This is a genomic window from Shewanella sp. SM68 (assembly GCF_025653925.1).
Lineage (GTDB): Bacteria > Pseudomonadota > Gammaproteobacteria > Enterobacterales > Shewanellaceae > Shewanella > Shewanella oncorhynchi.
Window position 1 is genome coordinate 173,015 of sequence record NZ_JAKKRU010000004.1, and the last position, 57,671, is coordinate 230,685.

Annotated in this window: 45 protein-coding genes (1 of these 45 cut by a window edge); 23 read left to right on the forward strand and 22 right to left on the reverse strand. The window is 45.5% G+C overall.

Annotated elements, in window-relative coordinates:
- Positions 1 to 715 precede the first annotated feature (715 nt).
- Entirely contained in the window at positions 716 to 1,156 is a 441-nt protein-coding gene (locus L5M40_RS08730) for a DUF2846 domain-containing protein (protein WP_105250059.1), read from the forward strand.
- Between the two features lie 243 nt (positions 1,157 to 1,399).
- On the opposite strand, the gene lysS is transcribed toward L5M40_RS08730, so the two are convergent.
- Together lysS and prfB are read right to left on the reverse strand one after the other, a co-directional pair.
- A complete protein-coding gene (gene lysS, locus L5M40_RS08735; protein WP_006080389.1) occupies positions 1,400 to 2,902 on the reverse strand; it encodes a lysine--tRNA ligase in 1,503 nt (500 codons plus the stop codon).
- A 28-nt stretch (positions 2,903 to 2,930) separates the two neighbouring features.
- Positions 2,931 to 4,029, reverse strand: a protein-coding gene (prfB, locus tag L5M40_RS08740; RefSeq protein ID WP_168824900.1) for a peptide chain release factor 2 whose coding sequence is annotated in 2 segments (ribosomal slippage) — positions 2,931 to 3,953 and positions 3,955 to 4,029 — 1,098 coding nt in all. Because the reading frame shifts where the segments join, the coding sequence is not laid out codon by codon here.
- 537 nt (positions 4,030 to 4,566) lie between these two features.
- Between prfB and fdhF the strand changes: the two genes are divergently transcribed.
- Positions 4,567 to 8,832 (forward strand): formate dehydrogenase subunit alpha, encoded by a 4,266-nt coding sequence (gene fdhF / locus L5M40_RS08745; RefSeq protein ID WP_263256515.1) that lies wholly within the window; start codon positions 4,567 to 4,569, stop codon positions 8,830 to 8,832.
- A 139-nt stretch (positions 8,833 to 8,971) separates the two neighbouring features.
- Here the strand turns inward: fdhF and L5M40_RS08750 are convergent, their stop codons facing one another.
- The 5 genes from L5M40_RS08750 to ohrR all read right to left on the reverse strand — a co-directional run bounded on the left by L5M40_RS08750 (position 8,972) and on the right by ohrR (position 15,203).
- Positions 8,972 to 10,636: a methyl-accepting chemotaxis protein gene (locus L5M40_RS08750; RefSeq protein WP_105250062.1), complete on the reverse strand. Its 1,665-nt coding sequence runs from the start codon at positions 10,634 to 10,636 to the stop codon at positions 8,972 to 8,974.
- 127 nt (positions 10,637 to 10,763) lie between these two features.
- On the reverse strand, positions 10,764 to 11,912 hold the full coding sequence (chrA, locus tag L5M40_RS08755) for a chromate efflux transporter (RefSeq protein ID WP_131524688.1): 1,149 nt from the start codon (positions 11,910 to 11,912) through the stop codon (positions 10,764 to 10,766).
- 200 nt (positions 11,913 to 12,112) lie between these two features.
- Positions 12,113 to 13,285, reverse strand: coding sequence for a 23S rRNA (uracil(747)-C(5))-methyltransferase RlmC (rlmC, locus tag L5M40_RS08760; protein WP_113939836.1), 1,173 nt, complete (start codon positions 13,283 to 13,285; stop codon positions 12,113 to 12,115).
- A gap of 109 nt (positions 13,286 to 13,394) precedes the next feature.
- A complete protein-coding gene (locus L5M40_RS08765; RefSeq protein WP_263178515.1) occupies positions 13,395 to 14,570 on the reverse strand; it encodes a glycerol-3-phosphate dehydrogenase/oxidase in 1,176 nt (391 codons plus the stop codon).
- Between the two features lie 135 nt (positions 14,571 to 14,705).
- On the reverse strand, positions 14,706 to 15,203 hold the full coding sequence (ohrR, locus tag L5M40_RS08770) for a hydroperoxide resistance transcriptional regulator OhrR (protein WP_263163773.1): 498 nt from the start codon (positions 15,201 to 15,203) through the stop codon (positions 14,706 to 14,708).
- Positions 15,204 to 15,342: 139 nt separating this feature from the next.
- On the opposite strand from ohrR, the gene L5M40_RS08775 reads away from it, so the two are divergent.
- The 3 genes from L5M40_RS08775 to L5M40_RS08785 all read left to right on the forward strand — a co-directional run bounded on the left by L5M40_RS08775 (position 15,343) and on the right by L5M40_RS08785 (position 17,749).
- A complete protein-coding gene (locus L5M40_RS08775) occupies positions 15,343 to 15,768 on the forward strand; it encodes an organic hydroperoxide resistance protein (RefSeq protein WP_131524696.1) in 426 nt (141 codons plus the stop codon).
- A 275-nt stretch (positions 15,769 to 16,043) separates the two neighbouring features.
- Positions 16,044 to 17,477, forward strand: coding sequence for a cytochrome C biosynthesis protein (locus L5M40_RS08780; RefSeq protein WP_131524697.1), 1,434 nt, complete (start codon positions 16,044 to 16,046; stop codon positions 17,475 to 17,477).
- Positions 17,478 to 17,563: 86 nt separating this feature from the next.
- Positions 17,564 to 17,749, forward strand: a complete 186-nt coding sequence (locus L5M40_RS08785) for a cytoplasmic protein (protein WP_106651481.1) — start codon at positions 17,564 to 17,566, stop codon at positions 17,747 to 17,749.
- 83 nt (positions 17,750 to 17,832) lie between these two features.
- Here the strand turns inward: L5M40_RS08785 and L5M40_RS08790 are convergent, their stop codons facing one another.
- Genes L5M40_RS08790 through L5M40_RS08800 form a run of 3 tightly spaced genes read right to left on the reverse strand, consistent with a single transcriptional unit; the run spans position 17,833 to position 19,139 of the window.
- Positions 17,833 to 18,123, reverse strand: a complete 291-nt coding sequence (locus L5M40_RS08790) for a hypothetical protein (RefSeq protein WP_131524699.1) — start codon at positions 18,121 to 18,123, stop codon at positions 17,833 to 17,835.
- Positions 18,124 to 18,153: 30 nt separating this feature from the next.
- Positions 18,154 to 18,723: a class I SAM-dependent methyltransferase gene (locus tag L5M40_RS08795; protein WP_263256516.1), complete on the reverse strand. Its 570-nt coding sequence runs from the start codon at positions 18,721 to 18,723 to the stop codon at positions 18,154 to 18,156.
- A 5-nt stretch (positions 18,724 to 18,728) separates the two neighbouring features.
- On the reverse strand, positions 18,729 to 19,139 hold the full coding sequence (locus tag L5M40_RS08800) for a hypothetical protein (protein WP_105250071.1): 411 nt from the start codon (positions 19,137 to 19,139) through the stop codon (positions 18,729 to 18,731).
- 498 nt (positions 19,140 to 19,637) lie between these two features.
- On the opposite strand from L5M40_RS08800, the gene fccA reads away from it, so the two are divergent.
- The 3 genes from fccA to L5M40_RS08815 all read left to right on the forward strand — a co-directional run bounded on the left by fccA (position 19,638) and on the right by L5M40_RS08815 (position 23,484).
- On the forward strand, positions 19,638 to 21,431 hold the full coding sequence (gene fccA / locus L5M40_RS08805) for a fumarate reductase flavoprotein subunit FccA (protein ID WP_113939829.1): 1,794 nt from the start codon (positions 19,638 to 19,640) through the stop codon (positions 21,429 to 21,431).
- A 257-nt stretch (positions 21,432 to 21,688) separates the two neighbouring features.
- Positions 21,689 to 22,678 carry a 2-hydroxyacid dehydrogenase gene (locus L5M40_RS08810; protein WP_105250073.1) on the forward strand — a complete coding sequence of 330 codons (990 nt, stop codon included), beginning with the start codon at positions 21,689 to 21,691 and terminating at the stop codon, positions 22,676 to 22,678.
- A gap of 68 nt (positions 22,679 to 22,746) precedes the next feature.
- On the forward strand, positions 22,747 to 23,484 hold the full coding sequence (locus L5M40_RS08815; protein WP_263176845.1) for a dienelactone hydrolase family protein: 738 nt from the start codon (positions 22,747 to 22,749) through the stop codon (positions 23,482 to 23,484).
- Positions 23,485 to 23,658: 174 nt separating this feature from the next.
- Here L5M40_RS08815 and L5M40_RS08820 read toward each other — a convergent pair whose 3' ends face one another.
- The gene (locus L5M40_RS08820; protein WP_105252988.1) at positions 23,659 to 24,063 is read right to left on the reverse strand and encodes a DUF1801 domain-containing protein; all 405 of its coding nucleotides are present in this window, start codon (positions 24,061 to 24,063) and stop codon (positions 23,659 to 23,661) included.
- A 324-nt stretch (positions 24,064 to 24,387) separates the two neighbouring features.
- Here L5M40_RS08820 and L5M40_RS08825 point away from each other — a divergent pair, with 324 nt between their 5' ends.
- The 3 genes from L5M40_RS08825 (at position 24,388) to L5M40_RS08835 (ending at position 28,672) form a co-directional block, all read left to right on the forward strand.
- The gene (locus tag L5M40_RS08825; RefSeq protein ID WP_263176846.1) at positions 24,388 to 27,102 is read left to right on the forward strand and encodes a TonB-dependent receptor; all 2,715 of its coding nucleotides are present in this window, start codon (positions 24,388 to 24,390) and stop codon (positions 27,100 to 27,102) included.
- A gap of 137 nt (positions 27,103 to 27,239) precedes the next feature.
- Positions 27,240 to 27,905 (forward strand): peptidase, encoded by a 666-nt coding sequence (locus L5M40_RS08830; RefSeq protein WP_317629669.1) that lies wholly within the window; start codon positions 27,240 to 27,242, stop codon positions 27,903 to 27,905.
- Positions 27,902 to 28,672, forward strand: coding sequence for a PepSY domain-containing protein (locus L5M40_RS08835; protein WP_105250077.1), 771 nt, complete (start codon positions 27,902 to 27,904; stop codon positions 28,670 to 28,672). The genes L5M40_RS08830 and L5M40_RS08835 overlap by 4 nt, the downstream gene beginning before the upstream one ends.
- 222 nt (positions 28,673 to 28,894) lie before the next feature.
- On the opposite strand, the gene L5M40_RS08840 is transcribed toward L5M40_RS08835, so the two are convergent.
- The gene (locus L5M40_RS08840) at positions 28,895 to 29,440 is read right to left on the reverse strand and encodes a mechanosensitive ion channel family protein (RefSeq protein ID WP_106651494.1); all 546 of its coding nucleotides are present in this window, start codon (positions 29,438 to 29,440) and stop codon (positions 28,895 to 28,897) included.
- A 106-nt stretch (positions 29,441 to 29,546) separates the two neighbouring features.
- On the opposite strand from L5M40_RS08840, the gene L5M40_RS08845 reads away from it, so the two are divergent.
- From L5M40_RS08845 to ahpF, 4 genes are all read left to right on the forward strand, one after another.
- A complete protein-coding gene (locus L5M40_RS08845) occupies positions 29,547 to 30,290 on the forward strand; it encodes a spermidine synthase (protein WP_113939824.1) in 744 nt (247 codons plus the stop codon).
- Positions 30,291 to 30,379: 89 nt separating this feature from the next.
- On the forward strand, positions 30,380 to 31,915 hold the full coding sequence (locus L5M40_RS08850) for a leucyl aminopeptidase (RefSeq protein ID WP_263176848.1): 1,536 nt from the start codon (positions 30,380 to 30,382) through the stop codon (positions 31,913 to 31,915).
- Between the two features lie 350 nt (positions 31,916 to 32,265).
- On the forward strand, positions 32,266 to 32,835 hold the full coding sequence (ahpC, locus tag L5M40_RS08855) for an alkyl hydroperoxide reductase subunit C (RefSeq protein ID WP_105250080.1): 570 nt from the start codon (positions 32,266 to 32,268) through the stop codon (positions 32,833 to 32,835).
- A 163-nt stretch (positions 32,836 to 32,998) separates the two neighbouring features.
- A complete protein-coding gene (gene ahpF / locus L5M40_RS08860; RefSeq protein WP_219254542.1) occupies positions 32,999 to 34,570 on the forward strand; it encodes an alkyl hydroperoxide reductase subunit F in 1,572 nt (523 codons plus the stop codon).
- Between the two features lie 72 nt (positions 34,571 to 34,642).
- On the opposite strand, the gene L5M40_RS08865 is transcribed toward ahpF, so the two are convergent.
- From L5M40_RS08865 to brnQ, 6 genes are all read right to left on the reverse strand, one after another.
- Positions 34,643 to 35,083, reverse strand: coding sequence for a GNAT family N-acetyltransferase (locus L5M40_RS08865; protein ID WP_219254541.1), 441 nt, complete (start codon positions 35,081 to 35,083; stop codon positions 34,643 to 34,645).
- A gap of 34 nt (positions 35,084 to 35,117) precedes the next feature.
- Complete coding sequence (locus tag L5M40_RS08870; protein ID WP_113939820.1) at positions 35,118 to 35,447, reverse strand: hypothetical protein; 330 nt, start codon at positions 35,445 to 35,447, stop codon at positions 35,118 to 35,120.
- A 17-nt stretch (positions 35,448 to 35,464) separates the two neighbouring features.
- The gene (recJ, locus tag L5M40_RS08875; protein WP_113939819.1) at positions 35,465 to 37,189 is read right to left on the reverse strand and encodes a single-stranded-DNA-specific exonuclease RecJ; all 1,725 of its coding nucleotides are present in this window, start codon (positions 37,187 to 37,189) and stop codon (positions 35,465 to 35,467) included.
- Between the two features lie 94 nt (positions 37,190 to 37,283).
- Entirely contained in the window at positions 37,284 to 38,009 is a 726-nt protein-coding gene (gene dsbC / locus L5M40_RS08880; RefSeq protein ID WP_105250085.1) for a bifunctional protein-disulfide isomerase/oxidoreductase DsbC, read from the reverse strand.
- A 140-nt stretch (positions 38,010 to 38,149) separates the two neighbouring features.
- Positions 38,150 to 39,052 carry a site-specific tyrosine recombinase XerD gene (xerD, locus tag L5M40_RS08885; RefSeq protein ID WP_263172494.1) on the reverse strand — a complete coding sequence of 301 codons (903 nt, stop codon included), beginning with the start codon at positions 39,050 to 39,052 and terminating at the stop codon, positions 38,150 to 38,152.
- 120 nt (positions 39,053 to 39,172) lie between these two features.
- Complete coding sequence (gene brnQ / locus L5M40_RS08890) at positions 39,173 to 40,585, reverse strand: branched-chain amino acid transport system II carrier protein (RefSeq protein ID WP_168824874.1); 1,413 nt, start codon at positions 40,583 to 40,585, stop codon at positions 39,173 to 39,175.
- Between the two features lie 528 nt (positions 40,586 to 41,113).
- On the opposite strand from brnQ, the gene L5M40_RS08895 reads away from it, so the two are divergent.
- The 6 genes from L5M40_RS08895 to L5M40_RS08920 all read left to right on the forward strand — a co-directional run bounded on the left by L5M40_RS08895 (position 41,114) and on the right by L5M40_RS08920 (position 51,455).
- The gene (locus tag L5M40_RS08895; protein WP_219254535.1) at positions 41,114 to 41,830 is read left to right on the forward strand and encodes a tRNA1(Val) (adenine(37)-N6)-methyltransferase; all 717 of its coding nucleotides are present in this window, start codon (positions 41,114 to 41,116) and stop codon (positions 41,828 to 41,830) included.
- Positions 41,831 to 42,066: 236 nt separating this feature from the next.
- Positions 42,067 to 43,326: an ATP-dependent RNA helicase SrmB gene (srmB, locus tag L5M40_RS08900; RefSeq protein ID WP_105250089.1), complete on the forward strand. Its 1,260-nt coding sequence runs from the start codon at positions 42,067 to 42,069 to the stop codon at positions 43,324 to 43,326.
- A 362-nt stretch (positions 43,327 to 43,688) separates the two neighbouring features.
- Entirely contained in the window at positions 43,689 to 44,900 is a 1,212-nt protein-coding gene (locus L5M40_RS08905; RefSeq protein WP_212599765.1) for an efflux RND transporter periplasmic adaptor subunit, read from the forward strand.
- A complete protein-coding gene (locus tag L5M40_RS08910; RefSeq protein ID WP_263256520.1) occupies positions 44,900 to 48,091 on the forward strand; it encodes an efflux RND transporter permease subunit in 3,192 nt (1,063 codons plus the stop codon). The genes L5M40_RS08905 and L5M40_RS08910 overlap by 1 nt, the downstream gene beginning before the upstream one ends.
- A gap of 228 nt (positions 48,092 to 48,319) precedes the next feature.
- Positions 48,320 to 49,027: a TatD family nuclease-associated radical SAM protein gene (locus L5M40_RS08915; protein ID WP_173497324.1), complete on the forward strand. Its 708-nt coding sequence runs from the start codon at positions 48,320 to 48,322 to the stop codon at positions 49,025 to 49,027.
- A gap of 190 nt (positions 49,028 to 49,217) precedes the next feature.
- Positions 49,218 to 51,455, forward strand: coding sequence for a PAS domain-containing protein (locus L5M40_RS08920; protein WP_263176854.1), 2,238 nt, complete (start codon positions 49,218 to 49,220; stop codon positions 51,453 to 51,455).
- Here the strand turns inward: L5M40_RS08920 and L5M40_RS08925 are convergent.
- The 3 genes from L5M40_RS08925 to L5M40_RS08935 all read right to left on the reverse strand — a co-directional run bounded on the left by L5M40_RS08925 (position 51,436) and on the right by L5M40_RS08935 (position 54,231).
- Entirely contained in the window at positions 51,436 to 52,839 is a 1,404-nt protein-coding gene (locus tag L5M40_RS08925; RefSeq protein WP_028761621.1) for a hypothetical protein, read from the reverse strand. The genes L5M40_RS08920 and L5M40_RS08925 overlap by 20 nt on opposite strands.
- A gap of 95 nt (positions 52,840 to 52,934) precedes the next feature.
- On the reverse strand, positions 52,935 to 53,489 hold the full coding sequence (locus tag L5M40_RS08930; RefSeq protein ID WP_113939813.1) for a hypothetical protein: 555 nt from the start codon (positions 53,487 to 53,489) through the stop codon (positions 52,935 to 52,937).
- The gene (locus L5M40_RS08935; protein WP_105250092.1) at positions 53,482 to 54,231 is read right to left on the reverse strand and encodes a transcriptional regulator; all 750 of its coding nucleotides are present in this window, start codon (positions 54,229 to 54,231) and stop codon (positions 53,482 to 53,484) included. The genes L5M40_RS08930 and L5M40_RS08935 overlap by 8 nt, the downstream gene beginning before the upstream one ends.
- A gap of 429 nt (positions 54,232 to 54,660) precedes the next feature.
- Here L5M40_RS08935 and L5M40_RS08940 point away from each other — a divergent pair, with 429 nt between their 5' ends.
- Both L5M40_RS08940 and L5M40_RS08945 read left to right on the forward strand, forming a co-directional pair.
- Complete coding sequence (locus tag L5M40_RS08940; RefSeq protein ID WP_263256521.1) at positions 54,661 to 55,482, forward strand: cytochrome c3 family protein; 822 nt, start codon at positions 54,661 to 54,663, stop codon at positions 55,480 to 55,482.
- A 10-nt stretch (positions 55,483 to 55,492) separates the two neighbouring features.
- Positions 55,493 to 56,011, forward strand: a complete 519-nt coding sequence (locus L5M40_RS08945; RefSeq protein ID WP_105250094.1) for a hypothetical protein — start codon at positions 55,493 to 55,495, stop codon at positions 56,009 to 56,011.
- 193 nt (positions 56,012 to 56,204) lie between these two features.
- Here the strand turns inward: L5M40_RS08945 and nhaD are convergent, their stop codons facing one another.
- Positions 56,205 to 57,671 carry the 3' portion of a sodium:proton antiporter NhaD gene (nhaD, locus tag L5M40_RS08950; protein WP_173246601.1) on the reverse strand. The gene runs 3 nt beyond the window's last position, so 1,467 of the gene's 1,470 nt are visible here — the last part of the coding sequence; its start codon lies off the right edge, out of view — the gene reads right to left on this strand; its stop codon occupies positions 56,205 to 56,207.

The following is a 57,671-nucleotide window of genomic DNA, read 5'->3' on the forward strand; positions in this document are numbered from 1 at the left end:
CACGATTTAGTAGTACTAAGCTAGTCAGTCAACACCTACTAAGTTAACCATGGACATACAAATAACCTTAAGTAGAATACTTAAATCATTGCTGATTTAAAACTTCTTTATAAATTGAGCTAAATATCAGACCACTTAACCCCTACCCAAGTAATAAACCTAATCCATTCTATAACTTCATATTGCAATAGAGTCTAATTTAGTTAATCAGCAACATAAAAAACTACCTTAAGCGCTAGCGACTTATTACTTAATCATTTTACAATTTATAAAAACCGTAAAACTGCAAGAAAAAATCAAAGACCAAAAATAAAATATTCACTAACCTTTAAAAATAACATCAAACAAAGAAAACTACTATTTGACATCACAAAATTTAAAATAAATCATTAGTAAACCAATAAAACTTAAGTTATATTTAGCAAAAATAAAAACACCATTAATCTGCCTTTTAATGATTTAATAATAACTTATTTTTGGCCGAGTGCTCTTGCGCAAAAATGGTAATAGCTGACTTTACCAACATGACATTCCATACATTCTGCCCATGTTATGGCGTTCATGTTGAATGTTCAAACGATCCCAAAGGAGATAACACATTTAAAAACTTTAAAAGTTCAATAAATTAAAGCGTTATAAATAAAGATAAATTTATCTAAATAACAAAAGCTTGTATTTTTACAATCAAAATAAGACACTTATTTAAGGACAAATCATGTTAAAAAAACTTCTAACGCCTATGCTGGCTATTTTCCTTCTACTCTCAGGTTGTGCCACAGTACCAATGGCTTCACAAGAGGAAGATGCAAAGCTTAAGACATTCCAGAAGCCAGCTGACAATAAAACAGGGATTTATATATACCGCAATAGTTTTGCGGGTCAGGCTCTAAAGAAAAATATCTATATTAATGGTGAGATGATTGGCGAATCTGCTAATAAAGTCTACTTCTACAAGGAAGTCGAACCAGGTGAGCAAACACTTTCTACCGAATCAGAATTCAGTGAAAATAATTTAAAACTATCGACAGAAGGTGGTAAAAACTACTTTATCGAGCAATATATAAAAATAGGTGTTTTTGTTGGCGGTGCGGGGTTGCAGTCAGTAACTGACGGTGAAGGCATGAAGAATGTTAAAGAATGTAAACTTGCCAAATAGTTTATAGCTAATTTTTGCTTTTATAAAAATTCAGCTGTAACAACATAGCTTATCCAGTTGTATCTTTAATAATCACACCTTTTAAAAAGTTCTAGAAAACAAAAAACCAGCCAAATGGCTGGTTTTTATGGTGCATTTTATCACTATGATTGTCAGCTAATGAGTAAACCTTTTACTGTTTAGCCAATTCCCACTCATTCATCGTCGATAAAATGACTAACCGAAATACCTTGTTCGACTGCATTACGCCTGTGGGCGCATGGCAGGGAACAGGATCACGTCACGGATAGTATGAGTGTTAGTGAACAACATCACTAAACGGTCGATACCAATACCTTGACCTGCCGTTGGTGGCAAACCGTGTTCCAGTGCAGTGATATAGTCTGCATCGTAGAACATAGCTTCATCGTCACCTGCATCTTTCGCGTCAACCTGTGCTTTAAAGCGGTTGTCTTGATCTTCAGCATCGTTCAGCTCACTAAAGCCGTTAGCCACTTCGCGGCCACCGATGAAGAATTCGAAACGGTCAGTGATGAAATGGTTGTCATCATTACGACGTGCCAATGGTGAAATATCCGCTGGGTAGCCAGTGATGAACGTCGGTTGCATCAATTGCCATTCAGCAGTTTCACCGAAGATTTCTTCAAGCAGCTGACCACAAGTCCAGAACTTCTCAATCTTCATGCCTAAGCTTTTCGCTAAATCACGCATGAATTCAACATCTTTCACTTGCTCATAGGTCATAGCTTGGATAGTGGCGTTATCAGGATTGTACTTCTGAATCGCTTCTAACATGCTTAAACGTGCGTATGGGCCGCCGAAATCAACTGTGTGCTCACCGTATGGCATTTGCGCACTGCCAAGCAGTTCGATAGCAATCGAGCTGAGCATTTCTTCGGTAAGGTCCATCAGATCTTTGTAGTCAGCATAAGCCATATAGAATTCCATCATAGTGAATTCTGGGTTATGACGTGGCGACAGACCTTCGTTACGGAAGTTACGGTTGATTTCGAACACACGCTCAAAACCACCTACCACTAAACGCTTCAAATATAATTCTGGCGCGATACGCAGGTACATTGGCATGTCTAAGGCGTTGTGATGAGTGATGAAAGGACGGGCCGAAGCACCACCTGGGATCACGTGCATCATAGGGGTTTCAACTTCCATGAACTCTTTTTTGATCATGAAGTTACGAATTGCAGAAACCACTTTAGAACGCATGATGAAGGCATTGCGTGAATCTTCGTTAACGATGAGATCCACGTAACGTTGACGGTAGCGCATTTCTTGATCGGCTAGACCATAATAGTCCGCAGGCAATGGACGCAGCGCCTTGGTCAGTAGCTCGTACTGTTCCATGTTGACGTATAAGTCGCCTTTGCCAGACAAATGCAGCTGACCGGTTACACCTATGATGTCACCGATATCCAGACCTTGAAAACGCTCTTTCAAATCAGCTTGTACGCTTTTTTCAGCGTAAGCTTGAATACGGCCAGACACGTCTTGGATCACTAAGAAAGGACCACGCTTTGCCATGATGCGGCCAGCGATGCTGGTCTTAAAACCTAAGGCTTCGAGTTCTTCTTTAGTGTTTTGACCATACTGTGCTTGTAATTCAGCCGCTTTATGGGTGCGACGGAAGGTATTTGGATGGGCATTAGCACTACAGTTTGGGCGAATGCTTTCTAGCTTGGCACGGCGCTCGGCGATCAGTTTGTTCTCATCAATTACTTGTTCAGTCATCTTATTTCTCGTCTATACCTTGAATTAATTACAGCCCAGATTTCAAACTGGCTTCGATAAACTTATCCAGATCGCCATCGAGTACCGCTTGAGTATTGCGGGTTTCAACGCCTGTGCGTAAGTCTTTAATGCGGGCATCGTCTAATACATAAGAGCGAATTTGACTGCCCCAGCCGATATCAGACTTAGCGTCTTCTGCGGCCTGTTTGTCGGCATTTTGCTTGAGCATTTCTAACTCAAACAGTTTTGCTTTCAGCTGCTTCATCGCAGCATCTTTATTTTTATGCTGTGAACGGTCGTTCTGGCACTGCACGACGGTATTCGTCGGTAAGTGGGTAATACGAATCGCCGATTCCGTTTTGTTAACGTGCTGACCACCCGCGCCAGATGCGCGATAAGTGTCAATACGCAGATCCGATGGGTTGATATCAATCGTGATATCGTCATCGATTTCTGGATAAACGAACACAGAGCAGAATGACGTATGACGACGACCCGATGAATCAAATGGCGACTTACGTACTAAACGGTGCACGCCAGTCTCAGTGCGTAACCAACCGAACGCATATTCGCCAGTAAACTTAATGGTCGCGCCTTTAATACCAGCCACGTCACCATCGGTCACTTCCATCAACTCAGGGCTAAAGCCATGGGCTTCGCCCCAACGTAGGTACATACGCAGCACCATGTTGGCCCAATCTTGGGCTTCGGTACCACCACTACCAGACTGAATGTCTAAATAACAGTTTGACGCATCTTGCGGGCCGGAGAACATACGACGGAATTCAAGATCGGCAAGGCGGCTTTCGAGATAATCCAGCTCTTTACTGGTTTCATTGAAGGTATCTTCGTCTTCCTCTTCAATAGCCAGCTCGAGTAAGCCTTCAACATCTTCAAGACCTGAGTCCATATCGTCTATGGTTTTGACCACAGCTTCTAGGCTGGCGCGCTCTTTGCCTAAGGCTTGGGCGCGCTCTGGGTCGTTCCACACTTCTGAACTTTCAAGCTCACGGGTAACTTCTTCTAGACGCTCATTTTTGGCATCGTAGTCAAAGATACCCCCTAAGAAGCTCCGTGCGCTCGGCAAGCTCCTTAATTTTGAATTTTACTGGATTAACTTCAAACATGAGTTTTCAACTTTCTTTATTTGGCCGCTTTAATTGATCTTCCACTAAAAGGGGCGGTGATTAACAGTATTTGCAACCGCGCATTTTAACCTAACCAGACTGGTAAACCTAGGGGTGCACTGTTCATTAAATGGGATAACAAGGATTATTTTCCAAGCTAAAAGACCACAGCACTAAAGCCGAGACTAACAAAAAGCAATGAGTTAAGACTGTGATCTTACTTAAATTTAGCCAAGATAGTGCTATGCGCGAGGCCAATGGCTGACACACAAGCGCTCTCCTGCCTAAAAAATCCCCATAATATCAAAGGAAACACAACTAAAAAGGCCTGATAACGCCAACCCCATCACGACTAAACTAGAACAAACATTCATCAGCGCACAGTCTGAGCGGGTTTGTGATTCAAGCTGCAATTTTGCAACAAACTTCACTCGCCCATAAGCGTCTTCTAAAGCTGTCTAGGTATACTCGAAACAACCTAAGCCTGCAGCCCCGCGCTATAGCAGCTAAGCACCCTACATATAAAAAGGCCATGGGATGATAGAACTTCGAATTGATGACCAAGTGTTGTCGGTTAATCCGACCGATAACCTACTGCAAGTGGCGCATGCTGCTGGCATAGCAATACCCAGCTTATGTGATCCCAGCGCAGCCTCGCAGCAATTAGGCATTCACGAACATGCAAACAAGCAAGCCTGCAATTTGTGTGTCGTCCAAATTGAGAATTCCGACGCGAGTTTGCGCTGCGTACGCGCCTGTGAAACATCCGCCACCGTCGGCATGCGAGTCATAACTCAGTCTGAATTCTTAAGCCAAAAACGCAAACAAGCGCTGACCGAAATCTTGAGCGATCATTTTGCCGATTGCGAAGCCCCCTGCCAACAAGCATGCCCTGCGGGCGTCGATGTGCAGAGTTACCTGTATCACATCGCCCAAGGCAACCATACTGAAGCCGTTAAAGTCATTAAACAAACTTTGCCGCTGCCACTCTCCATTGGCCGTGTCTGCCCTGCTTTTTGTGAAGCACAATGTCGCCGCGGGCTGGTCGATGAGCCCATTGCCATACGCCAATTAAAACGTCACGCCGCCGATCTCGACTTAGCTGATAGCGAAAATGGGGGCATGAGTTATGTGCCGTCACGCCAAGCCGACACGGGCAAAAAAGTCGCCATTATCGGTGCGGGTCCAGCAGGATTAAGTGCCGGATATTACTTATCAAACCAAGGCCATAGCGTTGAGATATTCGAATCTATGCCACAGGCGGGTGGCTGGCTGCGCTATGGCATTCCTGAATATCGCTTACCCAAGGTGATACTCGATAAAGAAATCGAACTCTTGTGCCATAACGGGTTAACCATCCACACAGAAACACGTCTCGGTCACGAGATACATTTAAATCAATTAGTTGAAGATTTTGATGCCGTCTGTCTCGCCATTGGCGCCCAAAAAGCTGTGCCTATGGATTATCCCGGCAGCACACTCGCGGGTTGCTACTTAGGTGTCGATTACTTAAAAGATCATTGTCTCGAAAAGACACTTGTTTTAGGTAAGAAAGTCGCCGTCATTGGCGGTGGCAATACCGCTATTGATTGCGCCCGCACAGCAGTGCGTGAAGGTTGCGATGTAACCCTAATTTACCGTCGTACCCGCGCAGAAATGCCCGCCGAAGCTTACGAGGTACATGAGGCCGAAGTCGAAGGGGTGAAGTTTCATTTTTTAACCAATCCGCTTGAAAACCATAGCGATGCGCAAGGTAGAGTCCATTCAGTCACCTTCGCTAAGATGGCACTCGGCGAAGCCGATGCCTCTGGCAGACGTGCTCCCGTTGATACCGGCGAAACCTTTACTCAAGATTTCGACACTGTGATAGCCGCAGTATCACAAACTCCCGACATGAGTTTTATGCAAGATCCCGCGAGCCACTTAAGCAATGGTGAACTCGCTCTCAGCCGCTGGAATACCTTTATTGGCTGCGAGCACACTATGTCGTCCGGGGTTGAAAAACTCTTTGTGGTAGGGGATGCACGCCGCGGCCCTGCTACCGCAGTCGCTGCGATAGGCGATGGCCATAAAGCCGCAATTGCCATAGATAAATTGCTCAAACAAGGCCTAAGCTGTGAGCTGCATGCCACTGAATTTAATTCATCAAAAGCAGTCGGTAACACAATAAAACAAGGCTTGCCAACTACCGAGCTCTACCCCTCTGTCGCACGTAAAGCCCGTTTAACCATGCCCGAATTGAACGCGGTGCAACGTTTACTCAATTACGGCGAAGTCGAGCTAGGCTTTGCTCCCGATGCCGCCATGCAAGAAGCTGCGCGCTGCCTCGAATGCGCCTGCCAAGCCAATACGGATTGTAAATTAAGGGACTATGCGACCGACTACCATGTCGAACCTAAGTCACTCAGCACTCAAAGCGTGCGTAAGTTTTCGGTCGATAAATCGAGTCCGTTCATTCAATTTGATGCAAATCGTTGTATTAGCTGCGGTAAGTGCGTCGATGTGTGCCAGTTGCAGAGTGGCCATTGTGCGATTCAATTTGCCCATGATTCCTATCAAGCACTGCCGCAAGACATAAGCGAAACCGCCACGCGCCGCGCACCGAGAGTCGGCTTTAGCGCTAGCATGGCCGACAGCAAATGTGTGCAATGCGGCAACTGTGTGCAGGTTTGCCCAACGGGTGCACTCGTCGATGCGCGGGATAAACGCCAAGGCGATGAAACGCCACTCAAAACCGCCTCAACAATTTGTACCTATTGCGGCGTAGGCTGTCGGCTTGACCTTAAAATCGATACCAGCACGAATCAGATCCGTCATATCGAGGGCAATAAAGAGTCTGTGGTAAACCAAGGCATGTTGTGTGTGAAAGGCCGGTTTGGTTTCGATTTTATTCACAGTGAAAAACGCCTCACCACGCCACTCATTCGTAAAAATGGCCAGCTCACGCCAAGTAGTTGGCCTGAAGCCATCGCCTATGTGGCCGAAAATTTACAGCGAATAAAACAGCAACATGGCAGCAATGCACTGGCAAGCTTGGCCTCGGCAAAAGCCACCAATGAAGAAAACTTCCTCCTACAAAAATTTGTCAGAAGCATACTCGGCACCAATAACATCGACCATTGTGCCCGTCTGTGTCATTCATCTACAGTCACTGGGCTACAGCAAAGTATCGGCAGTGGCGCCATGACCAATGACATTCCGAGCATTCAAGCATCGGATGTGATTTTTATCATAGGCTCAGACACCAGCAGTGCTCACCCGATCATCGCCTCGAAAATTAAGCAAGCCGTGGCTTTGCATGGCGCAAGATTAATGGTGGCCGATCCTAAACGTGTCGCCATTGCCGACAGTGCACAGCTTTATGTCGCCCACAGACCCGGCACTGACGTCATGCTACTCAATGCGATTATGGCGGAAATTATCCGCAACGACTGGCAGGATAAAAGCTACATTGCCGCGCGCACCGAAGGCGTGGATGCTCTCTATGCTGAACTCAAAAAAGTAGATTACAGCCTAGAAAACGCAGCCTTGATAACAGGTGTTAAAGCCGAAGATATCGCCCGCATCGCCCAAACCATAGGCACTGCCGACAAAACCGCAGTCTACTATGCCATGGGCATTACCCAGCACACGACGGGACACGACAATGTTACCGCCATATCTAATCTACAACTTCTGTGCGGCAATATTGGGGTTGAAGGAGCGGGGATTAATCCACTGCGGGGACAAAGTAATGTGCAAGGTGCCTGTGACATGGGCGCACTGCCTAACTTCTTCAGTGGTTACCAAAAAGTCACCGACATTCATGCCAGAATGCGTTTCGAGGCACATTGGCAAACGCCGTTATCGGGAGAAATTGGCGTGACCGCAACCCATATGATGCATGATATTTCCAAAGGGAAAATCAAGGCTTTATATGTAATGGGCGAAAACCCCGTATTAAGCGACCCAGATCAAGCCCATGTGCTTAGGGCGCTTAATGCAATCGACTTTTTAGTGGTGCAGGACATCTTCCTCACCGAAACCGCCGAGCTTGCCGATGTGGTTCTGCCCGCCGCAGCCTTTGTCGAAAAACGCGGTCATTTCACTAATACTGAACGACGAGTGCAGCGACTCGAACAGGCCCTGCTACCGCCAGGTGAAGCCCTTCCCGATTGGCAAATTGTCCAAGCCATTGCCAATGCGATGGGTGCCGCTTGGGATTACCCTAATGAAGAAGCGATTTGGCAGGAAATCAATGAGCTGACACCACAATATCGCGGCATTACTTGGCAGCGATTAAGCACTGGAGTTGACGGTAAAATTCCCCAAGGCATTCAATGGCCATGTCCAGATGAAACCCATCCGGGAACGCCCATCATGCACCAAGGTCAATTCACCCGCGGCTTAGGCAAGTTCACACCAGTAAGTTATCGCTTACCCGCAGAAATGCCCTGCAGTGAGTACCCGCTCACTCTGTCGACCGGACGTTTACTGGAACAGTTCCACACAGGCACCTTAACCCGTAAAACGGCTGGACTCGACTTACTCGGCTCGCCTAAAGTAATGATTTCAGTCTACGATGCCGAGCAACTCGGCATAGGCAATGGCGATAAAATCAAACTCACAACCCGTCGCGGTGAAATTGAAATCGACGCCTTTGTGACGAAAAGAGCCCAAGCTGGCGTACTATTCCTGCCTTTCCACTTTGTGGAAGCTGCGGCGAATAAACTCACCATCAATGCACTCGATCCTGTCGCTTTTATCCCAGAATATAAGGTCTGCTCGGTAAGGGTTGAGCGGGTTGCCGAGAAAATTGATTAGAATGAACTGACTAGGCTGGATTGACTAAAGTAGATGGATTAAGTGCTCTTCAAAAAGGTAAATAAGCCAAATAAAAACGGGAGACTTTAAGTCTCCCGTTTTAATCAAGATTGCTGCAATTAAATCTTAAACTGTCCCACTAAATCTTAAACTGGCCCACTAACTTGCCCAAGTTAATGCCTTCTTCCGAGACTGTCATACTGATCCTAGCGGCATCTTCGCTGGAATGAAGTAACTCGTTTACAATCTCTTGGATGGCATACACGTTACGGTTAATTTCTTCGGTTACTGAGCTTTGCTCTGTCGCCGCGGCCGCAATTTGGGTACTCATATCATTAATCGCCGTTACCGCTGAAGTGACTGAACCTAAACTATCGGAAATCGTGCGAGAAGAATCCACCGAACGTACACAGCTTTGCTGACTCTCTTCCATGGCTTTCACGGCTTGGGTCACTAGCTTATGCAGTGCCGATAACATCTCGTTGATTTCTAACGTGCTGGCTTGAGTTCGACTGGCTAAATTACGCACCTCGTCGGCGACCACAGCAAATCCACGACCCTGTTCACCAGCTCGGGCCGCTTCGATGGCGGCGTTTAATGCCAATAGGTTAGTTTGCTCGGCAATACCGCCAATGACAGAAAGCACGCTGTTGATCTTCTGTGATTGCTCGCTGAGTGACTTTATACTGCCCGCCGCATTATTGATTTGCGACATTAAAGACGCAATCTCCTCAAGCGAAGCATCAACACAGCGCTGGGCATTCGCCACATCACCAGTAGCAGCGTGAGTCGCTTCGGCTACTTGAGTAGTATTCTTAGCCACTTCGTTCGCAGTGGAGGACATCTCAGTGATTGCAGTCACCACCTGATCGGTTTCATTGTTATGACTCACCAACTGGCTCGACATGACTTTAGTTTGATCATGAATCGCATTGGCAGCCGTTTTTACTTTAGCCGTCGCAGTCGCAACATCGCCGATAATATGCTGAAGTTTATCGACAAAGAGGTTAAAGGAGCGCCCAAGTTGGGCAATTTCGTCTTCACCTTTTACGGTAAGTCGTTTGGTTAAATCCCCTTCGCCCTTAGCAATATCATTTAAGTTATCGGCCATATTCTTGATTGGCACGACCATACGGTGGGCGGCAATCATAATGATAAAGCCAGTAATACCCGTAAGGAAAAGCGCTATCAGCAAAATCGCGAAGGATTTTTCTGCCATTTGCTCAGTCACTGTCTCGCGATAATCTTCAACAACAGCTTCAATATCATCGATATATGCCCCAGTACCTAACATCCAGTCAGTACCAGGGATCATCATGGCGTAACTGATTTTTTCAATCTGTTCATTAGTATTAGGTTTTTGATAGTAATAGGAAAAACTACCATCGCCACGTTTAGCGGCATCGAGCAGACCGACGATAATTTTAGTGCCGCGAGGATCTGTCATATCCATTTTATTTTGCCCTTCTAAACTCGGTATGAGGGCATGAAAAATATTTTTCCCTTGAGAGTCATACATGAAGAAATAACCCGCACTGCCAAAACGTATGTCTCTTAGCGCTTGATTCACATTCCCTTGTTCTTTTAACGATAATTGGTAATTCACTATACCAGCGGCAATTTCGGTAGCTTCTTTGATTTGTTGTTTACGTTCACCGACGAGCTTAGATCTAAAGGTAACCACCTCATCGGCAAGCGCATCTTGCTCAACATAATAAGAAACCGACATCAACACCAATAATGCGAGGATCAAAGGAAACAGCGACAGCAATAATAATTTATTGCGCAAACTCAACTTAGACATACTTGAATGCTCCAAAGGATTACAACTTGTATCTTCGGAGTATAGCTAAGATTGTTGTATTTCTATGCGCTTAAAGTAACAAAATCTTAATCTTGCTCAATAAACATTCGATTAATAACGACTCAGTTCAAAGCATATTAAGCAGCACACCATATACACTAAAGCCTAATACCAGTTGTAGCATAGGTGGTTTAAATAACTTTAATGCACCAAAACCGAGCAATACCAAGGCCATATCTTTACCTGAGAATACCGCCTGAGAAAACACGGGTTGATAAAGTGCTGCGGCAAGTAAGCCAACAACACAGGCATTCACTCCCGCTATCGCGCCAGCAATTTTTGGTCTTGCGGCAATCGCATGCCAACTTTTCAACCCCACCAGCATGAGTAAAAAACCGGGTAAGAAAATGGCTGCGGTTGCGATGCAAGCTCCCATGAAGGGCTTATCTAACATCACTTCAGCGCCTAAAAAGGTCGCAAAGGTAAACATAGGTCCTGGCACTGCTTGGGCAAAGGCATAACCTGTCAGAAAACGATCGCCACCTATGGTATCACCCACCGCAGTTTCCAACAGAGGTAGCACAACATGACCACCACCAAATACTAAGCTCCCTACGCGATAAAACTCACCGAAGATCCAAGCTTCAGATCCTAAATCCACGATAAAAAAACTGCCGATGAGCAACACGAAAAAGAGCAACAAATAGAAGTAATTCAATCGAATCGGTGCCAGCGCTACTGTGTCATCTTGGCTCGCACTCAATTTATAGATGCCGATAGTGGCGGCGCCGAGTAACAAGAGGATTTGCGTCAACATAGATGGCGCAATCAAAATTGCCGCAGCACTGACTAACATTAATAGGCGTGCGGATTTGCGTTGGCAGAACTGTTTAAACATGGCGAGAACGGCATCGGCAACCACAACGACGGCCATTAACTTAAGCCCATAAATCATCCCTTGAACATAATGATTGGCGAGCCAGGCCGACGTTGTTACCGCCAGTAAGTACATCAAAATAAAGGAAGGTAGTGTAAAACCGGCAAAAGCAGCAAGCGCGCCAACAAGCCCGCCTCTTTGATAACCAATGGCAAAGCCCACTTGGCTCGACCCTGGCCCCGGCATAAATTGGCTTAAGGCAACCAGACTGGCGTAACGCTTATCATCGAGCCAACCGAGTTCATTTACGAAGGTCTGGCGAAAATAACCAATGTGCGCCGCAGGTCCGCCAAAACTCATCAAGCCCAAGGTAAAAAAGCGTAGGAAAATCTGTAGCATAAATCGCCGCCCATCAATGCATAAAGTGCTGAAGATTATGCCACTAAAAAGACACTTTGATGAAGTTTCACGCGAGCAGCACAGATAAAAGTATTGCAAAGACTCCACATGGTAGAGTCCTTATGATTGTTTGAGCGGACTTCAAGAGTCGTAAAGCGAGTGAACACAAATGCTTAGTGATAAATTGATGAGCTAAAAAATTAATCCTTCACCAACATGACTAGTACTTCGAAGTGATCCGTGTGGGGGAATAAATCAAATAGCTGCACTTTGGTTAAGTGATAGCCTTGAATATGTTCGAGATCTTTCGCTAAGGTTTGCGGATTACAGCTTGAATAGAGAATGGCCTTAGGGGCAAACTCGCTTAAAGACTGACATAGCGCCTCGCCAATACCGCGCCTCGGCGGATTAACTATGATCAAATCCGGCTTATCGGCAGCGCTTTTACCCTTAGCAAAGTCGGTGGAATCGAGCGCCATAAATTGTACGTTTTCGAGCCCCATCATTTGCGCTGACATTTGCGCGCAGGCAATCGCTTCAGCTTCAATTTCAATCCCTGTGAGGGTAATATCTTTAGATGCACAGTGCAGTCCGAAACCGCCTACACCACAGAAGAGATCCCATAACGAATGAGGTGAAAACTCGGCAACCCATTCACGGGCCGTTTGATATAACTGCGCCGCAACGTGTGGATTGGTTTGGAAAAAGCTCTTAGGCCGAATAAACAAAGGCACATGATTAAAACGTTCTTCAAGCCTAGTATTCTCAGTTAAGAAAATCTCTTCATCACCCTCAAGTATTGCCATATGAACCGGTTGGATATTGACTGACACCACTTTTATTTGCGGATATTCAGCTAATAATGCAGGTAATTCACGTTCGATACGTTCGATACTATTGGTGGACCGCAGTACAAACCGCAGTAGATATTCACCACGCACTTGACTGCGGGTCAGCAGAATAAATTTAAGTTCACCCTTGGCTCTATCTACCCGATAAGGAGGAAGTCCAGCCTGCTGCACAAAGCGTGTTAAGCGATGTAATAAATCTTGCATATCAGATGGATATAAAAGGCAGTCGCAAAGATCTACCGCCTCGCCACTTGGGCCCACAATCCCCAACACAGGCGCATGGGCGGCGCCTAAGGCCACCATTTTAGCTTTATTACGAAAGCCGCTGTCCTCGCCAATTACCGGCGGCTGAAAAATATCGGGCAAATTAGCTGGGATAAAAGGCGCGAGTAGTTGCTGTAAAGTTTGAGTCTTAACCGCCACTTGCTGCACCATAGGCTGTTGTATATGCCGGCAAGAAAGGCACTGACCTTGGTTAAAATAACCACATTGCTTGACGGTATTTACAATAGCAGCATTCACGGCAGATCCTAGATATCAGTAAAAAAGCGCCACACTGTAGCGGTTTTACAGGTAAAAATCACCTTGAAGCATATTCAAATCAGCATCAAGTGCATAATTCACGGCGCACTCAAGATAGGGTGAGTTTATCAACATCAGCAATAGACTGCCGCTTACCTATGGCCTTTTCAATCCATTCAAGCACTTCGGCTGAGGTACTGCGAAACGTCGTTAACTTACCGCCATATAAACTGAGTATTCGCGGATGGGAAATCGATGTTTGCATTAAGGTATCTCGCGGTCGCTCAAAGGCTTGGCTATTTTGCTTAGGCAAGACCCGAATACCACAGAAAGTTTTGGTTATTAGCGCCTTGAGCTCATCAATATCCGGCGTTAGTGGGAAATAATGTTTGTAGATCCCCAGCAGATAATTAATTTCAGATTCGGTCGCCTCAGGCGGCTTATCTAAAGAAGTTAATTCAGTTTCTGTGGTGCCGACTAAGGTTTGACCATACCAAGGCATCACAAATATTACCCGTTTATCGAAGCATGACTCTAAGTACAAGATGCCATCGGGCGCAGGAATATCCAGTAACACATGGGCGCCTTGTACCCAATCGAGTTCAACACCCGCAAGTGGGGGCAAGACTTTGCTTAAAACAGCATTTACCCAAGGACCTGCAGCATTAATCACAAGCTTCGCTTCGGCTTTATGGATTTCGCCCCTGTGGCTAAAACTCAGCTCACAGGTCTCGCGCTTGTGTTCCAACTCAAGAAATTCAGCCTCGGCATAGACTTCAGCGCCCAGTGCCTGCGCGCTGCGCGCCACCGCTTGAGTGAGCAATTTATCGTCGGTCTGCGCATCCCAGTACTGAAATACGGCTTTTAATCCAGAGAGTTTTAATCCCTTGAAACGATGCCAATGCACAGCAGGTACTGACACAAATTGGCCTAAAGGATCAAATTCACTCAGCAGTGCATACATACTCAGTCCAGCGCGAATGGTCCAAGGACTGCGCTGACTGTTGTCGTACACGGGAATATAAAAGGGCACAGCTTTAACAAGTGATGGCGCAAGATTGAGTAAATGTCGCCTTTCAAGCAATGATTTGCGGACTAAATTAATTTGTCCGGTTTCTAAATAGCGTAAACCACCGTGGATAAGCTTGCTGGAATTCGCTGAGGTTTGGCCGCCAATTTCGCCCTTTTCAATCAGCAAGGTGGAATAGCCCGCTGCTGCTGCATATTGGGCAATGCCGACACCGCTGATCCCACCGCCAATAATGGCTACATCGAAACAGGCCATAACTTACTCTCGCACCTTCAATAGACGACTGACCCGCTGAGCCTCAAGCATACAACCCATTACACTCAGTCGAACCGCTAATAAGCGTTAATATGTCAATAAGTTAATCTTAGATCAAATCTCGACGATAAGAGTTTAATCAAGACTGGCATGTAATTGCTTAAGTGCTTGATCGCACATAGTCTTTAAGGCTTTTAGTTCGCTCGCCTCGCCGCCGACTTTGCAACGCATCAAATGGGGAATTTCACTTGCCTGTGTTTTGAGGGCAAGCCCCGCTGGCGTTAAGGCCAGCACTCTCACGCGTTCATCCTGTTCGCTACGCCCGCGAGTCACTAATCCTTTAGATTCTAGCCGCTTCAGCAATGGCGTTAACGTGCCTGAATCGAGGAAAAGTTTATCACCTAAGGTTTTGACACTAATCCCCTGCTCTTCCCATAGCACTAGCATGACTAAGTACTGCGGGTAGGTTAGATCTAATTTGTCCAACAAAGGGCGATAGGCACGCACCATAGCATTTGCAGCACTATAAAGTGAGAAGCACACTTGATTCTCAAGACATAAGGTATTCTCTGTGCTGGTATTTTCGGCCATATCGACAGTATTAACACGGGTGTTGGGTTGAGTTGTTGCCATAGGAAGATCCGACAAATTAAATATATTGCGCACAATATACTTGCATTCACGCCAAAGATCGAATTATAGTTTATCGCAATTGAATTGCGCACAATTTAAGTCAATTTACTTAATCCTTAATCTTAAAAGGTCTAATACTATGAAAACACTTTATGAAACACGTGCCACAGCAAAAGCGGGTCGTCAAGGTCAAGTCAGCACTGATGATGGTTTACTGGATGTCGCTTTAGCCTATCCAAAAGCCATGGGCGGTAGCGGTCTTGCCACGAATCCTGAACAACTGTTTGCCGCAGGTTATGCCGCCTGTTTCTCAAACGCCGTTCTGCACGTCGCAAAAATCGGCAAAGTGGATATTACCGAAGCGCCAGTCAGTGCAGTTGTTGGCATAGGTGCTAATGACGCCGGTGGTTTTGCATTAGCGGTTGCCTTAGAAGTCAGCTTAGATTTACCGCAAGAAGCCGCAGAAGCCCTCGTGCGTCACGCACATCAAGTTTGTCCATACTCGAACGCCACGCGCAATAATATCGACGTGAAACTTAGCGTAAATGGCGTAACGCTAGGCTAACCATAACCCATCATCGACAACTGTTGATAACGTCAGAAATAGAGCACCCTCGGGTGCTTTATTCTTTATTAGCCAATAACAGCTCAAGCTGAGAGTGAGTGTGCATCACACCATTTCACAAGGAGATAAACTGGTTTCAGTTCCCAAAAAATTATTATTCGCGAGTTAACTAACACTTCTTAATATCTAATTTAATCAAAATGATTGATTTAAGTAGAGTAAGAGATAATCGAACCGTTTGACGATACTTAAACCCACTCTCTGTGGGAGGCGCTATGACAAAATATCTATCGAAATTATCTCTCTTTTGCTCGCTATTATTCCTCTTTGCCTTTTCTATCCCGAGCTGGGCCGAGACAACACCCTCAAGCTCAGCGGATCGAACGTGGCATTATGTGAATGATCAGGGTGAGCTCAAAATTAAGCTGTATTTCTTTTGGTCAAAAACCTGTCCGCACTGTGCAGAGGCCCATCCCTTCATTGATTCATTACCGCAAAAATACCCTTGGATAGAACTCGAATCCCATAGGGTGTCAGATCCCGGCGTGCAGGATATTTGGCAAAATATCGCCGAAAAAACAAGTACAGAGGCGCGTTCTGTGCCCTATATGGCCAGTTGCGAAAAGGCCATTGTGGGATATTCAAGTGAAGCAGTCACGGGTGAGTTTTTAGTTAATCGACTGAAGAATTGTTATTTATCCCTTGGCGGTAAACTGAGCGACGCTGACCTCCCCACCAAAGGAGCCACCAGCACAACCACAAGCGCTCAAACAGATGCACCGCTCTTTGGCACTTGTGGCACGGATACTGGTGAAGGCACCTGTGATGCCACCAGCTTAAGCGAGCCCGTTGCAGAGCCAGAAGTTCAACCCGTTGAATTACCTTTAGTGGGAGTAGTGACACCTGAGACTATGTCTCTGCCGTTACTCACCTTAGTGCTCGCAGGTGTCGATGCTTTTAACCCTTGTGCCTTCTTTGTGTTGCTATTTTTACTGTCGATAATGGTTAATGCCAAGAGTCGCAGCCGCATGTTACTCGTCGGCGGGATTTTCGTATTCTTCTCCGGCTTTATCTATTTCCTGTTTATGACAGCATGGCTAAACATCTTCCAACTGCTGGGGGCAGGCAGTGATGGCGGTATGATCATTTTAGCGGCGGGTTGTTTAGCTTTGATTGCTGGAGTCATCAATATCAAAGATTACTTCTTTACTAAGGGAGAAGTGACACTATCGATGTCGGCAGAAAATCGTACGAGTCTAATAAAACGCATGGGGAAACTATCCAATTCCAGTAACTTAGGCGCGTTACTCATAGGTTCTACTGTATTAGCTATCCTCGCCAACGCCTATGAATTACTTTGCACCGCAGGCTTCCCAATGATCTACACCAGTGTGCTATCTATGCACAATCTGCCAGACATTGAACGTTATATGTATCTGGTTTTATACAATATTGTATATGTGATCCCGCTAGCTATTATTGTTATCGTTTTCAGTGCGACCTTAGGCAAACGTAAGTTAACCGAAAAAGAAGGCCAAACCCTGAAACTTATGTCAGGCGTGATGATGTTAGGTATGGGTATCGCACTGGTTATTGACCCAACAGCACTGCAAAATGTGAGCCTGGCACTCGGATTGATTTTAGGCTCGCTAGGCGTTACAGCAATAATTGTTATCGGCCGCAAACTGCTCACGGCCAAGGCAAAATAATTGCAAATTGGCAAATTCATGTGTAACGACTAAAGTTAACCGTGGGTTTGCCGATAAAGGGATCCAGCTTACAATTGAGGTTAGTTATGTCAATTTCACTGAATACACAAGCTATCGCACCGAATCTAGAAAATGGTGCAATTGGCGTTAAGGTTGCTCAGTTAGCCAAAGAGCAGCAAAAAGCCGAAGGTCAAATCGCGGTAGATTTAATTGCAGCTGCGGCGCCAAAACCCGTAGGCAATGCAGGCCACAACATCAACACCACGGCCTAATTGTTAGCAATACAAAATCAAAAAAAGCGCTCTGATTATCAGGGCGCTTTTTTTTGTTATTTTCTCTAAAACGTCAGGCTAATTTAAGAAAAAGCGTTACCATTCACGTGCATAATAGTGAATGTCCACACCACAAATGCCAGTGGGATATGCACTAAGGCATAGAAACACTGATCGAGTCGCCCCATTCCTTTTGCAAACAAAATCAAATATAAGTGTAATCCAATCACCAAGGGAAATAGCGCTAACAGCGGATAGAGTGCGACAGGATTTGCATCGGAAAATAAGCTGTGACTGAATAAAGCCCACGCCACCATAAAGGCGGTCGTCAACGGCGGCGTTGCAATGCGATATTGCTCTGGATAGGGAAACATCCTACGACCTCTGAGTCTCAATCAATAAATTTACGTTGTAGGTTTTCGCGCAATCAACTGGGCTTTATAACTGCTTTGAGTGGACTGCGGATCACATAATCGACCTTCAAAGTAATGTAAAGATTGCCAGTTAGCAAACACTGATTTGAGTTCATTTTCAGTAAGTAAGAAATCTGGGTTGCGTGGCCGACCTATCTGCGCCTGTTGCGTTGTAAAGGTTTCATAGACAATAAGGCCTGTGCTCTTAACCGCCTTAGCAATTTGTGGCAGTAATGGGCGATGCAGATAATTAAATACTAAGACAATATCGTACTCTTCAACCGGCAATAATGGTCCTGCCTCTGCTTCTAAATCCCTTTGTAATTTGTAAGCATTAGCCTGATCAATGTGTGACATGGCTGACAAATCTCGATCGATAAAAGTCACTTCAGCCCCTTGCGCTAAAAACCACAAACCATTACGCCCAGAACCGCAAGCGAGATCGAGCACCTTAAGTCCATCGAAGCAACTCAAGTCTAAGTTAGACACAGATGGATTAGGCCAAGCGAACTCTGTGATTAACGCAGCAGGCGTTAAAGTTGACGTATGGGTTACAGACATATCAATTAGCCCTTAATTTCTTTTTTCGAGTCAATTTGCCGACGATGCACAATAGAATAATGCCTGAGCCCTGCAGGGCCATGGGACACGATCACTGACAAAAAAAGTATCACGATTAACAGCTCAGGTTTGTAATGAGCCAGCGGCACAAACAGGCCAAGCAAGCCTATTTTTACTAAAGTTAACACTCCCTTAAGCTGGATCAGCCAGCGCCAATCCCGTGCGATTTCCCACAACATTAATATGCTGCCCGTCGTCATCGCGAGATACCAATAACTCAACCATTGCACTTTATTGACATCTAATAAAATACCACCACCGACACCAACGATCCCTAAAATATGTAATGCCCTTAAACTGGTTTTACTCAAACGTTGAAACCAAAAACGTTTTTCTGATATGCCTTGTTTGTGCATTACAACCCCTTAAGAATCAATTGCGTAACATTTAATTAAAATGATAATATAATTTTATACAATAAAGGCTTTTGAAATAACATTATTTATAGAATATATAAAAATAAGTAAGCCATCTCCTCAATATACAAGATTAAATTATAATATCTATAAAATACAAATAGATAAAACACACCACCAAAGCCATAATTTATGCCTTTTTTATTTTATAAAGTTAAAATCAATCCATTCAATATGTTAACTCACGCATGTTATACCGTATTGAAGCAGTGATTAGTCTCAACTTCATTAATATTTCCCATCCGATTGCACATTTTAAATATGTTATTTTCGCTGTAACAAAGGTTATGTGATCTGAACATACATATACCTCTTTAGATAGTGCTAAATTTGCAAATGGAGAATGCTCTAACAGTGCGTGAGCTGCGTAAAAAATAAATATCACGCCACGATGAATAACCCTTATTAAGTAGATGAATGTACGGCGGAGGAACTATCATGTTCACAAGAAAGATTCAAAAAACAGCACTAGCCATGCTGATCTCTGGCGCTATGGCAGGTACTGCCTATGCAGCACCAGAAGTGCTAGCCGATTTTCACGGTGAAATGGGTAGCTGCGACAGCTGCCACGTATCAGACAAAGGTGGCGTCACCAACGACAACCTTACCCATGAAAATGCTCAGTGTGTTAGCTGCCACGGTGATTTAAAAGAACTGGCCGCCGCTGCACCTAAAGATAAAGTATCACCCCATAAATCTCACCTAATTGGCGAAATTGCTTGTACTAGCTGCCATAAAGGTCATGAAAAATCAGTCACCTATTGCGATGCTTGTCACAGCTTCGGCTTCGATATGCCTTACGGTGGCAAGTGGGAACGTAAGTTTGTGCCTGTTGATGCAGACAAAGCTGCTCAAGATAAAGCCATTGCCGCTGGCGCAAAAGAAACCACTGATGTCGTGATCATAGGTTCAGGTGGTGCAGGTCTTGCTGCAGCCGTTTCAGCCCGTGATGCAGGCGCTAAAGTTATCCTGCTTGAAAAAGAACCTATCCCAGGCGGAAACACTAAACTTGCTGCTGGCGGTATGAACGCTGCAGAAACTAAGCCACAGGCTAAACTAGGTATCGCAGACAAGAAACAAATCATGATCGACGACACCATGAAAGGTGGTCGCAATATTAACGATCCTGAATTAGTCAAAACCTTAGCCAACAACTCATCAGACTCTATCGATTGGTTAACCTCTATGGGTGCCGATATGACTGACGTAGGTCGTATGGGTGGCGCAAGTGTTAACCGTAGTCACCGTCCAACAGGCGGCGCTGGCGTGGGTGCACACGTAGCACAAGTTCTATGGGACAATGCAGTGAAACGTGGTACTGACATCCGCTTAAACAGCCGTGTAGTACGTATTCTTGAAGATGCGAGCGGTAAAATTACCGGCGTATTAGTGAAGGGTGAATACACAGGTTATTACGTGGTCAAAGCTGACGCTGTCGTTATCGCAGCGGGTGGTTTTGCGAAAAATAACGATCGTGTAGCTAAGTATGATCCTAAGTTAAAAGGCTTTAAAGCGACTAACCACCCAGGTGCTACAGGTGATGGCTTAGACGTGGCATTGCAAGCGGGCGCGGCAACTCGCGACTTAGAGTTTATTCAAGCTCACCCTACTTATTCACCTGCTGGTGGTGTGATGATCACCGAAGCGGTACGTGGTAACGGTGCGATCGTGGTTAACCGTGAAGGTAACCGCTTTATGAACGAAATCACCACCCGTGACAAAGCGTCTGCCGCGATTCTGCAACAAAAAGGCGAAAGTGCTTATTTGGTATTCGATGACTCTATCCGTAAGAGCTTAAAAGCCATCGAAGGCTATGTGCACCTGAACATTGTTAAAGAAGGCAAAACGATTGAAGATTTGGCTAAACAGTTAGATATTCCAGCGGCTGAACTCGCTAAAACAGTGAAAGCTTATAATGGCTTTGTTAAATCAGGTAAAGATGCTCAATTTGAACGTCCTGATTTACCACGTGAATTAGTTGTTGCACCTTTCTACGCTCTCGAAATCGCGCCAGCAGTTCACCACACTATGGGTGGTGTTGTGATCGATACTAAAGCCGAAGTGAAGAGTGAAAAAACGGGCAAACCTATTGATGGTTTATATGCAGCAGGTGAAGTCACAGGTGGCGTTCACGGTGCTAACCGCTTAGGTGGTAATGCTATTTCCGATATCGTTACTTATGGCCGTATCGCGGGTGCATCTGCAGCTAAATACGCTAAAGACAAAAAGTAAAATGCAATAACGGAGGGTTAAAGGACTAACCCTCAGCTCATATAGTACGACTTTCAATATGAGAGCCCTAGCTTGAACACTTCAAGTAAAAGCAGTCAATCAATAAGCGAGCCGTCAGGGGCTCGCTTTTTTATTCCCAATTGATGATAAAGCTCACTCTTTTAAAGGGGAATTTTCTAAGGCTAAGGACAAAAAGCCCTAACTCACTTACACTCTTTGCCAGATAATGACATCAGCAAACCCGTTAGGTGACTGAAATGAGAATTGGATTTTTTAGCGCGAAACATTACGACATGCAGCACTTTAACCGCACAAATGCTGCGTTTGGTGCACAAATTGAGTACTTCGATTATCGCCTCTGCATGCAAACAGTGAAGCTTGCCGAAGGTTTTGAAATTGTCTGCGCCTTCGTCAACGATTCACTCTGTGAAGAAGTTCTGGTCGAACTCGCTAAGGGTGGCACAAAAATTATCGCCATGCGCTGCGCTGGATTTAACAACGTCGATTTAGTTGCCGCTAAACGCTTAGGCATGCAAGTCGTTAACGTACCAGCTTATTCTCCTGAATCCGTGGCCGAACATACAGTCGCACTGATGTTGACACTGAATCGAAAAATCCACAAAGCTTACCAACGCACCCGCGATGCCAACTTCTCCCTCGAAGGCTTAGTCGGCTTTAACATGTTCGGCAAAACCGTCGGCGTGATTGGTACAGGTAAAATCGGCGTAGCAACCATCAAGGTATTGCTCGGTTTTGGCTGTAAAGTCATTGCCTTCGATCCCTTTATCAATCCGGCTGTCATCGCGCTGAATGTTGAATATCAAGATCTCGACTCTATTTATGCCAACAGCGATATCATCAGCTTGCATTGTCCGTTGACCGCGGATAACCGTCACTTACTAAACCAAGCCAGCTTCGCCAAGATGAAACCCGGTGTCATGGTGATCAACACCAGCCGCGGTGGTTTACTCAATGCTTTCGACGCAATGGAAGCATTAAAACTGGGACAAATCGGCTCGCTTGGGCTCGATGTATATGAAAACGAAAAAGGCCTGTTCTTCGAAGACAAATCGAATGAAATTATTCAAGACGATGTATTCCGTCGTTTATCAGCCTGCCATAACGTGATTTTCACGGGTCACCAAGCCTTCCTCACCGAAGAAGCCCTAGGCGCCATTGCCAAAACGACCTTAAGCAATATAAAAGCACTATGTGCCGGTGAACTCTCAGGTAACGAATTGTTTTAACTGACAGATAAAATCCTGACTGCTAAAGTGAGGCTTCAACGTTTGAAGCCTCATAGAGGAATATAAATATGTTAGTGACTCAGGAAATTCAGGATATCTCCACGCCTTCAGGGCTAATGCGCACCTATATCTATCGCCCAGAAGCACAGGGAATATTCCCAAGTATCATCTTTTATTCCGAGATATTTCAGCAAACTGCGCCCATCGCCCGCACCGCGACTATTCTTGCTGGCCACGGTTTTGTGGTGTTAGTACCCGAAGTGTTCCATGAACTGAATCCTTTAGGCACAGTGCTGGCCTATGATGAATCAGGTAAAGATAAAGGTAACGCCGATAAATTTGCCAAACCCCTAGAACACCACGATAGCGATACCCAAGCACTGATCGATTTTGCCACTCAACAAACTTACTGCAATGGCAAAGTTGGCTCTATGGGCGTGTGTATCGGCGGCCACTTAGCCTACCGCGCCGCACTCAACCCCGCTATTTTAGGTGCATTTTGTCTTTATCCTACCGACATTCATTCCAACACCCTACCCTGCGCTTACGGCAATGACTCATTGAGCCGCAGCGGTGATATTCAAGGGGAATTAGTGTTAGTGTTCGGCAAGCAAGATCCCCACGTATCCGCGGAAGGCCGTGTTCTAATCCACCAGCAATTAATGGCGCTGAACCGTAACTTCACTTGGCTTGAAGTCAACGCCCAACACGCCTTTATGCGTGATGAAGGCGAACGCTATGATCCCGCACTCGCACTGCAAATGTACCTGCAAGCGACGGCTTTTTTTCAAAGAGTGCTTCGATAATTGCCTTTGAAGAATCCTACCGCCACAAGTTAGAAGCCTTTATTGCATAATTCAAATAATACAGCAGGTTATCCAAAACACACTTAACTAGCAAAATTCACGCTTAATGAAACAGACTAAAACCTTAACTCGCGTTAAGGTTTTAGTGATTCATCATCTTTTTATTCAATGAAACTAAGCGCCTAGTAAAGGTAGATGTTTGATACTTTTGTATTTCAACGATAATTCAATACATTGGGAAATCGCAGATTCTGGTAGGGGATCATGGATATTCAACACTATGGCTCGATTCCCTTCAAACTGCAGCACGTCGGAATGCAGCTCTCGAAATGTATCAATCAGCTTAGTTTTACAATTAAAGAATAGGTAATATTGTTCGGGATATTTAGGCTTCCAGTCAAACCTTACTGTGCTCCCATTTTTAACGGAATAACTCGGCTCGCCCCATTTTAAGCTCTCTTCCACCGCGCCTAAATTTTGCGCTTCGGCAATCGAAAAAATCAAAATTCGGATCCGTAATAGCAAGGGAGTTATATGCTCAGGGTAGCCTTCAAACTTGTTCTGTACTTCCGCTTGCATGCTCTCATCCTCCAATTTATGCAATGCCGAATCATCATATCTGTAAAACAAAAAACTATGCAGCGGGCCCACATGGTTGAACTTCCAAACCCTTAGTCATCGGTGATTTATCACTTAGTGGAAATATAGAGATAGTGGAAATAAGTAGAAACAAGCGTAATTTTATTTTTCCATATCAAAAGTGTCGATTATATCAGCACTTTATTATAAACCGCGTATTAGGAGTGTGACACAGTGTCGCAGGTAGTTGAGTTTTTATTGAGATATCAGCTTAATCCTTTATAAAACATATTTTTATTTAAACAAACCTTTCATAGGCTTATTATGTCCAGCTCTGCAGTAATGACTTCAATTGCAATATCCCTAACAAGTATGGCCACTTTTTCAGGGATAGCGGCCGAAGCCGAAACTGAAGTAATGTTTCCAGCATCTGCAATTAAACCTCAATTATCGACTCCCACTGCTATCGAAAGGATTGCCATTACAGGAAGCCGAATTCAAAGGGAAGAGATGGCTTCCACCGCGCCGATGACCGTTTTTACCGCGCAAGATATCGAGAAAACTGGTGCCACCTCAGTTGAGGTATTGCTGCAAAGAATGACGGCCTCTGCGGGGTTTGCGGGTAATCAAACGAATGCTTATTGGACAGAGGGCGGCTATGGTTCAACCCAAGTTAACCTACGCGGATTAGGGGTAAATCGCACACTCGTACTGCTCAATGGTCGACGTATGGTGAACAGTGGCACAGGGGCGAACTCCTCTGTAGATCTTAATACTATTCCCGTTAGCGTGGTTGAACGAATCGAGGTATTAAAAGATGGTGCATCCGCCATTTATGGTGCCGATGCGGTTGCTGGCGTGGTCAATATTATCACTCGGCAACAAATCGAAGGGGTTGAGTTTCAAGCGCGAACTGGCATAACCGAGCAAAATGATGGTGAACAGTACAAGCTCGACCTTGCCATCGGTCATATCGGTGAGCATGGCAGTGCATATGTGGCGATGAGTTACGATAAAACCCAAGCCGTCGATATGTTGAGTCGCGCGCCTTGTCCGCTTGAGGAAGTTAATGGTGAGCTAGTGTGTGGCGGTAGTTCGGCGCTGTCGGGGGGAAAAGGCTATTTCATTGATGCAAATGGCAATCAAATCGGCAATGAATTAATGCTATTGCCAACAGGAAGTGCCCCTTACACCAGTAGCCATAAAGATAATACTTATCAGTATTTTAATGCGGTTCAACCTAACGAGCGAGTCAATCTGTTTGCCTACGGTGAATATGACTTAACGGCGAGCAGCCAAATGTTTGCAGAGGCTATGTACACTCACCGTCGCTCACAATTACCCGCTACTCCGCAATCGGTGTCAGGTATCGTGATCCCTGCTTGGCATGAATCAAATCCGACCGATGAAGACTTCCTTCTACAGAGTCGCAGACTGGCAGAAGCGCCCCGACAATTTAATATTCAAGCGGATACATGGCGCTTAGTGACAGGTTTTAAAGGGGATTTAGATAACGGTTGGCAATGGGATGCTGCCGTTAACTTCGGCAGTAATCGTGGTTCCTATGAAGTGACCAATGTCATTAATAAGGTTCGTCTTGCCGACGCGACAGACTATAGCAACTGTAATCTTGATCCTAATGTCCCTTGCGCAGACTTTTGGGGAGCTGGCTCACTCACACCTGAAATGCTGGACTATTTTCTGTTTAACATGCGAGATAACGGCGGTAATGAGCAGTTTAGTCTCACGATGAATGTCACAGGCGATCTATGGCAGTTACCCGCGGGCATGATGAGTTTTGCCGTAGGACTAGAGCACAGAAACGAGAAAGGATGGAATGATCCTGACCCACTTAAAATCAGTGGTGAAGCAAACACTGCCCAGCAAGAACCGATTGATGGTAGTTACACTGCTGACGAAATCTATCTTGAAACCTTATTACCTATTTTAAGCGGCCTGCCCTTTGCCAAGTCGGTCGAATTAACTGCGGCGTTGCGATATTCCTATTTTGATACCTTCGGTGGCGATACCAATTATAAAATGGGGCTACTGTGGGTCATCAATGACGCAGTGACGCTGCGAGCCACACAATCCACGGCATTCAGAGTACCGAATATTCCTGAGTTGTTTGGCGGTATCGATCAAGGTTCCATGAATACCACAGATCCTTGTAGCGAGTGGGCTAAGCTCGATCCTAGCTCGAATCGATACGCTAATTGTATGGCATCAAACGTGCCAACGAATTATAAGCAAGAAGGCACTATTTTAACCGACCGTGGCGGCAATGCCGAGCTAGAACCAGAAGAGGCCAATACCTTTACTGCCGGTATTGTTTGGGATCTGGGATTTATTGAAGGGCTCAACATCACGCTCGATTACTACAAAATAGAGATTAATAACGCCATTAACTCAGTCAATGGTTCGAGCAAATTAGCCGCCTGTTACGACAGTAAAGGGATGACGCATCCTTTCTGTAGCGACGAGCACTTTGTGCGAGACGCGATGACAGGCAACATCACCTACTTACAGACACAACTGGGCAACGCCGCCAACGAAGTGGTTTCAGGTGTTGATATGGCGATGTTTTACCCAAAAGAGATGGGCAGCGTTGTGACTAATACGACTTGGGAGCTGAGCTATTTAGATCAATACGATCTACAAACCTACGCTGGCGCCCCCGTTGAATCACGATCTGGCACCATTGGTTATGATGGTAGCTACACCAAATGGCGCTCAAACCTCTATTTTGATATCACGAATGACAATTGGCGCTTTAGCTACAACATTCAATATATCGGCGCGGCGGATGATCAATATGCCAATGCCGGAGATATAGGTGACGCCGTTGATGCGGTCACTTACCATAACGCACAGGTTCATTATCAAATGGACAGCAATATAGCCTTAACGGCAGGTATCGATAACCTGTTCGATAAACAAGCGCCATATCATCAAAGCTATACCGACGGTAATACCAACACTATGACGTACGACCTAATGGGACGTCGTTACTATGTCGGAATGAAATGGGCTCTGTAATGCTTTGGGCTTAAGGGGGCAATCCCCTTAAGCAAGCAGGCTAAATTAGTTCATAAAATAAAAGGTGAGTCATCAACTTGAAGCGGGTTAACACACTAAAACGAGTCTCATCGGCGCACTTTCTGCACCGATGGTTGATGCTATTGCTGGTACTGCCGATTGGGATCTGGTCAGTCACCGGCAGCTATTTTGTATTAATGGATCTTGGGTTTATCCGTGGCGATCATATTAAAGTGCAAGACACCCAGCATATCGATCCCAGCCAGATCCAGTACCCAATCGCAGCGGTTTATGCGCGTTTCCCCAAGGCTCAAGCAATCGCGTTAACCTCAATCACTGATACCCTCTATTACCAGATTAAACTGAGCGATAAGTCCATTCTCGTGGACGCAGATTCGGGTGAGTTATTGCCTTCGATAACGGAGAAACAAGCCCGAATGATAGCTTCAAACTATCAGCATAACGGGTCTTTACCCGTAGAGGCTAAGCTTGTTAGTGCAACTCTGCTCACCGATACCGCCCCAGCTGAACTAGCGCCGCAATACCTACCAGTTTGGAGAATGGATTTTAACGATAGTGCAGCCACAAGCCTTTATCTGTCAGCGACAACAGGTGAGTTAGTCACGCGCAGACATGACTATTGGCGTTTATTCGATCTCTTTTGGAAATGGCACATTATGGATTACGACGAGGGTGAAGCCATCGACAATCTTCTGCTGCTGAGCACGGCTCTAATCTCTATTGTGGCTGTATTAGCTGGCTTCGTCTTACTTTGGCAGCGCAGAAGGAAGTATCTGAAATGATGCCGAAACTTAAACCTAAGCTCCAAAGTAAACACTTCAAACGCTGGGTCAAAATCGCCCACTATTGGCTCGGTGCCATAGTAAGCATTCAACTGCTACTTTGGCTTGTTACTGGGGTCTATTTCAATTTAACGCCCCATGATGAACTCAAGGGAATGGAGTACCAGCTTAGCCATAGTCCTACACCGCAAAGGCAAGAGTTTGATCCACAAAAGCTCGTGGATATCGCTCCCTTACTGGCTAAGCATACTCAGGTAGAAAGCCTGACATTAATGGCGCTCGCGGGTAAGCCCGTTTATGTACTCGATGCAAAGGTGCAGCGTTATGCACACCAGTGCCAGCAGCAAACCTTGATTGATGCCTACACAGGCAATGCCTTACTTATTGATAAACAAAGCGCGCAACAACTGGCGCTTGAAAGTTACACCGGCCCAGGCAAGATTACCCAAGTTAAGCAAATCTCAGCCCCCATTAGCGAATGGCCAACCCAGTGCAATTCACTGTGGCAAATAGGTATGGATGATAACCTGTCGACGCGGATTTACATCAATGCGGTTAATGGCGAATTAGTTGGCCATAAAAATGACCACACAGACATCGCCGACTTGATGTTTAAATTGCACTTTATGGATTACCTCAATCAAGGCAGCTTCAACAACCCCTTTAGCTGGCTGTTTGGCATACTGACCTTGTTGTTATCCCTATCAGGCCTGTATTGGGTTGTTGAGAATCTTGTACTCAAGCGCTATCGATTAAGCCTGAGTTGAGTCTTAGTCAGGTGTTAGTTAAGTGCTATTTAAGCGTTAGTTAAGTGGCTAGAACGGCAAAAGCGATTTCATCTCATCGTGCACCGCTATTGGTTAGTCAGCCGCTATTTGTTCATCAAGAGTATGTAAGCAAGCACACCTAATGACACGATAATTGGACTAAGCGCCCGCGAGCACTCAGCGCAGTTCGATAATCAATACACAGCTGCGTCGTTATATTCACTACTCAGGATCAAACTTCTTTTTGCCTTCGAGTAACGCCTGACGTTCGGCTAAGGGGGTTTGATCGGCCAGCTTTAACACTGCCTTTTGCAGCATGAGGTTATTAGGATAAGTGATGGTATCGCCGTTATCGCGATGAATCAGCACATGGAATAACGCGATTTCGATGATCACGCCGCTAATATCTTCATCCTTATCGACCACCCGAATGCGCTCGCCGATACGGTAAGGAAACACGAAAAAGATCAGCACGCCAGCGGTTAAATTACTCAATATCGACCATTGAGCAACCAATGCTACGCCCATTACTGCAAAGGCGGATGACACAAATAGCGACACATCCTGATAGCCTAGTCCAAGCGAGACCGCCATCAATGACAGAGTAATAAAAAACATCACATAGGAAATAAAACGGGTCACTAAACTGGTCCGTGCAACACTCACTTGCTTCATTTGCGCGAGTTTTCTAACCCAATGGGTTAAGGCGCGCTGTAAAAAGATAAACACTGCAAGATAAATACAGGCAAGCAGGATTTGATTTGTCATAATAGCGGCTCAATTAACTAAAACTGTCTGAATTCTAACTTTTTTGCGCGAGCAGTTATAGCCCGTGCAAATAAGCCAAACAGCTAAACCGAGTAATTAATCCAATATGGCCGATTCGACCCTCTTACATGAAACCCAAGACGCACTAGGCCCGATTCGCGTAATCGATTATGACGACTCACGGATCTTGTCCTTTGGGGATAACGATGAGCAGAGTAAGATCCTCAAGGCGGCGCCCCATATTCCCCAGCACACTTATGTGCAAGCCATGTTGTTGGTTTTACTGTTTTGTAAGCCCAAGAGCGCTATTGTTTTAGGTTTAGGCGGCGGCTCAATTATTCACTCACTGCGCAATTTTGACGCGGCAATAAAGTTAACAGCGGTGGAATTACGCCCCGCGGTGATTGAGTTAGCTAAGCGCTATTTTCAGCTGCCGATAGGTAAAAAGCTCAATCTTATCAATGATGATGCAATTGCTTTTTTAGCTGCTGGCGATCATAAAAAAGTGGATGTAATTTTTGCCGATATTTATACAGCCAAAGGCGTTGAAACAGGGCAGCTTTCGCCAATATTCCTTGAGCAGTGCACTAACCTCATCAAACCCAACGGTTATTTAGTACTGAACTGCTGGAAAGAACATAGCCAAAACCGCGAGTTGTTAGCCGACTTACAACAGCACTTTGCCCATGTGAATGCTTGTCTCACTGGTGGCGGTAATTGGGTGATTTTTGCGAGCCAATCGCCACAGCTTTTAGGCACCTCGGCCCTTAAAAGTAGTGCTCAATCTTTATCGCAACAATTGGGTTTTGCCCTTGATCGATCATTGACACGCTTTGGGCCTTGGATTTAATACTAATATCAGCAAAATAGCGTAAATTAGTTAACCCTAAGGCTGAGCTTTGATATTCTTCTCACACTTCCATGATATGAGCTGTCACCATGAAAAATAATAATAAATTGATGTTAAGCGTTATGGCTCTGGCGTGCCTTAACTCTCTCAATGCTAACGCCGAAAGTTTTAGTTTTGACACTCGTAGCTCACTGAATTCAGATACATTAGTGCTATTCCAAAGTGCTGACTCCACTACCTATGGGATCGACTTTTTACCTCAGTCGACCCAAGATCAATTAAACCTAGCAACGGCGGATAATATTTTTTCCGGCAAACGGGGAGAAATCCTCGAGATTTTGGTACCCAGCGAAATTGATGCTAAACGGGTCTTACTGGTCGGCATTGGCGATGCAAAAAACTTAACGCCCGGCGACATTAATACCATCGGCGGCAATGTTGCGGCCAAACTCGATACGGTTCCCCAAGCCACAGTGCGTGTACTCACCCAAGGCTTAACTGCCGCGCCGCTATTTGCCTCTGAGCTTGCCCACGGAATTGAACTACGCAGTTATCGTTATACTCAGTTCAAAGCGAGCCCCCGTGCCGAGAAGAATTACCAAATCGCTGTCGATGATTTAAGTCGCAACCAAAAACACCATAAAAATCTGCAAGCGGTTGAAGCAGGTGTGTTTTTAGCGCGCGATCTGACAAACGCACCTGCAGACATTATGTATCCCGACAGCTTTGCTAACGAAGCCAGAAAACTCAAATCCCTCGGCGTTAAAGTCACGGTATTAGAAGCCAAAGATATCGAACGTCTACAACTGGGCGCCTTAGCTGCTGTAGGTAAAGGCAGCGAGCGCCCACCTAAGTTAGTGGTCGCCCATTGGCCTGGTAGCAAAGACGCGCCAATCGCACTGGTCGGTAAAGGCATCACCTTCGACTCGGGTGGTTACAATATTAAGGCGACAGGTACTTCAATCGCGCGGATGAAGTCAGATATGGCAGGTGCAGCCACAGTGCTTGGCACTATAAAAGCTATGGCGATTCAAAAAGCGCCTGTCAACGTAGTGGCGATTATGCCAATGGCGGAGAACATGGTATCGGGTCATGCAATGATCCCAGGTGATGTGATTAAAACCGCCCAAGGTCTCACCGTTGAAGTGCTCAACACCGATGCCGAAGGTCGCCTAGTGCTGGCCGATGGCCTCTGGTATGCCAGAGAAAATTATAAGCCATCAGTGATTATCGATGTTGCGACACTGACAGGCTCAAAAGTGAATGCGTTAGGCAATGTTTACGCAGGCTTGTTTACCGATTCTGAGCCTTTAGTGCAGCAGCTAACTTATGCAGGTCAACAGGTTGGCGAAAAGGTCTGGCGCTTACCGTTAGATCAAGCCTATGCGGATGAGCTTAAATCCACTATCGCGGATCTCACAAACACAGGTAAAGAAGGCAGCGCGGGTGCTTCCTCTGCGGCCATGTTCTTAAAACGCTTTGCGGGCGAACAGCCTTGGGCACATATCGATATCGCGGGCAATGCCTTAACCGCCACCGATACCGCTGTTGTGCCTGCGGGGGCAACAGGTTACGGCGTGCGCTTACTCAGCACTTGGTTAACTCAACCCAAAGCACAGAACTAGAACCTAGAACCTAGAACCTAGAACCTCACTATCTTGTTTTAATTGTATTTACACTTTAAGGGATATCATTGGTATCCCTTTTTTATGCTCGAAATTTATCTTATCTCAATCAACAAAAACCAGCCGGCTAAATCCAAACTACACCCAATCACGCCAAACCCGCAGCAGTCGCAGAAAAACCGATTGAGTCCGACCTAATCGCATCATCATTCTACTAAACCGATTAAGATAATAGTTTTTATCCGTTATCTTAATTTTAATCGAGTCGGTAATATGCTTCACATCGACAGGACGCAAGCAAATGTCCTCGTTATGAACTTAAGCCATCATCAACTAAATGGAAGCATAAAATGACTCAATCAATTATCAACAGCACAATCAAACCATTCAAAGCCACTGCATTCCACAATGGTGAGTTCGTTCCAGTAACTGAACAAGACCTGTTAGGTAAATGGTCTGTTGTCTTCTTCTACCCAGCAGATTTTACCTTTGTTTGCCCAACTGAATTAGGCGACATGGCTGATCACTACGAAAAACTGCAAGGAATGGGTGTTGAAGTTTACTCAGTATCAACTGACACTCACTTCACTCACAAAGCATGGCATGACACGTCAGACACCATCAAGAAGATCAACTTCCCAATGCTGGCTGACCCAACAGGCACTATCAGCCGTAACTTCGGCGTGATGATTGAAGAAGACGGTTTAGCACTACGTGGTACTTTCGTGATTAACCCAGAAGGCCAAATCAAGGTCAGCGAAGTTCACGATTTAGGCATCGGCCGTAGCGCTCAAGAGCTAGTTCGTAAAATTCAAGCTGCTCAATATGTTGCTACTCACGATGGCGAAGTTTGCCCAGCTAAATGGCAACCAGGTGACGAAACATTAGCACCGTCTTTAGACCTCGTTGGCAAAATCTAATTTAGCCTGCAAAGCCTCAACCCCGCCAGTCTAGCATCCCAAGCTGATTGGCGTTACAGCCAACACAGTTGTAGCGCCACGCAGCAAAGGATTAAGCCCGCCCCTGCAAGGGCCTAGACTGGCCCCCTTACTTCTCCCTTTTAAGCGATTTTGGAGTCATCACATGTTAGATGCGAATTTAAAAAATCAACTGCAAACCTATCTGCAAAACCTCAAGAGACCAGTTGAACTTGTCGTGTCTGCAGATGAAAGTAGAAAGTCTCAAGAATTAAAAAGCTTAGCGCAAGACATTGTCAGCCTATCTTCTCTGGTGAGCCTGAAAGAAGTTCAGGGCGAACGCATCCCGGCGATGACAGTGATTAACCCAGAGCTTAATACGCAAATCAGCTTTGCTGGTCTGCCTATGGGTCACGAATTTACCTCACTCGTGCTGGCATTACTGCACACGGGTGGACACCCAATCAAACTCAGCGATGATATTATTGAGCAGATCCGCAATCTGCCAGGCAAATATGCCTTTGAAACTTACGTCTCACTGACCTGCCAAAACTGCCCAGACGTAGTACAGGCACTGAACATGATGGCGGCCATTAACCCGAATATCACCAACGTGATGATCGACGGTGCCCTGTTCCAAGAAGAAGTGACCAGCAAAAACATTATGGCTGTGCCTTCTGTCTACTTAAATGGCGAAGTGTTTGCAGCCGGCCGTATCAGCATTGGCGAGATCCTCAATAAACTGGATACCAATGCCGCAAGCCGTAAGGCCGATAAAATTAATGAAAAAGCGCCATTCGAAGTCTTAGTCGTTGGCGGCGGCCCAGCCGGCGCAGCGGCAGCTATTTATGCAGCACGTAAAGGACTTCGCACCGGTATTGTTGCCGACAAGTTTGGCGGACAAGTGGCTGAAACCGTCGGTATCGAGAACTTTATTTCGGTCAAAGCGACCGAAGGTCCAAAACTAGTGGCAAACCTTGAAGCCCATGTACGAGACTACGAAGTTGACATCATGGACAACCAAAAAGCGGTGTCATTGACGACTGACGGTTTGTTCGAGCTTGAACTGGCAAGCGGCGCTAAATTACGTAGCCGTACCGTATTGTTAGCCACAGGTGCCCGCTGGCGTGAAATGAACGTCCCCGGCGAGAAAGAATACCGCGGCAAAGGCGTCGCATACTGCCCACATTGTGATGGCCCGTTATTTAAGGGCAAGCGTGTGGCGGTGATCGGCGGCGGTAACTCAGGTATCGAAGCGGCTATCGATCTTGCGAACATAGTAGAACATGTGACTGTGCTGGAATTTGATAAAACCCTGCGCGCCGACGATGTACTGCAACGTAAAGCGGCTTCTATGGGTAACATTAAAATCATTACCCAAGCCATGACCACTGAAGTGACTGGCGATGGTACTCGGGTTAATGGCCTGAACTACACAGACAGAGCCACTGGCGAGAGTCACCATGTCGCACTTGCAGGTATCTTCGTGCAGATTGGGCTAGTACCGAATGCGGAATGGTTAAAGGGCACTATCGATTTAACCCCAAGGGGCGAGATCATAGTCGATGAGCGCGGACAAACCTCAGTCCCAGGTATTTTTGCCGCAGGTGATGTCACTAACTCACCTTTCAAGCAAATTATCATTGCCATGGGCAGCGGCGCGACCGCATCACTGGGCGCATTTGATTACTTAATTCGCCACAGCGATGAAGAAACCGCCGCGACCAAAGCCGCTTAAGGCTTAACTCGTCAACAGACATCAAAGCTAACGCAAAAAAATAGCCAGCATTTGCTAGCTATTTTTTTGATGTTAACTAAGCCATTGATAAGGCTTAGCAGGCCTAATTTGCATTAGCATTTCAGGGGTGTCGACCGCTTTAAATCCAAACTGCGCGTAGAGTCCATGGGCATCGCGGGTGGCTAACATTATCCGTCTTAAACCTTGTAATTCAGGATGTTCCATAATTGATGTCATCATCAACTTACTTAAGCCTAAGCCACGGTGCGACTCAAGTACAAACACATCGGCAAGATAGGCAAAAGTGGCTTTATCTGTGATTAAGCGGCCAAAAGCCACTTGTTGATTGTCCTTATCAAATACCCCAAAACACAGGCTATTGGCTAACGCTTTTTGTAGCAGCGCCTTTGGCATGCCCTGCGCCCAATAGCTATTACTAATAAAGCCATGGATAACCTCAAGATTCATTTCAGCTTGATCTGTACTGACTCTGTATCCTGTTTCCTGCTGCATTTTCCTTTCTCCGAAATTTTTCGTTAACGTCAGTTCAGGTGTTATTGGCACTCATGAATATCATAAATGCCATCGCTAATAACACCACTTTAGCTAACGAATACAAAGCCCCCGCTAAAGTGCCACCGCCATGATAACTAAAGGCTAAGTGGCGATTGATTTCATACTTAAAGGATTTAGCTAAATAACGGTAAGCGAGAAAGTAAAACAAGGAGGCTGCGGGCCAAATCCCCATAAGTAGCATTTGCCCCTGAGCCTTAGTGGTGAGTAAAGTTGAGATAAACGGTATGCTTAAGCAGACAACATATATCCAAGCAAAACGCTTAAGTAGCTGGCGGATTTTTTTATCGGATAATGATTTCAACTTCACTCCTTGTCATCTTACATAGCTTCGATTTGCTCAACCATAAGTTGCAGCGAAAAATTGCCGCGATACTCATTCACATCGAGTTTATACACAACACGGGCATGATTAATCGTCGCATCTGGCCAAGTGTGCAAATCCACATTAAAGGCAATGGCATCGAGCATCACAGTGCCGCATTGGGTTTCGAGTACGAGCTTAAGGTGGCGCTCACCGACAAGACGTTGTTGCACTATCGTAAAGTAACCATCGAATAACGGCTCTTCGAAAGCTTGTCCCCAAGGCCCCGCATTACGCAGTAACTGAGCCATTTCAAGATTCAACTCTGCGGGAGTGAGTTCGCCATCGGACCAAAGCTCGCCCGTTAACAACTCAGGTTTAAGCTGCTCACGCACCGCATCATCATAGGCTTTAGCAAATGTCGCAAAACTGCCCGCTTTGAGCGATAAACCCGCTGCCATTGCATGACCACCAAATTTGATAATCAGTCCCGGATGGCGAGTGTTCACTAACTCCAATAAGTCGCGCATATGCAAGCCTTTGATCGAACGCGCCGAGCCTTTAATTTCACCATTGCCCGCATCGGCAAAGGCAATCACGGGTCTATGGTATTTGTCTTTAATGCGCGAGGCCAAAATCCCGATCACGCCTTGATGCCAATCCTCTTGAAATAAGGCGATCCCCCAAGGTAACTCGGCTTCGTTAAGCTTTAAGTGCTCTAGGCTTTTTAAGGCTTCCTGCTGCATGCCGACTTCCAGCTCACGGCGTTCTTGATTCAATCCGTCAAGCTCTGCCGCCATGCGCCGCGCATACATCATGTCTTCGCAGAGTAAGGTTTCAACCCCAAGTGCCATTTCATCTAGTCGCCCTGCGGCATTCAGTCTAGGGCCCACGGCAAAACCAAAGTCAGATGCGACAATGCGCGCCGGATTTCGCTTCGCCACTTCAAGCAACGCAGTAATCCCTACACGGCAACGCCCGGCTCGCACGCGCTGTAAACCTGCTTCAACCAAAATACGATTATTGGCATCGAGTGACACCACATCGGCAACAGTGCCAAGGGCAACGATATCGAGCAGTGTGCCTAAATTAGGCTCAGCAATACCATGGGTTTGATACCAGTTTTGCGTTCGCAGTTCAGCCCTTAATGCTGTCATCAAATAAAAGGCCACGCCGACACCCGCTATCGATTTGCTGGCAAATGGACAGCCCGGTTGGTTAGGGTTCACTATCGCATCGGCTGCGGGTAACTCATGGCCGGGTAAATGATGGTCGGTAATCACCACTTGCATACCAAAGGCTTTGGCCGCCGCAACACCGTCAATTGATGAAATACCATTATCAACTGTGATGAGTAGCTCAGCCTGTTTGGAAGCCGCAACTGCAACAATTTCAGGGCTTAAGCCGTAGCCGTAATCGAAGCGATTGGGGATCAAATAATCCACTTTCACCGCGCCCATCATCCGCAGCGCCAACATACACACACTGGTCGATGTGGCGCCGTCGGCGTCAAAGTCACCCACGATCAAAATCGACTTATTCGCCTGCATGGCATCGGCAATAAGCGCCGCAGCTTCAGGCAGGCCCTTCATGGTTTCAGGTCTTAATAGACCCTTAAGGACAAGTTCGCATTCGTGGGTGAGCGCACCACGGCGAGCGTAAAGCTGCTTCAATAGCGGCGAAAGATGAGCAGGTAAATGGCTATCATCAACGGTTGGGCGACGGACTATCTTATGGATCAAGGGACTCAAACTCTCATGAAATCGTGGCAATAAGATAACAAAAAGGTGAGCCTTAAGCTCACCTTTCGTGGGATAAATTTTACATTTTAGGCTGTTACTGACGTGCCTCTAAGGTGCGTAATAAGTCTTCAGGCGGTTGATAACCAGGGATCATATTGCCATCTTCTAATACGATTGCAGGCGTACCATTAACACCAAAGGTTGTGCCTAACGCATATTGCTCAGCAATTTTAGCATCACATGTTGCCGCGGCAACTTTGCTGCCCGCTTTAGCATCAGTCATGGCTTTTAATGGATCTTTAGCACACCAGATAGCTTGCATCTCGTCGGCATTAGCTGACGGCACACCCGCGCGCGGGAAGGCTAAGTAACGCACTGTAATACCAAGTTTATTGTAGTCAGACATTTGGCTATGCAGTTTACGGCAATAACCACAGCTAACATCGGTAAATACAGTGACCACATGTTTTTCGTTTTTCGCTTTATATACAAGCATATTCTCTTCAAGCGGCTTCATCATTTCTAAACGCGGACCCGCTAATGCGGCTTCGGTTAAGTTTTTCATGCCCTTATCGATATCATACACACTACCGTGGAATAGTTTTGAACCATCACGGCTAATATAGAGCACGCCGCGGTTGGTCATGGCTTGATACAAGCCCTCAATTGGTGAGTCCTGCATAGAAATGACTTCAACATCTAACATCTCACCGAGTTTTTGCTTAATCGCAGCGGTATCGGGAGACGTCGCAGTTGCAGCGCTGGCAAGTGGTGCAACTAGGAGGGCAAAAACTAAGGATAATGCTGGGGTCAACTTCATGGGACATCCTATAAATTGTGTCACTACAACGAGATATTGGGGCCGTTCTAACTCGAGATATTCAATAGACCCTGTATAGGGGCAAAAAGTTACAGACAAGCCGCGCGGAAAGCAAATTTATGCTGTAACTAAATCCTTTTTTAGCCTCTAGGATGATGCTGTTGATGCAATTCCTGCAATCTTGCCCGTGCGACATGGGTATAAATCTGCGTGGTCGACAAGTCGCTGTGACCTAATAACAGTTGGACAACCCGCAGATCGGCACCGTGATTGAGCAAATGAGTGGCAAAAGCATGGCGTAAAGTGTGCGGTGATAATGCAGTTTCAATCCCCGCACGCAGAGCATAAAGTTTAATCCGATGCCAAAAAGTTTGCCGTGTCATCATCTGCCCGCGTTTCGACGGAAATACCACATCGGATTGTTTATTACCGAGCAACTCTTGGCGAGCAAATTTCATGTAGCCCTCCACTTCGGTAATAGCCAATTCCCCCAGCGGCACAAGACGCTCTTTGCCACCCTTGCCCACAATACGTACTAAGCCTTGGCGCAAACTCATTTGTTCCATGGTCAAGCCGACAAGTTCACTCACCCTGAGGCCAGTTGCATACAAAAGCTCTAGCATTGCCTTGTCACGGCATTCGACAGCATCATCTACATTGGGCTCAGACAGTAAACGGTCAACCTGCGACTCACTCAGAGAATCCGGCAAATGGCGCGTTAACTTAGGTGACTCTACTAAGGCCATAGGATCGGCTGAAATCTGCTTGGTCTGCACCAGATAAGTATAGAAACGCCGTAAGCTGCTGAGCAACCGAGCGCTACTGGTACGCGCAAAATCCTGCTCAACTCTAAAGGCCAGATATGCCCTAACATCGGTCTGAGAAACCGCGAGTAACGTCACGCCTTGCTGACCTTGATAACGATCAAAATGGCGTAGATCGGTACGATAGGCCGATAGCGTGTTATCACTCAGTCCTTTGCTTGACCAAAGATCATCAAGAAAAGCATCGATAAGTGGATCTGGCATATAGGTTTTAGGCACAAATACTCCATAAAAAAACGGCGTAATCAAATGATACGCCGTTGATATTAATTTAAATATGTCTAAGCCTGCATAAGCTTAACTGAGTTAAGCATAAAGACGAGAACTAGAATGCAAAGCCTAGGCTGCAGCCGTTTGACCACGGCCACGACCGAATACTAAACACAGTGCAATCGTCGCAATGGTCGGCAATAACCAAGCCATACCTTCTTCATAGAGTGGCAGCTTAGATAACACTGGAGACATAACATTCACTATATGGATAAAAACCTGTGCTAAGCCATTCATGGCTTGACCATCAGCGTCAGTCAAACTTTTCGCTGCCACTTTAAGACCATCGAAGATGCCGAAAAACAGTGCCACGCTCAGTACTGCACGATGTGCAAACTGTGGATTCGCAAAATAAGCGGTCAGGAAAGTCACAACCACAAGAGCAATAGCCACAGGATAAATCGTCATTAATACGGGAATACTAATAGCAATCAACTGACTTAGGCCCACGTTCGCAATCACAGCGCATATCAAGCTTAAAAAGATCACGAGGAAACGGTAAGACAGTTTAGGCATTAGCTCATTAAAGAACTCAGAACACGCACTCACCAGTCCAACCGCAGTGGTCAAACAAGCTAAAGTCACGACTGATGACAACAAGACTGAGCCTAGCTCCCCAAACTCGCGGGTCACGTAATTTGTTAATATTTCGCCGCCATTTTTAGTGCCGATAGCGATGTCGCCGGCGGTTGCACCTAAAAAGAACAAGGACACATACACAAAAGTTAAACCAGCGGCGGCGATAAAGGCTGCACGGATTAGATACTTAGTTTGATCACTGGGTTGGTCAATGCCCTTTTTACGCAGGATATCAATAATCAACATACCAAACATCAAGGATGCTAACGTATCCATAGTGTTATAGCCTTCCAAAATACCTTTGGTCAGCGGATGCTGTTGGTAATCCCCCACAGCTTGGCCTACTTCGGATGCAGGTAAAAACAGCACTGAAACGGCTAATCCGACCAATAAAATCAATAAAATAGGCGTTAATACTTTACCTACGCTATCGAGCAACTTACCAGGGAAAAGCGCCAGCAACATAGTGACAGCGAAGAAACCTAATGTGTATAGCAGTTGCGTCAGGTTTAATTCTAAACTGCCCAGCAAAAACGTTGCCGTGGTGTCATCGATAAATGGCTTAGCGCCAATCTCGTAAGCCACTAATCCCGTACGCGGCGCAGCAAAAGCAGGGCCGATAATAATGTAAATCGCGACTGCCAATGTCGTTGCTGCAAATACTGGCAGCATAGCCATAACCTTACCTTGAGCCTTAGCGACGGCAATCAGTCCAACTAAAGGTAAACCTACGGCGGTAATCAAAAAACCCAACATGGCGAGGGGCATATTTTCGCCCGCTAACATACCCGCGAATGGTGGAAAAATTAGGTTTCCCGCACCTAAAAAGAACGCAAAGGTCATAAAACCTAAGCCTAATGTATCTCCGATACTCATCTGATTGTCTTGCACTGGAAGCCCCATCTTGTCTTATTGTTTTTTTACAAACTTAAGTGATTATGTGTCGATTAGCCATAGCTAAAACAAAGCCCATCCGGAGTGCAAATCTATGTTTACACAATTCTGTGGTAAATATGTTCGATATCTGCCGAGTTTATAAACGATGGCGAACGTTTATGTAGCCTAACTGACGACTAATTCACCAACAAACTCGTTTACCTATCCGTTAATCTTAAAAGTGATTAAAAATGGGGGCGAAACTAATACCAGACTTAAAGCATCAATACAAGACAACAAGTCCGTTCAGGCAAAAAAAACGAAATAATGCTAATTAACTGCTAATAAAAGGTTTCTAAGGCAATAAATTAAAGCGTTAATTAAGTGAAATCAGTATCACCACGTAAAATAGTAAATGATTTGGCGACACAAATTCATACAGCTAGGACAGATGCGACTGTTTAAAAACATTAGCTAAAAATGAGGGCTAGAATTAGAATATTGCGCGCCCAATATTGGGCCTAAATCACTTTAGAACGGCAAAATTAACTCCCCATGGCATTCACTTTTAAACAATTTCATATCGATGACATGAATTGCGGCATGGCCGTAGGCACAGACAGCGTCGTCCTTGGGGCATGGGCACAACTGACCACCGCGAAATCAATCTTAGATATAGGCGCAGGCAGCGGCTTACTCAGTTTAATGGCCGCTCAGCGCAGTCAAGCACATATCACCAGTGTCGAATTAGACACCAATGCCGCCCATGCTTGCCAACATAACTTCCACAATAGTCCTTGGGCTAATCGACTGACCTTAGTTAATTGCAGCATCCAAGACTTTTGCCAACAAACTGAGTATCAAGGGTATTTTGAACACATAATTTGTAATCCCCCCTATTTTGAGCAAGGCACGCAAGCGATACAATCCCAGCGCGCTATGGCCCGTCACACAGATAGCTTAAGCTTTACCGCACTACTCGATGCCATTCATGTGTGCCTAGCACCACAAGGAAAAGCAAGTCTCATATTACCAATGCAGAGTATGGCCCGTTTCGACGAAATCTTAGCGCACTCTCAGCTCAATTTGATTGAAATAACCAACCTTATCAGCATTGTAGGAAAAAGCGCTAATCGAGTACTCTGCGTACTCGCCCACAAGACTCATCCACAAATGGCTCCAAAGCTCAGTGATATCACTATTCGTGAACGTTCAGGCCAATACACACAAACCATGGTGCAATTGGTTCGAGATTTTTACCTTAAATACTGATATCGAGTCCAATCCTGACACATTAAGTAAAGCTAGCTAAGTTTGGCAAATTTAACGAAAGGTCCAATTTCCCACAAATTAAATGCTAATACATTGACCTAAAAGTAATTAACTTATGCCAATTACCATAAAACTTTACTGACTCAGAAGATAAACACAGGAGATCTAGATAAGTTATTTAAGTTAACCGCCATAACCTTTATAATGCTTCGCTATTATCCGTCGAGACGCTGCGCATGCAATTTGAAGATTTCCAGCTTGACCCTAGCTTATTAGAGTCGCTTAATGCCATGGGGCATCATTCACCCACTACGATTCAGCAAGAAACGATTCCTTACGCCCTAGAGCAAAGAGATATTCTTGCGCGCGCCCCGACAGGAACAGGTAAAACAGCGAGCTTTTTACTGCCATCGCTACAACATTTGATCGATTTTCCCCGTCGTTTTGCTGGACAAGCAAGGGTGCTAATCCTCACGCCAACCCGTGAGTTAGCCAGCCAAATCCACCGTTATGCGAGTCACCTAGCCACAGGCCAAGGTTTAGATATTGCTATCGTTACTGGTGGCGTTCCTTATGGACCACAGGAAGAAGCCTTAGCAGGCAACGTCGATATTCTGGTCGCGACCCCAGGCCGCCTGATGGAATATTTAGACAAAGGCAATTTCAACGCCCAAGAAGTCGATATCTTAATTATCGACGAAGCCGATCGCATGTTAGACATGGGCTTCTCTTCTGTGGTGCAAGCCATTGCTATTGAGGCCCAAGGCCGCAAACAGAACATGCTGTTTTCTGCCACCTTAGAAGGCGGCGGTGTACAACGTTTTGCCCGTGAAGTGTTAAACGACCCGATTGAAATCGATGTTGAAGCCCCACGCAGTGAAAAAGCCAAGATCCACCAATGGATCCACTTAGCCGATGATAAAGAGCATAAATTTGCGCTGTTGTGTCATCTGCTACGCCAAGAAGATGTCAAACGGACTATCGTATTTGTGAAAACCCGCGACATCGTTTCTAGCCTAGAAGGCCAGTTACTTAAAGTCGGTATTCCCTGCGCCTTTATGCGTGGCGATATGGAACAGAAGAAACGCTTCCAAGCCTTGAGTCGCTTTACTAAAGGTGAAGTCAATGTCCTGTTGGCGACCGATGTGGCTGCACGCGGTATCGATATCGACGATATCACTCATGTGATCAACTTCGATATGCCACGTTCTGCCGACACTTATATCCACCGCATTGGCCGTACTGGCCGCGCTGGCGCAAAAGGTACCGCGATTTCGCTTGCCGAAGCCCACGACATGCGTATCGTTGGTAAAATCGAGCGTTATATAGAGCAACCGTTGAAACGCCGCGTGATCGAAGAGCTGCGTCCAAAGAATAAAGAAGCGCGCACACCGGGTAAGAAAAAAGCCAAAGTGAAAGCGAAAGAAGCTGCGAAGAAAACGAGCAAGAAAGAAGCGGCAAAGAAAGCGAGTAAAATCGCCCGTAAGAAAAAGTAACACCCGCTTAAATTCACCAAACTAAAGCCGCTATATGCGGCTTTTTTATTACCAAAATATAACTTACATGGGTGATTTTACTAAAAATATCCTGCTATGTTTAATTATATAGAATGAAATGCGGCGGATTTAGAGCCGTTAACCCCAATACGTATTCATTCTTATTTCAATATATTCCAATTACCTAACTGAACCTTTCATCACCTTTCTGCTCTAATTTTCGCCCAAATATCGATGCATGATGAGCATATCTGTCGCGGCATCACTTTTAGAAACATTTAATTTACAAAAATAAATTTATTGGCGTGGCCGACTCTGCTACTTTAACCCCATTACGCGATTAGCATGGATTTAACCATTATATGATGAAGACCCTACTGAGGAGACTGTCTCCTTTTCTTATTCTGCTGCTGTTTGTCTTTGGCGCAGCCTTATTAATGCAAACGAAGGAGGCGCCAGAACAAAAACCTGAAGAGATGCCCATTCCTATCGTTGATGTCACGCAAGTGACTCAGCAAACAGTATCGCTAAACTTACCTTCCTACGGCGTGGTTACCCCAAAGTATAAAACACAACTCGTGACCGAAGTTCAAGGCAGAATGCTCACTATCTCCCCTCATTTTGTTGCAGGTGGCATAGTCAAGAAAGGCGACCAATTAGCGCAAATCGAGCCCTCAGATTACGAGGCTGACTTAATGCAAGCCGAAGCGACGCTGGCCCAAGCCACCGCCGCACTGAACGAAGAAATAGCCCGTGGTGAAGTCGCTAAAATCGAATTCAAAGGCTATGACAAGGGCTTGCCCCCTGAGTTAGGTCTACGTATCCCGCAACTCAAAAAAGAACAAGCTAACGTAAAATATGCGCAGGCAGCACTGGCGCGAGCCCAACGTAACCTTGAGCGCACGGTTATTCGCGCGCCCTTTGATGGCATAATCAAAGTTAGAAATGTCGATTTAGGTCAATACGTTAGCTTAGGCACTAATCTAGGTGAGCTCTATGACACTCGCGTTGCCGAAATCCGCTTACCCATTTCTAATGATGATTTAGCCTATTTAGAGTCTGTCGATAATCCCGATACCCAAGTCACGCTTAGCGCCTCTTTGGCGGGCAAAGAAAATACTTGGGAAGGCAATATTATCCGCAGTGAAGGTGTTATCGATGCCGAAAATCGCATGGTGTATTTAGTCGCAGAAATCAAAGATCCCTATCTGCGCGCGAATAAAGTGCCAGGTAGCTTACCACTTAAATACGGCAGCTTCGTCAATGCAGTCATCAAGGGCCGCACTGTCGATGGCATAGTTAAATTACCCCGCCATGTGGTTCGTAACGACCAAGTCGCCCTAGTCAGCGACAAAAATATCATTGAAATGCGCCAAGTAAATGTGGTTCGTAGTGATTTAGAAAATGTGTTCATCAAAGACAGTCTAAAAACGGGCGAACGCGTCGCTACGACCCACTTTAACAGTATGGCAAATGGGCAAATGGTCAAAATCTTAGGTGAAGCGGCATTGCCCACTGAGACACCAAAAGAAAATACTCCTGAATCGAGTCTTGCGGCCGCTGGAGTCAAATAATGGACACTCAAAAAGGGATCTTAGCTTGGTTCGCCCGCAACAGTGTGGCCGCGAACTTATTAATGTGTGTTCTGCTCATCGGCGGCCTGTTCAGCAGTATTTTGATTAATAAAGAAGTTTTTCCTTCTTTCGAACTCAATTTATTAAATATTTCCGTCGCCTATCCAGGTGCGGCGCCACAGGAAATCGAAGAAGGCATCAATATCAAGATTGAAGAAGCCATCCAAGATATCAACGGCATCAAGAAAGTGACTTCTGTGGCTAGCGAAGGCGTTGGCTCGATTACCGTTGAAGTTGAAGATGGTTACGAAGTGCAGACCATTCTCGATGAAGCCAAACTGCGGTTAGATGCAATTTCAACCTTCCCAGTGAACATCGAAAAACCGAATATCTCTCAAATCAAACCTGAGAATAACGTCATTTGGGTGTCTGTTTATGGCGATATGACACTCCACGATATGAAAGAATTGGCTAAGTCGGTGCGTGACGATTTAACCCAACTCCCCGCTGTAACCCGTGCGAAAGTCACAGGGGTGCGCGATTATGAAATCGGTATTGAAGTTTCTGAGAATAAGTTAAGAGAATACGGTTTGACCTTCTCGCAGGTCGCATTAGCAGTGCAAAACTCCTCCTTAGACTTACCAGGTGGCTCTATTCGTGCTCAAGATGGCGATATCCTATTGCGCACCAAAGGCCAAGCCTACACGGGCGATGACTTTGCCAATATAGTCGTCACAACTCGCGCCGACGGTAGCCGCGTGATGCTGCCACAAGTGGCGACCATCAAAGATGATTTTGAAGAACGTTTGGAATATACCCGCTTTAACGGCAAACCCGCTGCGATTATTGAAGTCACCAGCATTGATGATCAAAACGCCTTAGACATTGCAGACCAAGTTAAACAGTACGTCGAGCAGCGCCGCGCCACACTGCCAGCTAACGCTCAACTCGATACTTGGGGTGATATGACCCACTATCTCCAGGGCCGCTTAGACATGATGATGTCAAACATGTTTTACGGTGCCTTGTTGGTGTTTATCATCTTAGCCATGTTCCTCGATCTGAAGTTAGCATTTTGGGTCATGATGGGAATACCTGTTTGTTTCCTCGGCACTATGTTGGTCATGCCGCTCGAACCTTTCTCCATGACGATCAACATGTTGACCCTATTCGCCTTTATCTTAGTGCTCGGAATAGTGGTGGATGATGCCATTGTCATCGGCGAGAGTGCCTACACTGAGGTCGAACGACACGGTCACTCGGTTGAGAACGTGATCCGCGGTGCACAAAAAGTGGCTATGCCCGCCACATTCGGCGTATTAACCACAATTGCAGCCTTTATTCCCATGTTGATGGTTTCTGGCCCTATGGGGATTATCTGGAAATCCATCGGTATGGTGGTCATCCTCTGTTTAGCCTTCTCACTGGTAGAGTCTAAGTTCATTCTGCCAGCGCATTTAGCGCACATGAAGTTTAAAAAACCTGGTGCACCAAAGGGATTCTTTGGCCACCTAAAAGCCAATTTTAACGACAGAGTGCAATACTTTATTCACCACAGTTATCGCAACTTCCTCGAGCGCTGTATCAAACACAGATACAACGTGGTCGCGGCCTTTATCGGTGTATTGATTCTGTCGATTGCCTTAGTCGCCAGTGGCAAAGTGCGCTGGGTATTTTTCCCAGACATTCCCTCAGACTTTATTCAAGTTGAACTTGAAATGGATGAAGGCAGCTCCGAAGGTAACACCTTAAAAGTGGTACAGAGCATAGAAGAAGCCCTGTACAAGATGAACGAAAAAATGGAGAAAGATAACGGTTATCAAGTGGTGAAGCACAGCTTTATCAATATGAGCTCCCGTACCTCGGCCTTCATTTTTGCCGAACTGACGAAAGGTGAAGACCGGGAAGTCGATGGCGTGACGATTGCTGCCGCGTGGCGTGAACAATTGCCCGAGCTTTTGTCGGTTAAAAAACTCAGCTTTAACGCGAGCACCAACGATGCTGGTGGCGATATTTCCTTCAGACTGACCTCGAGTGACCTCGATGAGCTGTCCGCAGCCTCTAAAGAGTTGAAGCAAAAACTCGCCAGCTATGAAGGCGTGTACGATATTGCCGACAACTTTTCATCGGGCAGCCATGAAATTCGCCTCAAGATACGCCCAGAAGCAGAAGCCCTTGGCCTCACGCTTTCCGATTTAGCTCGCCAAGTACGTTATGGTTTCTACGGTTACGAAGCCCAACGGATTTTGCGTAATAAAGAAGAAATCAAGGTGATGGTGCGCTACCCATTAGAGCAACGTCGTACTGTGGGTTATCTTGAAAATATGCTGATCCGCACGCCAACGGGCACTTCGGTTCCCTTCTCGACCGTGGCACAAATTGAAAAAGGTGAATCCTACGCCTCAATTACCCGTGTTGACGGCAAGCGAGCGATTACCATCACGGCAAATGCTAACAAAAACATCGTTGAACCTTCAAAAGTAGTGCAAGAAATCCAAAAAGATTACCTGCCACAATTGCAGGCCAAGTATCCTAAAATCCAAACTGCACTGGACGGTGGCAGTTTGGATGAACAGAATGCCATGGTCGGTTTGATGCAAGGCTTCTTCTTTGCGCTGTTCACCATTTATGCTTTGATGGCCGTGCCACTTAAATCCTACAGTCAGCCGTTAATCATCATGTCTGTGATCCCCTTCGGGATTATCGGCGCCCTGTTTGGTCACTTAATTCAGGGACTCGCGATGAGTGTGTTAAGTCTCTGCGGCATAGTGGCATTAGCGGGAGTGGTGGTGAACGACTCCTTGATTTTGGTGGACTTTGTGAACCGTGCGCGGGAGCAAGGGCAGTCGGTCAGACAGGCGGCGGTCGATTCAGGCTGTTATCGTTTTAGGGCGATCATCCTGACGTCACTCACCACCTTCGTCGGCTTAGTGCCTATTATTCTCGAGAGTAGTTTGCAGGCGCAAATAGTGATCCCTATGGCGACATCCCTCGCCTTCGGTATCCTGTTCTCGACCCTTGTGACGCTAATTTTAGTGCCCTTGCTGTACATCATACTGGACGACGTTAAGCGCACTAGCAGCCGCTTCTTCAATTGGTGGTGGCAGCCTAAAAAAGACCATGAAGTGGACTTTACACCTGAGCATTTAGAGCCGCCAGTCCCCACTGACTATAAAAAAGACTATCTATAGGAAGTTAACTAGAAGCAGTTAATCAATATCTTGAACCTTAAAAAGAGAGCTTAGGCTCTCTTTTTAATCCTCAGTGCGAGTCAATAACCTCTCAATCATCTATGTCATTTTGAGTCTGCCGCGAGTGGCTTGAGCTTTCAAGTTGCGATCTAGTTGACAGTTATCGCATCAGGCTTTCGCTACACTGTGTTTAAGTCGTCAGCTATCGTTAGAATGAAACCCATCATTATGTCTGAGCATCTGCACAAGCAAAATATTGATAAACCACAAGTTGTCACCACAGAAACCCTAGCGAACGGTCACATAACAGATGAAGTTTGCACAAATGAAACCTGTGCGACTGAAACGCTTGTCTATGATATTCGTCGCAGTCGCTACCTTAATATTACGGGTCGCTGCACCCTGCGCTGCGCGTTTTGTCCAAAACATAATGGCAGTAAACAGATCCACGAATATCAACTGGCACTGTGTCACCAACCTAAGCCCGAAGAAATTATTCCACTGCTTGGCGATGTTAAAGACTTCGAAGAATATGTGTTTTGTGGCTATGGCGAACCAACCTTAAATCTTCCAACCTTGCTGGCGGTGGCGAAAGAAATTAAACAAAGAGGCGGGCGAGTACGCATTAATACCGATGGTTTAGGTAATTTAGTCCATAGGCGCAATATTTTGCCGGAACTAGCCAACTGCGTTGATAGTTTATCCATTTCCCTCAATGCGGATAATGAAGCCGCCTATATGGAACATTGTCGCCCCAAACTCGCTGGTTCCTATTCTGCCGTACATGCCTTCATCGCATTAGCGCCACACTATATTGAAACGGTACAAGTTTCGGCCATCGAAGGATTAGCGGGGGTTGATATCGACATCTGTCGTGAACAAGTTGAGTCCTACGGCTGCGAATTCAAGCATCGCATATTAGGCGCCTTAGGCTAAACGGCATTCTAATACAGCCAAAATCGACTCAAACACCCAAGCAGATAACACTGTCGATTACGTGAGTGGTACATGTGTGAATCGTCTTAACTTTTACTCAAGGAATCTTGCTGAGTAACTTGGCACTGTCGTAACAATTCTTTCGTGTTAACATAGCGAAATTAACAGTTCACCCACTCATAATCGGTTCATGCTGAAGAATAACCCAAGCACGTATCCCGCTGCGCCACTGCTCTCTTTAACCCAAGGGATCTATTGGTCGCATCAACGCTTACTCGCTATTGCAAGCCAGCTTTCTATGCTGGTGATTGGCATGATTATTTTAACTCACTTAATCATTACGTTAGGTGAACGACGCCTGCAAGAAGAGTGGGCAACGCAAAGATACAGTGAACTGCAAACCATAGGCTCATTGATCGCAGATAAAGTGTCTTTTCAGCAATTTCGAACCCAAATTTTCGCCAATGGGGAACTGCTAAAACAATACTTAAGCAATCCTGCCGCCAAGCAACAACTTAAATTGCAGGAAAACTGGCAAGATCTAGTAAAACATATTCCTGAGTTACTCGGCATTGCACTGTACGATCCCCAAGGTAACTATAAATTCTCAACTCCCCCTAATTTCAATAAAGATGCCTTACCACCGACCTTACTTGGAGCGAGTCGGAGCATGGGTGGCAAAGAAGTTTATACCTCACCGCTGGAATTTGTTCCGATAGACGGCATGCTTGAACCTTATATGTATCAAATGGCGTGGCTCGAGAAGCCCGATCAGAGTTCTATCGGTTATCTGGTGACATACAACTCTATGGTAAAAATGCTGGAGGCCATAAAACCAGCCTTTTCGAGCAATAAATCCCCTATGTTAGTGCTGGATACTCAGGGATTACTCTATGCTGGCGCTAGCGATCTCGCCCCTCTAAGCAATATGCCAGAGACCTTAGGAGCAAGTTTAAGACAGAGCTATCCGGCCCTGTGGCGCGATATGTCCATGAGCAACTTTGGACAATTCCACGGTGAAGAAGCCACTTTTGTTTACCTTAAAATCGAACTTACAGCCCAACCTGAGACTCACAGAGAATATTTTTTACTCTCCTATGTGCGCAACTCAGACATAGCTGCTCGTTTCTCACAATGGCAAAACATTGTCATTGTGGCATCGTTAATATTAACGGTTTTAGCCGCTTGGGTTGTACTACTCAGCCACATGTATCGCTTACAACAGCGTTCACGCCAATACAGTATTGATGTTGCTAATGGCTTATTTAATAGTGACATCGGCTTTATGATGGTCAACGAAAATGCCAGAGTCATCAGCGCCAATACTAAAGCGGCACAAGCGACCTTAGTACCATTAGATGAGCTGACAGACCGAAGCCTACAGCGTACCTTATGCCTCGATGATAAAACCTACACGGAGTTAATGGAGCAGGTACATAAAACAGGTCAATGGTCTGGTGAAATCAGTCTAGACAGTATTGATGGCCCTACGTTACGCGTTCATATCCGCCAAGCACCAAGGGCGAGCCGAGGCTCACCACATCTATTAATCACCCTTGAGGACATCAGTGAGTTAATCAGCAGCAAACAAAATGCTTTTCTCAGTGAGCTTTTATGCGATAACACAGTCGCGACAGCCCTCACTGATGCTAACGGTAAACTGATTAAAATCAATCCTGTATTCGATGCGCTAATGCAACTCAATGGCGATTTAAATCAAGATTTAGCGTCATTACTCGCAAATGATTTAGGCAATCAATGGCAGAGGATCAGCGCTCAGATAGCCATGCAAGGTCAGTGGCAAGGGCAAATTCTATGCTCACCTAAGCAAGCGCATTCCAATTGTTTGCAAGCCACCTTGAAGGGTCATGTGGCCGCCGATGGTGAGATTGATTATATCGTCTGCACTTTAGAGCAAGCCGCCGAGCGTGGTCGAGGCACAGAGAAGCGTAACCTTGTGCCCCATCGCAGTACTATTCTGCTGAATTTGGCAGATTTAGAACGTTACTTTAACTCTCTGCCGCCACCAAGCCGTCTCAGCTCAAGCTTACTGTTAATGGATATCAATCCAGAGGGCATGCTAAGCCACATGAGTGATATCGACCAACTGGCAAATCGTCAGCAAGAAATAGAAGTGCAATTATTGCTTGAAATTCCAGCTAATTATCAAATTCTGCATTGGCAGCTAGGGAAGCTCATTGTGATGTTACCTGACACAGACGCCACCCATGCGCACAACTTTGCCCTCAATATGATGGAAAAACTCAATGGTAATGGCTTAGGGGAAGGTATTAGTATTGGTATTGCGGGTTATCAAGAAGGCCAGACATTAGAGCAATATTTGAATAATGCCGAAATCGCCCTAAAACGGGCGAAGCAAAATAACGATCAGAATATCGGTCAGGCCTTTACTCGTCATCAATCGTAGATTCGGGTGCATTAACGGAGTCAGGCAACTGACTCTGGGTAATTTCTATGATTGCCGAGCGGTTCATGGTGATTTTATAGCGAATATACTGCGGGGCTTCGCGCCCATCTCGCAACACTAAAATCAGGTTGACTTGATAGCGCCGCTCAACCGATTCATAACTAATTTTGCCTTCAACTTCCTTATAAATCTTCGCTTTACCCCGTTCTAAATAACGGGCAAAAGGCACTAAGCTAAAGCTCACTTGCTCTTGAATAGTCGAATATCCCGCTTGGAATTCACTCTGATTCACCTTAGTGGCGATTTTATAGTGCAGAATTTCCGCATCGACCTTATTTTGACTATGTCTGTGCTTTAGAATGTCACTGACTTTTTCCGGTAGATCTTGCTGACGCATAAACTCAAGCCATACCAACTGCTTAGCGATAACCGCCTGACTCGTAGTATCCCGTAAAATGCGGCTCCAGCGTGGTCTGCCACGCTGAATAAATCGCCACATGGCGTTACGCACATCGTCCTTAAAGATTTCCCTGAAACCATAAATCACAGCCAAAGTCAGCACTAGTGCAATAGTAAAACCACTAAAGGCGCCCTGCGCTTGAATTATCAACGCAGACACCACCAACATCACTAACGCGGTCGCCAGTCCTGTCGTAAACTTTTTAAGGCCAATCCCTAAAGGCTTTAACTCTTCTTTGAGTACCACCCCTTGTTGAATTAAACGGCGCAATAACAACATCTTGTTAGAGATACGGTTAGGATCTTGCTTAGTTTGCGCAGAGTTGTACTTATGCTCATCACGATAGGCACATTCATTACGGCAGAGCGTGAGTACCCGCTCTAAAATATCGTTGAAATCACTGGTACGAGTGGCATAAGCGAGCACTTTGAGTAACTGCTGCTCACAAAACCAAGACAAGTAGTTATCAGCATTTTCAAAGTAAGATTTCCATTTGGGATCACCTGGTTCGTTACGACGAAACTTTTTCAGCAACTGGGCAATTTGTTCGCGTAATTCGTCGAGGGCAAAATAAAAATGGGTTACATCTGTGATTTGATTGAGTTCTTTAACATCGTTTTCAACCGCAACCGCAAACTGATAGGCGAAGAGATTTAGGTACAACCTGAACTCTTCAACAGTACGGCGATTTAAACTGGCAAAACGCCCCTGCACCAGAGGTAAGTGCAAGCCTTCTGAATAGTATGAGCGACGTCCAACTATTGAGCTGTAGTAGTACTCTTCTTCATTGAGCGTGCGCGAGCCTATGCCCATTTCCTTAGGTAAAAAGAAATAGAGATCGAGTTGACGATTATCGCCCTTTTCCATCTGATGGCTGAACTTAATCGACAGGGATTCTTCTTGCTTTACACGTATCTTAGACACAACACCCTTTTCATGAATCCCTCACAGGAGACTCACCACAGTAATCACAAATCAATGAGCACTAATCTTAACTGAAATAAACTCAAATTCACTGATTAAATTCGACTATTTACGATTCTGCATCCACAAATGGTATTGCTAGGCTGAAAAAGGACCACTGCATAATCTTTGGTGTCATCCATATCTAACACCTCGATACTGAGATTGTGCATTTCCGAGTCATTAAAATGTAAGCTGCTGATATAGGATAGATATTTCATATGTTCTGGCCAATTTTTTTGCTTTTCAATTTCAGATTCCGTTTTCGTTTTAACGGTAACTTTATAGGTCATGCTATTGGCCTCAATACTGTCGACTTTGCCTTGCATTAAAATATTGCCCGCACTCGTACCGTCAATATTAAAGTAACGATAATTGATCTGCGTATTGTCAGCGGCAATCAAAACATCCACGAGTAGGTAAAATTTACCGTCACTGCTAACACTCGAGCTGCCGCTAGGATTGGCACTAGAATGGCGGTCGAATAATTCAGAGCTGCAATTTAAAATCATCGTCTGATTGGTAGCCGACTGTTTGTATATCACACCGCAGGCCATAATCAATGCCGACAAGATAACAATATTAATCGTCCACTTTAGCCATTTAGCCACAGATGTTAACCTCCTGCAGCCAAGCAGCATCGATGAAGGTTTTCGGTCGAGTGAAATCACTGATTTTAATATTACGGATCACTGACTGACCGAGTTTTTCGCCTCGAAAAGTAATATTAAGCACTTGTTTATCATGGGACAAAGAAGCATAAACATCAGCCCAATCACTTTGACCGCAGGCGATTAATCCTGCACTTAAGCGCTCACCTAATTCGAAGAGTAAAGTGTTATTAGTATTGGAATCAGCAAATAAGTGTAATCGTACTTGCTGGCCAGAAGCCAAAGGTAATATTGAGGTCATAAGTGCTTGGGTTGGCTTGCTGTGATCCGTATGATTCAAATAAAACACCGAAAACGCTAACATAAACCCGAATAACACTAAGGCACTCCATAAAGGCACTGTGTGCAATCTGAGGTAATTAACACCTCTAAACTCAGTCCCATTAGATGGTTGGAGTAAATAACCTTGGCCTTTCACGGTTTCAATCAAGCCCTCATATTGAGGTCCAAGAAAGCTGCGAAGCATAAAGACAGCACGGGCCACAGAGGTATCAGTTAGCGGCGGATGCTTTCCATCCCCCGTTTTCAGCATATGCTTAGAAACCAACTTACCTTGATGCTCAACAAGCAAATTAAGTACTTGTAACTCGGCTCGAGGAAGATGCCAAGATTCATCGCGAGACAACTCAATCAGTATGCCTCGTTCCCGATCAAACCTGCAGTCTCCCAATTGCATCAACATCCACTCAACTCCATAAAAACACAAAGTTAAGTCTATGCAAACTAACTAATGATTAATGTGATCTTGCTAACCCAAGTCAGCAAATAGTTAATTTTCGTGAGACGACCCCCAAGTTCAGCGCTATTAGGCAAAAACATGCGTTAACTCACAGGAATAAATGCCATTTAGCACATGGGAAATTCGGCATAAATTTACATAAATATAATAAATATCGGGACGATGAGCACCTTGCAATCTGTTTAGCTAATTAAAACGCAGAATTTAAGTCGGTTAATTCTATTGTGGTAACGCTATTTACCGCTCATGTAAAAGGCAAATATCCTCCGGCGTAAATCACAATATTTATCTCAAGCATGCTTAGAATTTACGCCATCAATTTATCTTTAGCATTTGATAAATAGAAGTAATCCTACATAGAGGAAATACATAATGAGCATAAATAGACGTCAAGCATTAACCCGTATTATTGGTATTAGCACCGCTGCGGCAGGTGCAACACTCATGGGAACATCGGTTCTCGCGGCAACGAATGCCGATGGTCAATATCAATTAGCGATAGGTGAGAAACTTAAATACGTTCCACTTGATGCAATGGCAACAGCAAAACTGGCCTATGAAACGGGTGGTGGTTGTATGCACCAAGTTTTTCATGCCGTTGTGACTATGCTAGCCCAATCTAATAGTACCGATGCAGACAAGTTCAAAACAATCCCAACGGCATTAGCCGCCTATGGTTTTGCAGGGGTAACGGGTCAAGGCACGCTCTGCGGTAATCTTAATGCGATAGGCATGTTAGTGAATATTTTAGATGACATTAATGGTCACAATAACGCCGTGATAGCTAATACCTTCCGCTACTACGAAAATACAACGCTCCCTTTATCTTCACCTGAATTTGTTACTGGTATTGGCTCGACAGCAGAAAAAACGGCTCTTGTGGGCAGTTCATCAAAAGCCAAGAGCGTGTTATGTCACTCATCTATCAGTAACTGGTCAAAGGCTTCTGGCTTACCATTCGCGAAAAAAGGTGAACGCTGTTACCGCTTATCCGCGTCTATGGCTTATTACTTAGTCGATGTATTAAATCGTGCCTATCAAGGGGAGAATATCGGCGCCCTTGTTGGTAGTAAACCAACACCAGATGCACAAGATTGCCAAACTTGTCACGGTAGTACTAGCACACTAGGCTCTGCGGCAAGTGTAAAAACAGACATGGAATGCACCACTTGCCATACAGGGCATTTCAATTAAGGAGACTGTGATGAAATACCCATTACTCACATTGACCCTCGCGACATTAATGCTCGTAGGATGTGGCAGTGACAGCAATAACACTGAGCCAGAAACTCCGCAGCCACCTCCCGTCGAAAATGCAGTAAACATTGATGAAGCAACGCAGATAAATCTCAAGCTTGAGCAATTTGACTCGAGTACAGGGACAATTCAATTTTCACTGACGGATGCGCAACAAGAAGCGATCACTGCGGCAAAAACCTATGATATTTACTATTTTGGGTTCCCCGACAAAGCCAAGGAATCCTCGAATCCGAAGGCATGGAAACACTGGCATGTTACCCAAAATTATCGTTGCCAAAGTCTTGGAGAATGCAGCGGTAAATTAACCGAAGTCACAAGCGGTCAATATCAATTTGAGATAGCAGGCTTAGATTGGGCTCAGCAGGATCCAAGTGGTTCAGTGGCACAAATTAAAGTCGCGATTCAGATCTACGGCGCAAAAGCCAATAACGAGCTGGATTTAATTCAAGTGCTACCGCAATAATCCTTCCAATGACATATCCAAACAAATAGAGGCATCCATCGGATGCCTCTATTTTATTCATTGATATCTAGACGTTATGCGATTGAATTTTGTTAGCTCGATGTTGTTCGCTAAATAATTCGCGATATTATCCGCTACAAAACGACTCACAAACGTCAATACAGCCCAAAAGATGAATGAGCAGTACTTTTATTTAGAACATCGCAGCATTGAGCCACATATGTACTAAAATGCTCGCGATATAACCCAGCGCAATGACAGGTGTCCAACGCAAATGGGCACCAAAGGTGTAAATCCCCCTAGCTTGTCCCATTAACGCGACCCCTGCAGCACTGCCAATTGACAATAAACTGCCCCCAACTCCTGCGGTTAACGTTACCAGTAACCATTGGCCTAAGGCCATCTCAGGGTTCATCGTCAACACAGCAAACATCACCGGAATATTATCAACAACAGAAGACAACAGACCGATAGCCACGTTGGCATAAGTCGTATCCCAATTGGAATACAAAGCCTCAGATACTAAGCTCAAGTACCCCATAAAGCCAAGGCCACCCACACATAGCACTACACCATAAAAGAACAACAGGGTATCCCATTCAGCGCGGGAGATCCTGCTAAACACATCGAAGGGCACCACACTACCAAGTTGCTGCAGACGCTGCTCGTCCTGACGCAATTCAGCCTTTGCACGTTCGCGGGCAACGGAACGATTGAAGGTTTTACGCAGATAAAAACCAAAGAATTGTAAGAAACCTAATCCCGTCATCATCCCCAATACAGGCGGCATACCTAAGAAGGAATGAGCACACACTGCCGTAGCGATTGTGAGTAAAAACAACGCAACAATTCGCTTAGCACCCGGCTTAGTATAAACATGCTCTTTTTCTGGCTCTGGCACGAAATGTGGAATAAACACACTCATAATGGCAGCGGGTAATGCAAAGTTCACTAAAGCAGGAATAAACAGATGGAAGAAATCGCTAAAGTGCACTAATCCTTTTTGCCACACCATTAAGGTCGTGATATCACCAAACGGACTAAACGCACCACCCGCATTAGCCGCAACAACAATGTTGATACAGGCTAGGGTGATAAACTTGCGTTGCCCTGCCCCCACCTTCATCACCACGGCACACATCAATAGCGCAGTCGTTAAATTATCTGCCACGGGTGAGATAAAGAACGCCATAAACCCCGTCAACCAAAATACGGTTCTAAGACTAAACCCACGGCCGACAAGCCAACCACGAATGGCATCAAACAAATTTCGCTCTTCCATAGCATTGATATAAGTCATCGCCACGAGTAAGAAGAGTAGAAGCTCAGCATATTCAAGCAAGTTATGTTTGAATGCCGCTTCCGACACTTCAGACATACCATTTTGTACATACACAAAACCTATCATGCCCCAGATAATCCCTGCCGCGACCAGCACAGGTTTCGACTTACGTAAATGTAACGACTCCTCAGCCATCACCATTATGTATGCAAGTACAAACACAAAGACGGCAACATAACCCACACTCGAGGCGGTTAAATTAAGCCGTTCTATCCCTTCTGTCATAGCCCATGCTGCAGGTGAGAATCCGCTCAATATTGCAACGCAGAATAGACTCCATAACGCCATTCCACTGCCTTTAAACAACCGCTGTAATTT

What these genes read in the sequence shown, in the direction of transcription:
- lysS (WP_006080389.1), bottom strand. Translation starts at nt 2,902, where the DNA reads ATGACTGAACAAGTAATTGATGAGAACAAACTGATCGCCGAGCGCCGT.
- L5M40_RS08785 (WP_106651481.1), top strand. Translation starts at nt 17,564, where the DNA reads ATGTCAATTTCACTGAATACACAAGCTATCGCACCGAATCTAGAAAAT.
- srmB (WP_105250089.1), top strand. Translation starts at nt 42,067, where the DNA reads ATGCAATTTGAAGATTTCCAGCTTGACCCTAGCTTATTAGAGTCGCTT.
- dsbC (WP_105250085.1), bottom strand. Translation starts at nt 38,009, where the DNA reads ATGAAGTTGACCCCAGCATTATCCTTAGTTTTTGCCCTCCTAGTTGCA.
- L5M40_RS08800 (WP_105250071.1), bottom strand. Translation starts at nt 19,139, where the DNA reads ATGCACAAACAAGGCATATCAGAAAAACGTTTTTGGTTTCAACGTTTG.
- ahpC (WP_105250080.1), top strand. Translation starts at nt 32,266, where the DNA reads ATGACTCAATCAATTATCAACAGCACAATCAAACCATTCAAAGCCACT.
- L5M40_RS08795 (WP_263256516.1), bottom strand. Translation starts at nt 18,723, where the DNA reads ATGTCTGTAACCCATACGTCAACTTTAACGCCTGCTGCGTTAATCACA.
- L5M40_RS08850 (WP_263176848.1), top strand. Translation starts at nt 30,380, where the DNA reads ATGAAAAATAATAATAAATTGATGTTAAGCGTTATGGCTCTGGCGTGC.
- L5M40_RS08775 (WP_131524696.1), top strand. Translation starts at nt 15,343, where the DNA reads ATGAAAACACTTTATGAAACACGTGCCACAGCAAAAGCGGGTCGTCAA.
- L5M40_RS08865 (WP_219254541.1), bottom strand. Translation starts at nt 35,083, where the DNA reads ATGCAGCAGGAAACAGGATACAGAGTCAGTACAGATCAAGCTGAAATG.
- L5M40_RS08895 (WP_219254535.1), top strand. Translation starts at nt 41,114, where the DNA reads ATGGCATTCACTTTTAAACAATTTCATATCGATGACATGAATTGCGGC.
- ahpF (WP_219254542.1), top strand. Translation starts at nt 32,999, where the DNA reads ATGTTAGATGCGAATTTAAAAAATCAACTGCAAACCTATCTGCAAAAC.
- L5M40_RS08905 (WP_212599765.1), top strand. Translation starts at nt 43,689, where the DNA reads ATGATGAAGACCCTACTGAGGAGACTGTCTCCTTTTCTTATTCTGCTG.
- L5M40_RS08945 (WP_105250094.1), top strand. Translation starts at nt 55,493, where the DNA reads ATGAAATACCCATTACTCACATTGACCCTCGCGACATTAATGCTCGTA.
- L5M40_RS08845 (WP_113939824.1), top strand. Translation starts at nt 29,547, where the DNA reads ATGGCCGATTCGACCCTCTTACATGAAACCCAAGACGCACTAGGCCCG.
- L5M40_RS08825 (WP_263176846.1), top strand. Translation starts at nt 24,388, where the DNA reads ATGTCCAGCTCTGCAGTAATGACTTCAATTGCAATATCCCTAACAAGT.
- brnQ (WP_168824874.1), bottom strand. Translation starts at nt 40,585, where the DNA reads ATGGGGCTTCCAGTGCAAGACAATCAGATGAGTATCGGAGATACATTA.
- fdhF (WP_263256515.1), top strand. Translation starts at nt 4,567, where the DNA reads ATGATAGAACTTCGAATTGATGACCAAGTGTTGTCGGTTAATCCGACC.
- L5M40_RS08920 (WP_263176854.1), top strand. Translation starts at nt 49,218, where the DNA reads ATGCTGAAGAATAACCCAAGCACGTATCCCGCTGCGCCACTGCTCTCT.
- L5M40_RS08730 (WP_105250059.1), top strand. Translation starts at nt 716, where the DNA reads ATGTTAAAAAAACTTCTAACGCCTATGCTGGCTATTTTCCTTCTACTC.
- L5M40_RS08790 (WP_131524699.1), bottom strand. Translation starts at nt 18,123, where the DNA reads ATGTTTCCCTATCCAGAGCAATATCGCATTGCAACGCCGCCGTTGACG.
- L5M40_RS08840 (WP_106651494.1), bottom strand. Translation starts at nt 29,440, where the DNA reads ATGACAAATCAAATCCTGCTTGCCTGTATTTATCTTGCAGTGTTTATC.
- chrA (WP_131524688.1), bottom strand. Translation starts at nt 11,912, where the DNA reads ATGCTACAGATTTTCCTACGCTTTTTTACCTTGGGCTTGATGAGTTTT.
- L5M40_RS08765 (WP_263178515.1), bottom strand. Translation starts at nt 14,570, where the DNA reads ATGGCCTGTTTCGATGTAGCCATTATTGGCGGTGGGATCAGCGGTGTC.
- L5M40_RS08910 (WP_263256520.1), top strand. Translation starts at nt 44,900, where the DNA reads ATGGACACTCAAAAAGGGATCTTAGCTTGGTTCGCCCGCAACAGTGTG.
- L5M40_RS08940 (WP_263256521.1), top strand. Translation starts at nt 54,661, where the DNA reads ATGAGCATAAATAGACGTCAAGCATTAACCCGTATTATTGGTATTAGC.
- L5M40_RS08815 (WP_263176845.1), top strand. Translation starts at nt 22,747, where the DNA reads ATGTTAGTGACTCAGGAAATTCAGGATATCTCCACGCCTTCAGGGCTA.
- ohrR (WP_263163773.1), bottom strand. Translation starts at nt 15,203, where the DNA reads ATGGCAACAACTCAACCCAACACCCGTGTTAATACTGTCGATATGGCC.
- fccA (WP_113939829.1), top strand. Translation starts at nt 19,638, where the DNA reads ATGTTCACAAGAAAGATTCAAAAAACAGCACTAGCCATGCTGATCTCT.
- L5M40_RS08810 (WP_105250073.1), top strand. Translation starts at nt 21,689, where the DNA reads ATGAGAATTGGATTTTTTAGCGCGAAACATTACGACATGCAGCACTTT.
- L5M40_RS08935 (WP_105250092.1), bottom strand. Translation starts at nt 54,231, where the DNA reads ATGTTGATGCAATTGGGAGACTGCAGGTTTGATCGGGAACGAGGCATA.
- L5M40_RS08830 (WP_317629669.1), top strand. Translation starts at nt 27,240, where the DNA reads ATGCTATTGCTGGTACTGCCGATTGGGATCTGGTCAGTCACCGGCAGC.
- L5M40_RS08820 (WP_105252988.1), bottom strand. Translation starts at nt 24,063, where the DNA reads ATGCAAGCGGAAGTACAGAACAAGTTTGAAGGCTACCCTGAGCATATA.
- L5M40_RS08750 (WP_105250062.1), bottom strand. Translation starts at nt 10,636, where the DNA reads ATGTCTAAGTTGAGTTTGCGCAATAAATTATTATTGCTGTCGCTGTTT.
- L5M40_RS08915 (WP_173497324.1), top strand. Translation starts at nt 48,320, where the DNA reads ATGTCTGAGCATCTGCACAAGCAAAATATTGATAAACCACAAGTTGTC.
- L5M40_RS08835 (WP_105250077.1), top strand. Translation starts at nt 27,902, where the DNA reads ATGATGCCGAAACTTAAACCTAAGCTCCAAAGTAAACACTTCAAACGC.
- L5M40_RS08780 (WP_131524697.1), top strand. Translation starts at nt 16,044, where the DNA reads ATGACAAAATATCTATCGAAATTATCTCTCTTTTGCTCGCTATTATTC.